This is a genomic window from Ensifer sp. ENS11, assembly GCF_014851895.1.
Classification (GTDB): Bacteria; Pseudomonadota; Alphaproteobacteria; order Rhizobiales; family Rhizobiaceae; genus Ensifer; species Ensifer canadensis.
In genome coordinates, this window is the sequence record NZ_JACVAN010000033.1 from 1 (window position 1) to 47557 (window position 47557).

The window sequence follows — 47557 nt, forward strand, 5'->3', positions numbered from 1 at the left end:
GGACGTCGGAAGGATTTCATGAACGATCCTGCGGTCATTGCCCGGCGGCGACAGGCGCTCTCTGACCTCGATGCGGCGGAATGACCGGCTGCTTCAACTGTCCAAGCTAAAGCCGAAGGGGAGCGTCTCATCCGCCCCCTCCCTTCCCTTGCAACCCGGTCCGGTCGGGGGCTTGCCTCAGCGCCAGTGGAGATGTCGAGTGTCGCATGTCTAAATGGCTGACGACGCGCCGCCCAAAGTGACATTTCTACTTTGCGCCAACGTGGACAGTTCAACCTTGCTGCCACATCGTGTGTAGCCGGGTACATTCTATTTTCAAGTGCGACATGCCAATGATTTCAACGGCTTCCCCTTGGAGATTTTGGAATGTCACAACGCTATTCGCAACTGAGTCTCGCCGATCGACGTCGACTACACCATTTTGTCGAACGCAAAGTGCCGATCAATGAAATGGCGCGCCAACTCGGTCGGCATCGATCGACGATCTATCGCGAGATCAGACGCAATACATTCCACGATCGCGAGCTGCCCGAATATAGCGGCTACTTCTCGACGGTTGCCGACGACATCAGCAAGGAGCGTCGGCGGCGCCTGAGGAAGCTCAGACGTCATCCGCAACTGCGTGAACTGGTCATCGAGCAGCTGAAGGCGCTTTGATCACCGGAACAGATCGCCGGCCGCCTGCTCGATGGCGTGAGCGCTGTGCGTGTCTGCACCGAGACGATCTATCGCTTCCTCTACGGCAAGGAAGATGATGCACTCGCCGGGGACGCACTGCTCCTCTGCTATTGGGCCGTTATAGGTTGAGAGCCGCGAGCTTGCTCCCGGTCAGTGGTTTGCCAACACAAATCAGCCGGCCCGGATAGCGGTCCGCCAAAGGATTGATTTCAGGAAACCGACCGGAAACGACGACCGCGCGCGCTTGCGCCGATGAATCCAGCCATTTGCTGGCAAGGTCCCACCCGCTCGGCAAGCCATCGAGGTGAAGGTCGGTGACAAGCACATGTAGCGGCGATAGCGACCGCAACTGCCCTTCGGCGGAGGACTTTGAATTTGCCACGACCACATTGAACCCGGCGGCCGTGAGCATGCGCTCGCCGTTGGTGAGCGCCATCGGATCGTCGTCGACCAGCAGGCAACGCCGGCGGTCGGTGTACCCGATTGAGGGACCGTCAGTCGCGGTGGCAAGCGGAATGACAAGCGTAACGGTTGTGCCGCGTCCAGGTTCAGACTCAATCGACAAGTCGCCGCCCGATTGACGGATGAACCCATAGACCATCGAAAGACCGAGACCCGTTCCCTGCCCGTCGCGCCGCGCGGTAAAAAAGGGCTCAAGACATTGCCTGCGTATATCAGGCGCCATGCCACAGCCCGTGTCGGTGATTTCGATCTCTGCTGCCTGATCCCCTCGTGCGCGAAGGGTAATGCCGATCCGTCCTCGCTCATCCATGGCCTGTCGCGCGTTGAGGCACAGGTTGAGAATTGCGCTCTCGAGCTGGCCAGGGTCCATCTTGGCAAGCAGCGGTTGGCCGTGGGGACTGATGACGAGGTCAACCTCGCCATTCAACGCGATCTCGACCAGATCCCCCATACCTGAAACGAGGAGATTGAGGTCTATGATCTCGGGCTCCAGATGCTGCTTTCGCGCAAAGGCAAGCAGTCGCTGCACCAAGGTCGCGCCAAGCTCGACGGAAGCCCCCATGCGTTGACACAATTTTGCCGCGGCGTCGGGTCTCGCCGTCTCGATCAGATGAAGATTACCTGACAAGGTGGACAGGATGTTGCCAAAATCGTGCGCGACTTCGCCGGCGATTTTGCCGAGGCTCTCGATCCGTCTTATCTCGTTCAAGCGCGCCTCGACGCGTCGCCGCTCGGTAACATCCGAAAACAGCCAAACGACACCACCATCGGGAAGAGAGGCCAGCCTGCATTCAATCACGCCGCCGTCGGCACTTTTAAGCTCGTGATTTTCTGGTGCTGCGTCGTGACGGATGCCGGTGCTTGTGAACGGTGAAGCCTCGAAGACACCGGAAAGCGTCCGGTTCACGGCAACAGCACCGGCCTCGATCCGCAATACTTTCGGCAGGTTCGGACTCACGGCCGCAATCGTGCCTTGCGGTGTGGTTATTGCCACGCCGTCGCTCATTCCAGCGACGACCGTCTCGAAGAGCAGGTTCTTGCGGCGAAGCTGCCGGTTCGATCGGTCCAATCTCAAAACGGTCGCGCGGAACATCCGGAACGCGTGGAAGAGCTTGCCTATCTCATCGTCCGGCTGCCGGGTTCGCGCCAGCCGGCTGCTCCGGTCACCGAGGGCCAGCCGCACCATGGCTTCAGAAATGGCCCTGAGATTGGCGGCGACATATCGAACGACAAAAAGAGCGGCGGCAATGGTGACCCCCGCGCTGATCGCCCCGACGGCAAGGATGACGACCTTCGCATAGTCAATGGAGGAGCGAGTATCGAGCCGCACGGCATAGAGCTTTACATCGGCTTGTGCGATGACTGTCGCGCTCAGCTGGTTGATGTTTTCTGTTTGCTCGCGAATACGCGAGAGCGCGTTTCTTGCCTTTGCCAGAAAAGCGAACTCCATCCGGCGCAATTCAAAAATTCGAGCCGGCCCTTCGCCATCGCTTGTCAGCGCTGACAGCTGACCGGGCATGGTCACTGAGACCAGTCGTCGTACGGCGTGATATTCGCGGTCAAGTTCGCCGAGATGGAACAGATTGTCCGTGCGGCGTGCGGCCGCGAGCAGATCGATCAACTGCCTGACAGCAAATTGCTGCCGGGGGTTGGCAAGCGCGGATGTGTCCTGCCCGGGAAGAATGGCAGAATCCAACAAAAGAAGTTCCCGGTCGAGACGCAACTTCGCATCGCGAATGACCGACTGCCGCTCGGTCGCTGCGACCAGATCCGCGACCGCTGTTCTGAGCGCGCCGAGCGGCATGTCGAACTGCACCGCGAGCCTTGGGTGGGAGCTGGAGAGCGTCCCAACCTGTTCTTCGATCCGGCCCGCCGTTTCCAGTACCGCTGCGGCCTCCTTCTCGATCAGATACGACGATTGCAGGGTCAGCAAGAACGGAGCCGTGCTCGAGAGCTGAGAGACAAGACGTGAAATGGCAAGCGCGTCACCGACATCCTGGACCGTGGCGGAATGCAGCGCTGTAAGCCGTTTCTCGGAACGGTCGAGCGCGACCCATGCCACAGCGCCGATCAACACCGTCGCAGCCGACAGCAGCATCAATGCTGCCAGCAACTTCTGCTGCACGCTGAGGTGTCGGAAGCGCACCATCATTCGTGCGGCGCCTGGGATGTGACGAAGATGTACCCTTGCGTTCGACGTGTCTGAAGATGCACTGGTTTCGAAGGGACGCGCTCGATCTTGCGTCTCAGCCTCAATATCAGGACGTCTATCGTTCGATCCCCGTAGTTCGTGAGGTCGCTACCAAGATCGGTCAGCAACTCCGTGCGAGGAATGACGCGATTTGGATTATCGAGGAAATATTCAAGCAGACGATATTCCGAATTCGTGAGCGCGACCTCGTTGCCATCAGAGTCCAGCAACTGGCGCCTTGATTTGTCGACCCGCAGCTCGCCAAACGCGATCGATGACGGCGCCGCAGTGTCGGGCGATACTATTCCTGCAGCCGGCCGGCCGTATCTTCGCAGCACGGCGCGAATACGCGCCAGCAACTCGCGCGGATTGAAGGGTTTGGTGATGAAGTCGTCCGCCGCCGTCTCCAAGCCGATGATACGATCGATCTCATCACCTCGGCCCGTGAGCATCACGATAGGCATATCGAGGCGCGCGCGGATATGCATGGCGAGCGTATGACCCGACTCCCCCTTGAGTTTCAGGTCGATGAGCGCCAGATCTACCTCCGGCCGTTCACCGAGCGCGACAAATTCGGCGATGCTGGCAAGCGCAATCGCTGAAAATCCGTTCTCCGTAAGTAGGCTCGCCACCATATCGCGATGCTCGCGATCGTCATCAACGATAGCGATGACGCTCCGTCTGTCTGATAGTCCCCTCACCTCGAAAGCTCCTCCCATGCCGCACATGGCGGCATGGAGCGACCATATATTGAAGCGGACAAGTCTGCACGACGCGTTTGATTGCCAAAGTTGGCACGGCTGTAACTTTTGAAACAATCCCAATCAATAAGCCGGTACGGCGCAGGATTGTTAATGCAATGATCGTGGCAAAATCGCCAACGCGACTGACATATTAGAGCCGGTTGTTCGGCAACGGTTTGTCGAATAGCCATGGCAGGGAGGAGCAACGGCCAATGATGTTGAAGACACTATTCATGAGTTCCGCGCTGATCGCGGCAACCGCGACAACTGCGGCTGCCCAGCAGCTCAGCGTCGTCTGCAGCTCGGAACAAGACCATTGCGACCTAGTCGCGAATGAATTTCGCGCCGCCAGCGGTGCGGACATTTCCTTGATCCGCAAAAGCACGGGTGAGACACTCGCACAGATCCGGGCCGAGTCCGGCAACCCCAAGATCGACGTCTGGTTTGCCGGAACAGGTGATCCGCATATGATCGCCGCCGAGGAAAACCTCACGGAGGCCTCCGGCGCGGACACGACGAATTTGCTCGGCTGGGCGAAGAACATGGCCGAGATCACCGACGGCAAGGCCATCGGCGTCTACGCTGGCGCACTCGGCATCGGTTACAACGCCGAACTGCTCAAGGAAAAGGGCTTGAAGGCACCGGCCTGCTGGAAGGATCTTGCAGACCCCGCCTATCGTGGCGAAATCCAGGTTTCCAACCCGAACAGCTCCGGCACTGCCTACACCGAGATTGCAACATTGGTGCAGCTCTTCGGCGAGGATGAGGCTTTCCGCCTGCTCGCCGAAATTGGCAAGAACGTCAACCAGTACACCAAGTCTGGCTCGGCGCCCGTGAAGGCCGCTGCGCGTGGCGAATCCGTTTTCGCCATCGGCTTCATGGCCAACATGGTGCAGCAGAAGAATTCGGGCTTTCCGCTCGAGATCGTCGCTCCGTGCGAAGGCACGGGCTATGAAGTCGGCGCGGTTTCGATGGTCAAGGGCACCAAGAACACCGCGACCGCCAAACGGTTCATCGACTTCGTGCTGTCTCCGGATGGCCAGAAGCTCGGCGCTCAGGCACAGTCCTATCAGACGCCTTCCAACCTGAACACGCCCGTGCCGCCTGAAGTGGGAAACCTCTCTTCGGTCAAGCTGATCGACTACGATTTTGCAACGTACGGCTCGTCGAAGACGCGCGAGAAGCTCCTTGCCCGTTGGGATGCGGAGGTAAAATCGGCCGGCGGCGCCATCGAACAATAACAGCCAGCGGCGACGGCCTGCCGCGCGCACGCCGTCGTCCGTCTCCGGCACAGGCTGACGTCGCTCGCGACGCGGCAACGATGCCATTTGCGCCGTTCTTGCGCTGATCGGCCTTAGTTAGGGAACATCTCCAATGAAAACGACCACCGCGCTTTGGCTAGTGCTGGGGCTGGCGGGCTATGTCCTGTTGCCATGGTACGAGACGGATGCGGGCCTGCTCGATCCCGCCTTTCTGGCAAGCTATGTCAGAGGCGAATTGCCGTCCGGTCTGGCCCAATTGCTGTTTCATGGACACTGGTGGCTTGCCGCTCCGCTCATCGGTTTTGCAGGCTCGCTTGCTGTGCTTCTCGCCGTCAAGGCGCAACGGCCGGCGGCTCTCGGCCTTGTCGCCTTTGCCGCGGCCGGTCTCACGCTTACTGCGATGCAGGGCCTGTTGATCATCCCTTCGGGCGCACGCGTCCTCTCACTTCCCGGTACCGCAGCAGGTCAGGGCAGTATGGGTCTCGGTGCCTTGCTGACGTTCTGCGGCCTGCTGTTCACCGTGACCACAGGCATTTCCGGTCTCGGCAAGGGTCGGGGCGATGCGTTCGTTTGTGGGCTGATCGGCGCCATTTTCGCCTCCGTCGGCGTTTTCGTTTTTTACCCTGTCTCGCATGTCCTGCTGCGCGCTTTCGAACTGCGCGACAAGACAGGTTACGGTCTCAGCGAGTTCTTGCCACGCCTCCTTTCGTCCGACATCTGGGGCGCGAAGTGCCTTGTCTTTGCGGGGCCTTGCGGCTCGGGAACCAATTCGCTGATCCTTGCCCTCATGACCGGCTTGGGCACGACCGTGCTCGGGCTTGCCTTCGCGCTGATCTTCACGCGCACGAACTTCAAGGCCAAGGGCCTTCTGCGGGTGCTGACGATCATCCCGATCATCACCCCTCCATTCGTGATCGGTCTGGCACTCATCCTGCTTTTCGGCCGATCAGGCACCGTGACGAACTTGCTGGCCGACGTCTTCGAAATGGAGCGGACGCGCTGGCTCTACGGCTTCTGGGGTGTGTATCTGGCACAGGTTCTGAGCTTCACGCCAATTGCCTTTCTGGTGCTGATCGGTGTCGTCGAGGGAGTCAGCCCCTCGATGGAAGAGGCCTCGCAGACGCTCGATGCGGACCGCTGGCAGACATTTCGTTACGTCTCGCTTCCCCTGATGCGGCCCGGACTTGCCAATGCCTTCCTGCTCGGCTTCATCGAAAGTCTTGCCGATTTCGGCAACCCGCTCGTGCTCGGCGGCAATTTCAACGTGCTTTCGACCGAAATCTACTTTGCGATCGTTGGCGCCGTCGCCGATCCGGCGCGTGCCGCCATCCTGTCGATTGCCCTCCTGTTTCTGACGCTGGGCGTTTTTCTGGTTCAGCGTCGCTGGGTCGGTACGAAATCCTATACGACGGTGACCGGTAAAGCAGATTCCGGCCGGCATGCGGCGCTCAACCCCGGACTGAGGACCGCCTGCTACGCACTTGCACTGCCCTGGGCCGCCTTCACGGCCGTCGTCTATTCGATGATTGCGTTCGGCAGCCTGGTGAAGCTTTGGGGTTACGACCATACATTCACCCTTGCGCACTATGCTCGCGCCTTCGCCATCGATCTCGGCAACGGCCTGCGCTTCACCGGCTCGGCCTGGGACAGCTTCTTCACGACGCTGGGTATCGCCGCAATATCAGCGCCGCTGACCGCCCTGATCGGTCTGGCCACTGCATATCTGCTGGTTCGACAGAGGTTCTTCGGCAAGGCGGCATTCGAATTTTCGACGATGCTCTCCTTCGCCATCCCCGGCACGGTTATCGGCGTGGCCTATGTCCTGGCCTTCAACTTCCCGCCGATCGAGCTGACGGGTACGGCCATCATCCTGGTGATCGTCTTCATCTTCCGCAACATGCCGGTTGGCGTGCGTGGCGGGATTGCCGCGATGTCCCAGCTCGACAAGAGCCTCGACGAAGCCTCAACGATGCTCGGTGCCAACAGCTTTACCACGGCTCGTCGCGTTCTTGCGCCACTGCTCGGCCCCGCAATTCTTGCCGCCGTGACCTACAGTTTCGTGCGCTCCATCACGTCAGTCTCGGCCGTCATCTTTCTGGTCAGTGCCCGCCACAACATGGCGACATCCTTCATCGTCGGCCGCGTCGAGAACGGCGATTTCGGCGTCGCCATCGCCTATTCCGCCGTGCTGATCCTGACGATGCTCGCCGCCATCCTCACCCTTCAATTTGCCATCGGCCAAAGGCGCCTGCGGCGGACCAACCGCCTCGAAGCGGCCTGAACGAAAGGACCAACCCATGACGAACACACAGCCGAAAGGATCCGTCCGTTTCGACCGGGTCGTGAAGCGCTACGGCAACGTGACCGCTCTCAAGGAATTGTCGCTGGAGATCGAGCCCGGAACACTTGTGACGCTTCTCGGCCCTTCAGGGTGCGGCAAGACGACGACGCTGCGTCTGATCGCGGGGCTGGAAAGCGCCAGCGAAGGCAGCATCTTCATCGGCGGCCAGGACGTTACGCACCTGTCGGCCACCTACAGAAAGGTCTCGATGGTGTTCCAGTCCTATGCACTCTTCCCGCATATGACTGTTCTCGAGAACGTCGCATACGGCCTGACCGTCAAGCGGATGCGCAAGGCCGAATCCCAGCAACGGGCGGAAACGGGTCTTGAGCTCGTCGGGCTCAAGGGGTTCGGCAATCGCCTGCCTTCGGAACTATCAGGCGGCCAGCAGCAGCGCGTCGCCGTCGCCCGCGCAATCGTGCTCGAGCCGGAAGTGCTCCTATTGGACGAACCGCTATCGAATCTTGACGCGAAGCTGCGCCGTCATGTTCGCGAAGAAATTCGCCAGATACAGCAGCGGCTAGGTCTGACGGCTGTCTACGTGACCCACGACCAGGAAGAGGCGATGGCGGTTTCGGATCGCATCATCGTCATGCGGAACGCCGAGATCGCCCAGGAAGGATCGCCTCACGATCTCTACGAGCGCCCCGGCTCTGCTTTCATCGCCGACTTCATCGGCGATGCGAACCTCGTGGATGTTGACGTCATGGGAGCATCCTCGTCTGGGGCAGAAATCGCTTTGTGCGGTAAGATGTTGATGCTGCCCTCGGCTGCTGCGCCGACCGGCCCGGCCAAACTCGTCTTGCGGCCTCATCAGATCAAGCTAGCAGCGACGCCGGGTCACGGAAGTTTTCCGGCGGAGATCACCTATGCCGCCTACCTGGGAAACCAGATCCAATACACGCTGCAGGGAGAACTCGGTTCTCTTTTCGCCGTGGCGCCGCCGATCGCCGGTGCGCCACAGGTCGGATCATCCGTGTTCGTCAGCTTCGAACCGGCGGATGCGCGACTGGTTGCAGCATAGCGTTTCCAGGAAAAGCACGAACCTGTTTTGGCTCCAGGAAATGCGTCGAAACAAGGAGCTAGATCGTTTCGGGCCGTCCATCTGAAAATGAAACGATCTTGGTCGGCTGGCGCACGGCGCCCCGACAAAGGGAACGTGCGTTGGGAGAACGCGCGTAGCGGTGCGGTGCCACGAGAATGAAGATTCCAACATTGCGCAGGCGATGACCTTTGCGTGGCACCGGATCACAAACCGCCCTTGAGAAGGGCAAACATGGAGGAGAGAAATGAGAATGAGGACAATCAAAACTGCCGGATTGCGGAGCACGGTTCTGCACTTGGCGTTTCTCGGCCTGGTCGGAGCCACGCGGGCGGCGGCCGCTGACGCAACGCTCGTTCAGGCCGATGACCCCTACTTCAAGCAGGCCGACACCACACTGGCAAACATCCTCAAGCTGCAGAAGAACACGAACGCGGCGAAGAACGTTATCCTCTTTGTCGGCGACGGCATGGGATTTTCGACGGTCACCGCTGCCCGGATCTTCGAGGGGCAGCAGCGTGGCGTCGATGGCGAGTCCAACGTGCTTGCATGGGAGGCTTTTCCTTACCTCGCCGCTTCGAAGACCTACTCGTCGGATGCGCAGATTACGGACTCTGCTCCCAGTGCCGTTGCCATGACAACCGGCGTGAAGTCGATCAACGATGCCATGGGGCTTGATCACACGGCCAAGCTGGACTCGTGCGAGGATCAGAAGACCAAGCAGGTGACCACACTGTGGGAGATGGCCGAGACGATCGGCATGTCTACCGGCGCGATCACGACCGCGCGAATGACGCATGCGACGCCGGGCGCCACTTACGCACACATTGCCAATCGCGACTGGGAATCCGACGCTCATATGCCCGAAGAGGCGATCAGCGCCGGTTGCCTCGACATCGCGCGCCAGCTCGTCGAAATGCGCTATGGCGATGGTCTGGAAGTGGCGCTTGGAGGCGGCCGCAGCAATTTCCTGCCCGCGTCGGTCGAAGACCCTGAATACCCAGGAAACGCGAAGAAGAGCGGCAAGCGCAAGGATGGCATGGATCTAACCAAGGCGTGGACTGACCGGTATGGCGAGAGGGGCGCCTATGTCTGGAACAAGTCCCAGTTTGACGCGATCGACACCACACGTACAGACCATCTCCTTGGCCTGTTCGAGCCGTCACATATGCAATACGACGTCGACCGCGCAGCCGATAAGGCTGGCGAGCCTTCGCTTGCCGAGATGGCTGAAAAATCGATCGACATCCTGTCGCGCAACCCGGAAGGATATGTTCTTCTGGTCGAAGGCGGACGCATCGATCATGCCAGCCACGAGTCGAACGCCTACCGTACCCTGTCTGACGCCGCTGCCATGAACGAGGCGGTAAAGGCCGTTCTACGAAAGGTCGACCTCAACGAGACGCTGATCGTCATCACCGGCGACCATAGCCACACATTGACGATTGCCGGCTATGCCAAGCGCGGCAATCCTATCCTGGGGATTTCTGTCGGCGTCGACGGAGAGCCGATCTACGGGAAGGATGGCAAGACTTACACTACCATCGGCTTCGCGAACGGTCCGGGCGGTTATGAAAAACCGCAGGAACGGCCGATGCTGACCTCCGAAGAAACGACAAAGCCTGACTTTGTCCAGCACTCGCTGGTGCCACTCAACAGCGAAACACATGGTGGCGAAGATCTTGGCATCTATGCAGCAGGGCCGTGGGCTCACCTGTTCCAGGGCACCGTCGAGGAGAACTACATCTTCCATGTGATGAACTTCGCTTCGAAGATCACCGATCGTCTGACCGACAACTAGACGCGACCACTATCTGTTCGCGATGCTATACAACCTCGAAGGCGCCGCATGACTCCCGTCATGCGGCGTTCGTCAGTTGGACGTTGCCTTGCCTTCAGATGATGTTCCCTAAGGATCACGTGCAGAGATGGCCATTCTCGCCGAGGCAGCTTTTTTTGGGGTGAGCACGTCTGTGTTGCCATGCTGGAGCCAGTGTCTTTTCAAGCGCAACACGTTCCATGACCGGAAGCTTCCCACGTACACGGGCTACTTCGGGACGATTGCCGATGACATCTGCCCGGAGACAATCACATGATCGCCGGCAAGGATGACGGCGAACGAGTGGTTCATCTGGCCACCCTCGATGAAAGGTTCGGCGCAAATTCTTGGCCGCCAACTTATGGGAAACAGTTTTCCGATAAATCAATCGTCCTGGGATGGACCGCTGGATGATGTCCCTCCGGCATCTGGAGAGGGCTAATGCACGAAGACAAGATCCGCCAGGCTCTCATCGAGCTTCTGTATCGCAACTCCTATGGCGTGGTCATCTCCAACATCGTCATTTCCGGCGCTGCGGTGTACGTCCTTCGCAATGCCGTATCGGCGAGTTGGCTGGTCGGATGGGTTGGCGCGCTCTATCTGCTCATCGTCTTGCGTGTGCTCGCCTCCCGCCGTTTTTTCAGCCGCCCAAGGGATTCCCGGTCCATCATGCGATGGGCCTGGCTCGCTGCAGCATTCACCTGGGCGTCCGGCCTGCTGTGGGGCACGCTCGGCTGGGTCGGCTTCCTTCCGGATGCGCCCATTGTTCTTTCGTTCACGGTTATCGTGCTGACCGGCCTCGTCTGCGGCACGGTTCCGTCTCTGTCGGCCTTTCCGCCCGCGCTCATCGGCTCAATTCTTGTGACGGTCTTGCCGATCGCCGTCCGCTGCATTCTGACGGACAGCGATATTTCCGGCGCTTTCCTGTTCCTGCTCGCCTCCCTTGTGGCAATCAACTTCTACTACTGCCGCATCACCTACCGGATGTTGCGTGAAACCGTCAGCCTGCGACTGGAAAACGAGAGCCTCGTCGGTCACCTGCAAGAGGAACGTGATCGGGCACAGGCAGCAGACCGCGCCAAGACTCGATTTCTGGCAGCCGCCAGCCACGACCTGCGCCAGCCGATCCATGCGTTGAGCCTGCTTGTTTCCACACTTGCAATATTGGGGCAGCGTGGAAACGTCGCCTCAGCCGATGCTCGCGATCTGGCAACGAGGGCGAAATCCGCCGTCAGCAATCTCGGCGGACTGCTGAATGCGCTGCTCGATATCTCCCGACTTGACGCCGGCATCGTGACGATCGCAAACGAGACAGTGTCGTTGCGCGACCTCTTTCGCGATCTTCGCGACGAGTTCGCCGCAGAAGCAAACCAGCGCGGTCTTGACTGGCGGATCGTCAACAGCGACTTGCTGATCGACAGCGACCCGATGATGCTCCGACGGATCCTCAACAACCTGTTGTCGAACGCGTTTCGCTACACCAATGCGGGCGGCGTCCTCCTTGGCTGCCGCAGGCGCGGCAATTCGGTCGAAATCCAGGTCTTGGACTCGGGCTCCGGCATTCCTGCCGATCAGCAAGCGATGGTCTTCGAGGAATTCATGCAGTTGCAGAACCCGGCAAGGGACCGCACACAGGGTCTGGGCTTGGGCCTTGCCATCGTTCGGCGCACGGCCGAGCTGCTGCAACATCCCTTAAGATTGGTGTCCGTGCCCGGGCGCGGCTCGATGTTCTCGATCACAGTTCCGAGGGCTCGCTCGGTAGGATCTCCCCTGCAACCCGGCCGGCCATCTCCCGCGGCCGGCATCACGGCCGGTATCATACTGGTGGAGGACGAGAAGGAGGTGGCCGACGCCATGGTTCGGCTTCTGACCCTGGAGGGGCATCGCATCTATGCCGGCCGGTCTGCCGAGGAAGTGCTGAGAGTCCATTCCGAAGCCCTGGTGGCCGGCAGCGCGCCGGTCGATCTTATCGTTGCCGATTACCGCCTGGAGCATGGCGCCACAGGTCTGGACGCGATCCAGACCCTTTGCGACCACATCGGCCGCCGCGTTCCGGCCATCATCGTTACCGGCGACACCTCGCCATCGCGCCTCAAGGAGGTTAGCGCCAGTCGCGCGCGCATTCTGCACAAGCCCATCACGGGAGAGGAGCTGCGCGATGCGATCCATGCCGCCTTGGAGGGCTTCGAGCCGGACCCCCGCGGATAACCAGGGTATTGAGCGCACCAGGCGTCGGCAGCAATGTTGCCAGAGCCTCGTTGGCGCGGCTTGACCAGTTCGCCTCAGCGGGTTCAAAATAGCGAAGGCGGGGGACCGGGAAGACGAGCCTCGGCAGCCTTTCCGCTTGATCGAGCCAACCTCGCGGCACCCGGCACCCTCACCCATCCGGTCTGACCAGCGACCGCGCGTAATCGCCAAGAACAGCAACGAGCCGATGTTTTCGACCGGGCGATGGAGGCCGTCCGACGGCCACAAGCAAGCGGCAAAAAGACCGGCGAGGCTCTCGCCGTTTTTTCCACGCTCAGGGTAGATGACCGTTTGGGAGATCACGCCGGCATGTCACTCCGGGAGCCCCGCCTTGCGGTAGCCATCGACGAAATGCGCAAGCGTCGCAGCGTCGCGGAATGGCTCGGTCGTCGCCCAGTGGTGGATTGTGAAACTCGGATTGCCAACCAGGAAGAGTTCGACCTCTGTGCGTGCCTCGTCGAGCCGGCCCAGCTGAGCAAGGCTTGCCGCCAGGAAACGGCGCGAGCTTGTACGGTACGTCTCGTCCCTGCGCAGCGTCTCGACAGCGGCTTCGTATTGGCCCACCGCGTATTGTGCCTGGCCGAGCGTCAGATAGTACCAACTCGCCGGAAACGGGTTCAGCCGGAACGCCTTGCGAATGTGCTCAAGCCCTTCCTCTGCCCGTCCGGCCAGGACCGCAACATCGGAGAGCGCTGCCCAGCTGTCGGCCTCGTTCGGGTCGAGCTCGATCGCCTTGGCGAATTCCCGATCGGCTTCGTCGAAGCTGCACTCATAGGCAAGCAGATACGCCAGAACCCAGCGGCTGCCGGCATCGTTGGGATCGAGCGCGACGGCCTTGCGCGCCAGTTCCAACGCAATGCCACGGCTAGCTTCGGTGGGTCCGCCCGAATGCACCCACCCCATCCAGTGGTTCATGGCAAGCCAGCGATAGGCCTCGGCATAATCAGGATCGAGCGAAACTGCGCGCGTGAGCATCAGATGCGCTTCCTGCGCCGACTGCGGCGTGTCATCCATCAGCTTACGCGCCCGCACGCAGAGATCGTAAGCCTCGAGATTGTTGGGTCGGTTGCGCGACGGCGGTGCGCGCAGCCGGCCGAGCAAGGCTTCCACGATCTTGCCGGTGACCTCGTCCTGAACGGCAAAGATATCTTCCAGGCTGCGATCGAAGCGTTCCGCCCATAGGTGTTCGCCACTCACCGCATCGACCAGCTGGGCGTTGATGCGCACATGCTCGCCGGCGCGACGAGCGCTGCCCTCCAGCAGGTAACGCACGCCAAGATCCTCAGCGATCCCGCGCACGTCCATCGCCCTCCCCTTGTAGGCAAAGGCCGAATTGCGTGCGATGACAAAAAGGCCGGAGATCCTGGACAGGTCAGTGATCAGATCTTCGGTCAACCCATCCGCAAAGGATTCCTGTTCGGGGTCGTTGCTGATATTCACGAAGGGCAGCACGGCTATCGATGGTTTGCCGGGCAGCGGCAAAGGTTTTCGCTTCGCCCCACTCAGCTGCTCGATGGCCCTGGTGAAGCGGTAGCCGACGCGCGGAACCGTCGAGATCCATTCACCGCCGTCGGCGGCGGGACCAAGCAGCTTGCGCAGCTGCGCGATCTGGACGGTGAGATTGCCTTCCTCGACAGCCGTGCCCGGCCACGCCGCATCCATCAACTCGGTTTTTCCAAGAATTTCGCCGGGTTGTCCGACGAGTGCTGCAAGCAACTTTAACCCGCGGTAGCCAACCGCAACGGGATCACCGTTCCGAAGCAGCGTTCCCGCATCCGGATCAAGCACGAACGGACCAAAGGCGAAGCGCGATCCCTGCATGCGGCGCATCTATAGTCCGTTTGGAAGTTTTTGAGAACTATTTGGGAGGGCTTAATTACGACGCCGTTCGTATCCGGCAGACTCCATCCTCTTTCAGGTCGAGGGCCGCTGGCTCAAACCATATGGAGGTTGCCATGAACGATACTCCCACCCTTGCGTCGGCCCCGCATCAGACAACGCGGCCAGAAACGCCGGTGCGGCCGGCGGAAGTGTCGCGTCGGCACCACAGCCTGACGACCCTGCGAAGCATCATCGCCACCTGGGCCGAGCGGATACGCTTTCGCTGGGAACTTGAGCAAAAATTGAAGGACGATCCCCATTTGATCGACGACATCGGGCTGACGAGACAGCAGTTCGAGGCAGAGATCGCCAAGTCCTTGTGGCAAGTATCAAACCCCTTATAAGGCGAATGCTTCATGACTGCCGAAAGCACGACAATATCGCGCGAGGATCGGATCCCATGGGCCGCGATGGCAGGCATCATCGCGACCATCACGGTGTTCGCCGTGGCACAGGGGCTGACCTATCCGCTGCTCAGCTTCATCCTGGAGCGGCAGGGAATGACATCAGGCGTGATCGGCCTGTCGGCGGCGATGACGCCGCTCGGTTTCATTGTGTCCGCGCCTTTCATTCCCGCGTTGACGCGGCGGGTGGGCGCGCCGCGGCTTGCGATCCTCTGTTCGATGCTGGCCGCGCTCGCCCTGATCGCGATAGGCTGGACGCAAGAAGTATGGGCTTGGATGCCACTGCGCTTCCTCCTCGGCTTTTTCGCCAATCCGCTTTACGTGATCAGCGAAACCTGGCTGCTCTCGATCACGCCCGCGCCGCGCAGGGGCCGCATCATGGGCCTCTATTCATCGATCGTTTCGGCTGGCTTCGCCATCGGCCCTCTGTCGCTCGGGCTGGTTGGCACGCAGGGCTGGCCGCCCTTTATGATCGGCATCGTCGCCTTCCTTCTCTGCGGCCTGATCGTGCTTGCAGTCGTGCCGCGCCTGCCTGACATGCTGCATGAGGGTGAGACAACATCGGTCGGCGGCTTCTTCGCATTGGCACCGCTCCTGCTGTTTGCGGTTTTCACTGCCGCCGCTTTCGAGCAGACCCTGCTTTCCCTGTTCGCGGTCTATGGGGCCGCACTCGGCAGTGCCGAAGAGCGCATCGCTTCGCTCATCACCTGTTTCATCGTAGGCAATGCCGTGCTGCAGATTTTGCTCGGCCGTGTGGCAGAACAATTTGGCGAGAGACGGACCATGTTAGGCTGTGCCCTGGCCTCGCTGGCCGGCTGCCTGCTGCTGCCGTGGTTCTTCACGTCGTGGCTCATCTGGCCGCTCGTTTTCGTCTGCGGCGGGGTCTCGTTCGGGATCTACACCATGTCGCTGATCCAGCTCGGCGAGCGTTTCGCCGGTCAAGCCTTGATCGCCGGCAACGCTGCCTTCGCGATCCTATGGGGTACCGGCGGCATCGTGGGCTCGCCCGTCACAGGACTGGCGATGCAACTGATCGGACATCAGGGATTGCCATTGTCCCTTGGCCTGCTGTGCTGTGTCCTGGCCTTTCTCCTGATGGCGGAGAGACGACGGGGTTGATCCGGGCACTTGCCTCATGCCGCGTCGATGATGATAAGCCGGGTTCCACCAATAGGGAGTCAGCATGATCGCCGCCTGGTATATCCCATTGACATATCCACGGCCAACAACCTATATGGGGATATACTTAAGCCATATCCCAAGAGGTGATCGATGGACCAGGGCTCCGTATTTCAAAGCAACCGCAGCCAGGCGATCCGTCTACCGAAGGCCGTGGCGCTACCCGACGATGTCAAGAAAGTAGATGTCGTGGCGGTCGGAAGGACTCGAATAATAACCCCGGCCGGGGAAGCTTGGGACAGTTGGTTCAACGGCGAACGGGCGAGCGCCGACTTCATGGCGGATCGTGACCAGCCCGAGCAGCAAGAGCGCGAGACGTTCTGATGCTCAAATACATGCTCGATACCAACATCTGCATCTTCACGATCAAGAATCGTCCAGAGCCTGTTCGCGAGGCTTTCAACCGCCACCAGGGGCAGCTCTGCATCAGTTCGATCACTCTTATGGAACTGATTTTCGGCGCTGAAAAATCGGCAATGCCGGAGCGAAATCTCAACGTCGTTGAAGGATTTGCGGCAAGGCTCGACGTTCTGAACTTTGATCGCTTGGCGGCAGCACACACCGGCCAACTCCGGGCCGAGCTGGCCAGGGCCGGCAAGCCAATCGGACCTTACGATCAATTGATTGCTGGCCATGCCCGCTCACAGGGACTGATCCTGGTCACCAACAATGGACGGGAATTCGAAAGAGTGCCTGGCTTGCGTCTTGAAGACTGGGCGACCACCTGACAATGGAAGGCATGCCCGATTGCCAGGGGCGCGAAAGCCTGGCCGGAGGAAGGAACAAACTTGCAAGATAAGCGTTCTGCGGCGAAACGGAGGCAACGCAGATGCAAGGTATCAATTGGGATCACCCCGTCAGGGTCGGTCCAGAAGGTGAGCGGTGTATCAACGGGCCAGAGGATGCGCTGCAGTATCTAAGTGAATGGCCGCAAGGCGGATGGTTCTACGAACGGGCCAGAAATCGCTGCCACGCCGCGCTGGAGCGCGGGGAGAGCCTTGGGCTCTCCCGCAAGGCCTTCATTGGCGCGGCCATCGAATGTTCATTCCCGATTGCGGAGGACGAGATTTCCTCGTGAGTTGCCGGCCAGCAACCTGATTTCACGATCGGGCGGTTCTCCACAGCCCGTGAATTTCGCACGAAATTACAAGCTCCTAAGCCTGCCCGCATTCGTGGATAACCAGTGCATCACTTGAGGGTTGCTTCGCCTGCTCCACCTCCGTTTTTCCGGTGGCATGAAATCCATCTAGGGTGCACAAGCTCCGGTTTTCCCGGGCGGTTAGTGTAGCAACTATCAAAGAGGCCGCGCCCTGCTGCAGCAGGCGCGGCCTTGACGCCTTTCAGGTCGACATTTCGCGGAACGGTCGAGGCTTGGCTCGGCGACGCCGACTTTCACATCAACGACGTGAATCGGTTCGCCCCGACCGATTCAAAACTCTCATTGGACGCGGATTCCCCGACGCGCGATGCTGCGTTCATGACCCAGCAGTGCTCCAACCTCTACTTTCAACGGATAGATCCCAGCCGAAACATGGCGCGCTACTATGCGCTTTCGATACAACCGACGCTCTTTGGCGAAATCTCCCTTATCCGCGCCTGGGGGCGCATCGGTACGCTCGGCCAGGAGATGAGCCATCACTTCGCATCCGAGGCCGATGCCATTGCGCTCCTTCTCCAAATCGCCCGCAGAAAGAGGGCGAAAGGCTATGTTGCCAAGGCAATCTGTGGAAAATCACCTGAGGAGGCGGGTGTTGTTGCGCAAGACCGATGACATTGGCGCCATTCGGGCAAAGTATCCTTTCGTCAAAAACGAGGAGGAACAACTTTTGACCACCACAACTGAAATCGCAGAAAAGATCGCCGGCGAGCATGGCCTGACGAAGGCTCAAAGCAAAGCCGTCGTTGAATCCGTGCTTGCAGCCATCTCCGCCGCTTCGGTCTCCGGCAACGAGACCTCCCTGCCTGGCTTCGGCAAGTTCAAGGTCAAGGCCACGCCTGAGCGTGAAGCCCGCAATCCGGCAACCGGAGCGACCATCAAGGTCGCGGCAGCAAGGAAGGTGTCCTTCGTACCGGCAAAGGCTCTGAAGGACGCACTCAACAAGTAACGTCGCAGCTTTTGGCCCCGCCTGCTGGCGGGGCCACTGAACCCGCTTAGGCTCTGCGTCCAGGCAGCAGCAGAACCCGATGCCATGGGGCTTCTCAGCCGCACGCGTTCAAGCGCCACCGCCGCTGCGCACCATCGTCAAACGCAGTGAAGACGTCCGGCCGGACCGCCCTACCCGTCGAACCGGCCGTTCGAGATGTCCTCGGCCGACGTCACGGAAACCGCGACGCTGACGCCCTTGATAACCGTGCCTCCGGCCCTTTGGAGATCAACGACGGTCTGAAGGGCGCCTTTGACCGGCACGGTCATCGGCGCGACGGTCCCTGCCTCCAGGTCAACAATGTAAAGTCCCTCTTCGCCAGCGAAACCTAAGATCGCAACTTTTGCCATGCACATTCCCCCGCTCGGTTTTATGTCTAGAAGCCTGCCTTCTTGAGACCTTCACGATAGATGTCTTTGTGCCATTTTTCCTTAATCGGTACGATCGACAGCCAGTTTTCGACATCAAAGTCGGGATGGGTTTCTCGGGCTCTGGTAACGAACACATGTGCTTTGTCGCGGTGGCCGAGCATGGCCCAGCTCGCAGCCGCCAACCGGTCGGCGAGGCTGCCATCTGCCATTCTATCGATGTAGCCAATAGCCGCGTGGAAACGGCCGAGACCGTAGCAGGCGCCCGCCGCCGTCCACAGGTAGGAATCCGGGCTTATGGGATTGAGTTCGATGGCGCGCTCGATGGTCCGACACGCGATATCCAGACGCGAACAGTGGGCCAAGGCGTCGGCGTGGTCGGCAATGATATCCGCGTAGTGTGGGCTTAGCGTCTCGGCCAGTTGCAAAGTCTCGACACTTTCGTCGAGAGCACCCTGCAGCAGCTTTGCCACCCCAAGCTCGCGGTAACCATCCGCCATGTCGCTGCTTGTCTCAATGGCCTGCAAGGCATAGGTCTCAGCCAACTTCAGCAAATCCGCCTCGCCTCGCGCCGTCAGAAGCCACTCCTCCGAATAGGTTCGTGCAAGCGAGCTGAGCGCCGGCGCGAAGTTGGGGCTTTCCTGCAATACCGCTTTCATCTCCTTTCGGGCACGGCGCAGGTTGGGCAGCGTCAAGCGGTCGAAGAACTGCCGTCCGAGCAGATAGCGGTGATACGTGGCCGGGTTCCGATCGAAATTGGAGCGCGTGATCCTGTGGCGCTCGATTTCGCTCGCGACCGAAAGTGCCAGGCGCCCGGATATGTCACGCCTGTTTTGCGCGAAGCGCGCGCCATCAAGGCTGAGCCGCTCCGCCCAGACAATCTCGCTCGTGGGAAGAAACACGAGCTGTGTGAACAAGGAAAGCGCCTCGTCCACACCGCTCAACCGTGTCTCGAGCACATAGGTCAGGCCATGATGCTCAAGCATCGCGAGCTGGTCTTCAGTTTTGCGGCTTATCTGCAGGGCGGAGTAAGGTGCCAGCACCTGAACGCTATTCAGCACACAGAAGCCAATGGTGATGTCCTCCAGAAGCGAGGCCACGATCATCGCTGCGGCGGGTTCGCGGCTGTAGTTGCTGGGCGGGAGCAACGCCAGGCGCGGCAGGCTAGGCCTTGAATGTTCCGTCAGTTCAGCGGGATTGATTATCTCGACATTTGCCGCCCGCGCCGCGATCTTGGCTGGCGGGAACGATTGTTTCTCCTTCATCCAGGATGCGAGCATCTCGTTTCGCCGTTCAAACGTGCGCCTGAGATGCTCAACCTCTCCCTGCACATCGTAGGCCTGCAGCAGAAATTTGGGTGCAATCTGGTCGTTTGAGCCTGTGAGAAAGACGAGCAGCGCGGCCTGTTGGACGACGGCACGCTGGGCAGCTGTGTTGGCCAGAGATGCCATCAGCCGCATGGCATGATCGAGCGCTATCAGCTGACGCTCTCGCTGCTGCGCTAGCCAGTGGTCAAACAAAGAATTTTGAAGGTCGATTTTATCCAGAAAAGCCGATCGAAGCCGATCAACAAGCTCCTTGAGTTCATCGAACGAGCCTTCAGGCTCGGCCATCCCAAACAACGAAACATCGCAGGTGATCAAGGATGACTTGAGCTCGATCCCATGGTTCGAAAAAACAAGAAAATGCACATTGAGCTCGGATTGACGACCTCTGATCCGCGAGATCAACCTGCGAAGATTGGTGAAAGCGACTGATGGCGTTCCCCTGCCCCAAAGCAGCTCCGCAACCTCCATTCTCGTGGCGGTCCGACGGCCTGTGGAAAAAAGGTAGGCGAGGATCACAAGCGCCTTTGCGGGGAACGGGATAGCGTGCCCATGCTCATCGAGCAACTCCAGACCGCCAAATGTCCGCAGGCGGAAGATCGTGGACTGTGGTTCGCCGCCTGAATCCAATCGCTCGACCTCTATCAGATTTCCACACGATCCTAAGTTGAATTAGGCGGAAAATCATGCCGAAGTCAACTTACAGTATCGGAGTGCAACGGCTCAAAGCTTCGCACATTTGTCCCAATCAATAGTGCAGCACCACGTCACAATCAGCGCAATGGGGAGCGGGTCTGATGCGTCAACACAGCGAACAAGTTCAAAGCAGCGCTGGCTGAGAAGCGCCGGACCGGCCGCCTTGATAGATCTAAGAATTTGACATCGGGACCGGCAGGCGGATAAAGCTCGGCTAAGGTATCGGGCACCTGCCGCCTGCGGACGCAAGTCACGGTGAAGCCCGACGATACTCATCTTCTCACCCTCGAAGCATTTCGTCGGTAGGCAAAGCAGGCTCCCTGTCAAATGCGAAATGCCTCATTTGAGGAGTGAGCGATGTCGTCCGGACACGCACAACAAAATCCGTTCCTGACCGCTCCGATCGGGCGGCTCTTTATTACCAATGCTTTGCCGATGATGCTTGTCATGATGATGAGCGGACTATTGACCGTGGTTGATGCCGCCATCCTCGGGCATTTCATTGGTGCCGATGCCCTGGCTGCGGTCAGCATCGTCTTTCCAGCGGTGATGGTCACAATCGCATTGTCGACGCTTGTCAGCGGCGGCATGTCCAGCCTGCTTGCCCGGCATCTAGGCGCAGGTGCGCGAGAGATGGCGGCGGCAGTATTTGCACGGGCCCACGGTCTCGCGCTCATGATGGCGCTGGTGCTGATCTTTGCCTTCCTTGTGGGCGGGCGCACCGCCACCGGCCACATAGCAGGCACCGAAGGCAACATCGCCGAAATGTCGTATCGTTACCTCCTGATCATGATCTGCGCGACGCCTGTGCAGTTTCTGCTGGGACTGCACGCGGATGCTTGCCGCAACGAAGGCCGCGTGGGCCTGATGGCATTGATGTCGGTCGGGGTAACCTTCGCCAATATCGCGTTCAACTACGTGTTGATCGTCGAGCTCGATCTTGGCATTGCCGGATCGGCGTTGGGCACGGCGCTGGCCCAGGCCCTTGGATTGGCACTCCTGGTCGGGATGCGGCTACACGGCGTTTGGATGATACCGCTCGCTTCGCTTGGGGCGCATAGTTGGGCCGGTGGCTGGCGGCCCATCGTGCTCCTCGGCATGCCGCTGAGCCTGAGCTTCATCGGCATCGCACTGGTTGCGGCCACGGTGATCGCGACATTGCGGCTGACCGCCGGCGCCAGCTACGCCGACACTGCTGCTGCTTATGGCATCGTCATGCGCATTTTGAGCTTTGCCTTCCTGCCGCTCATGGCGATCGCGCTCTCCACGCAAAGCATCGTCGGCAACAATGTCGGAGCCGGTTTTTATCAGCGTTCGGACAGAATGTTGCGCCTCGCAGTAAGCGTTGCGTTTTTCTATTGCGTCGCGGTCGAACTCATCTTGCTGAGCGCAAGCAGCAGGATCGGCGCGGGCTTTGCGCAGGATGCGTCTGTCGTCGCAGAAGTCGGCGCAATCCTGCGGCCGATGGTTTCTCTTTATCTCTTTACCGGGCCCATTCTGGTGTTCGCGCTTTATTTCCAGGCCGTGGGTCAGCCTGGGAGAGCGGCGGTGCTGACGCTCGTCAAGCCGTTTGCGCTTAGCCCGCTGCTGATTGTCTGCTTTGGGGTCTTCGGCGACAGCACGGCGATCTGGTTTGCCTTTCCGGTCACAGACTGCCTTGTGGCCACCCTCGCGACAGCGATCCTTATCCCAATCCTGAAGACCCCCGCCCCAGCAGGCGGCTTTGGACTCAGGGTCCAAAGGATAACTGTATGAGAAACCAAGCGGGGCCACATGAGGCCGGCAGCGTTGCCGGTTGGTGATGACGCAAGGGAGCGATGTGGTGCAGTGCCACGCGAAGTTTCGTGGCGCCAAAATCACAAATTTCGCGCCATTGAATTGGCCCGGGAACCTACGCGGGTTTCATGAGAAAGCCCGTGGCCAGTGCGTGGAAAGCGGCGACAGCCTTCGGCAGTACGCCCTGCGGATCGTCGCTGGCGGCAATCCAGAGGGCGGCATTGAGCGCAGCGCCACTGAGAAGCCGGGCGGCGGCTTCCGCGTCCACCGGCTTGAGTATCCCCTGCGCGGTCAGCCGCTCAACTGTGCGCTTTGTCGACTGAAGACAGCTACTCTGGCTCGGCCATTGCGATGGATCGCCCAAGACAGCAGGTCCGTCGAGCAGAACAATGCGTTGCACTTCTGGGACAAGTGCCATCTCGATATAGGCGGCACCCTCGGCCAGCAAGCCTTGCCAAGGGTCTGTCGCACGGGCGCCGATCTCCTGCGCGCTCAAAGCCATGTCGGAGTCGATCTGGTTGACGACCGCGGCCAAGAGGCCGCGCTTGTCGCCAAAATTGTGGTAAAGCGCCCCTCGCGTGAGCCCGACCTCGGCTGTCAAGTCGTCCATTGAAGCAGCGGAATATCCCTTTTCGGCAAAGGCTTTTCGCGCCGCCGCGATCAGCTTGACGCGGTTTTCCTCCATCGTCTCGACACGCCGTCTCGCCATCTTGCCCTCAAGTTCATATACGCCTCGTATATGAACTTGACATACGAGGCGTATTTCGGCTATTTCACATACGCACCGTACATGAAGCGAGTGAGCATTGAAAGCGCTTGAAGCGCCGCCGTCCGCTCATTGGATGCGGTCAAATGACAACAAGGCGAGATCAAAAATGACAGAGCGCGAAGCAATCTTTCCCGCAAACCGGCACGCTCTTTATGAGGAACACGGTTATTCGGCCGCCATTCGATCCGGTGACCTATTGTTCGTCTCCGGCCAGGTTGGTAGCCGTAGCGACGGAACGGCGGAACCCGACTTTGAACGCCAGGTCCAACTGGCCTTCGAAAACCTCAAGGCGACGCTGAATGCGGCCGGGTGCACATTCGACGATCTTGTCGATGTGACGACGTTCCACACGGATCCCGAGAACCAGTTCGCAACGATCATGACCGTCAAGCAACAGATTTTTAGCAAGCCGCCTTACCCGAACTGGACCGCAGTCGGTGTCAATTGGCTCGCCGGCTTCGACTTCGAGATCAAGGTCATCGCCCGCATCCCCTAGGCTCCGCCGGCGCGATCGTGGGACAGATTTCTAACAGTCGGTCGCGGTACCAATGGAACATTGGCTCAACTCCGACATTGTGAAGTCCGATGGTTTCGCCGGCCTTGCTGCGCGAGACGCATGCGGCGCCGGCCGCATAGCTCGTTCTCGAATTTGTCAAGCATGAAGGAACTCGGCCCTCAGTCCGGAACGACAACCAGATTGCCGACAAAAGACTTGGCCATGAAGTCCGACTGGGCGCGATGAAACTCACGCAGCGGATAGACGCCTGCGACCAGCGGCCGGATTCTGTTTTCTTCGATATAGCGAACCAAGCGCCTGAAATCGGCCCGGGTGCCCTGGCTTGAACCATGCAGTTCAAGCTGCTTCAGATACATCGTGCGCAAATCGAGCTGAACGACGGCGCCGCCGATCGCGCCGGCGGTGGTGTAGCGCCCCTCCGGTTTCAGCACCTTCAGAAGATCGTTGAACATCGGGCCGGCAACGAGATCGGCAACGACATCGATCGGTTTGCCCTGTGATGCTTTGGTGACTGCGTCCACGAGATCGCCTTTGTCGCGCGTGACCACGGCACTGGCGCCGATATCGAGAAGGGCCTGCTCTTTACCCGCGCTGGTAATGGCTATCGGCACCGCGCCACGAACCCGCGCCAGTTGGATAATGGCGGAACCGACGCCGCCCGAGGCACCAGTCACCAGCACGGTCTCGCCGGCGACCAGCCGTGCCCTTTCCAACATGCGTTCCGCCGTCAGGTAAGCACAACAGAACGTCGCCAGCTCGACATCCGTCAGATCGGTATCGACGACATGGGCATTTTCCGCTGGCAGCGCCATATATTGAGCATAGCCGCCGTCGCGGCCATGGCCCATGTAATCGATGTCGGCAAGGCTGTCGTCATCGCGGTTGTAGATCGAAAAATCCACCATCACTCGTTCACCGATACGCGCTGGATCGACGCGCGATCCGGTGGCGACGATGCGACCAACGGCATCGGTGCCCTGGATGCGTGGGAAAGTGAGGGTGTTGCCCTGGCGACGCCAGGTCGAAACCGCCGCTGCGTCGTCCTCCGTGCCATAGGCGCCCTGGCGCACCCAGACATCGGTGTTGTTCATTCCGCAGGCCGTCACCCTTATCAGAACCTCGTCGGAGGCCGGCCCCGGCACGGGGACAGCGCCGTTGTAGACGAGCTTGTCGAGCCCGCCATGACCGACGAGTTGCACCGCGTTCATCGTTGTCGGTATCAAGGTCATGACCGCCTCCCTCAGCGCCCGAGAACCTGTTCGATTGCCGCCGTCGCGGCTTTCACGACGATATCGGCTTCATCCCGTGTCAGGCATAGCGGCGGGGCAAAACCGAGGATATCGCCTTGCGGCATGGCGCGGCCGATGACGCCACGCTCGGCAAGAGCGGCAGATACCTGCGGGCCGATCTTCTGGCTCACATCGAAGAACCTACGGTCGTCCCTGTCTTCGACGAACTCGACGGCTGCCATCAGCCCATCGCCACGAACCTCACCCACATGCCTGTGGCCGCCAACCGCTTCGGCGAGTCTTTCGCGGAAATAGGCGCCGGTCGTACCGGCATTTTCGATGAGGCCGAGTTCGTCGATCAGCTCGAGATTGGCGACCCCGGCTGCAGCACAGATCGGATGGGAGGAATAGGTCCAGCCATGGCCGATGGCCCCGAGTTCGTCGGATCCCTGAACCAGAACCTGCCACATCTTGTCGGAGACGATCGTTCCCGAGAGCGGCGCATAGGCGGAGGTCAGCCCCTTGGCGATGGTGATGAGATCCGGCTTCATGCCGTAGTGATCCGAGCCAAACATCGTGCCGAGACGGCCGAAGCCGGTTACGACCTCATCGGCGATTAGCAGGATGTCGTATTTGGCAAGCACCGCCTGGATCTTCTGCCAATAGCCCTTCGGCGGCGGAACGATACCGCCGGTGCCGAGGATCGGTTCACCGATGAAGGCGGCAACGGTGTCCGGCCCTTCATTGACGATCATTTCCTCAAGCTTGTCGGCGCAATATTGCGAGAACTGCTCCTCGTCCATCGAACGGTCGGGCCGGCGGAAATAATAGGGTGCCTCCGTGTGCAGGATCGGTGCGCGTGGCAGGTCGAAGGCGTTGTGAAAGAGCGCAAGACCGGTCAGCGATCCAGTCATCACGCCGGATCCGTGATAGCCACGCCAGCGTGAAATGATCTTCTTTTTATCCGGCCGTCCGAGAATGTTGTTGTAGTACCAGATCAGCTTGATGTTGGTTTCGTTGGCGTCCGAACCGGAAAGCCCGAAATAGACGCGGGACATGCTCTCCGGTGCCCGGTCGATGATCATCTTGGACAGCGTGATCGAGGCTTCGGTGCCATGCCCGACATAGGCGTGATAGTAGGCCAGGTTCTTTGCCTGCTCGGCAATCGCGTCAGCGATCTTCTGACGGCCATAGCCGACATTGACGCAGTAGAGCCCGGCAAAGGCATCGAGACTGGTCCGCCCGTTGACGTCGGTGATGTAGACGCCCTCGCCGCCGGCAATCACCCGGGTCGGGATCTCGCCGCGCGCATGCATGCCCATGTGGGTCGACGGATGGAAGAAGTGGTCGCGGTCCCAGGCGGTCAGTTCGTTGTTGCGGTCGAGCATGGTCTTTTGTCCTTATGCTGTCGGTCTTCGATTGGTTGATGGAGCGACTTCAGGCCGCGGTGTCGATGCAGAGATATTTGAGCTCGGTGAAGGCCTCGAGCCCGTGTCTCGATCCCTCGCGGCCGAGACCCGACTGTTTCCAGCCGCCGAAGGGAACGGGCCCGCCAGTGATCTTCACCCGGTTGATCGCCACCATGCCGTAGTCGAGCGCCCGGCCGAGCCGCATCTGTCGTGCCCCGTTCTCGGTGACAACATAGGCGACCAGGCCATAGTCCGTGTCGTTGGCACGGGCGATCACCTCTGGCTCGCTGTCGAAGGAAGTGACGGCCGCCACAGGGCCAAATGTCTCTTCCCGCATGATCAGCGCGTCATCGGGAACATCGGTCAGCAGCGTCGGCTCGTAAAATAGCGCGCCCACGTGGTGCCGCCTGCCGCCGGATACAAGGGTCGCTCCGCGTTTCAGCGCGTCGGCGACCTGTTCCTCGACCTTGGCGACAGCGCGCTCATGCATCAGCGGACCGATGTCGACACCGGCATCCAGACCGCCCCCGACGTTCAGCTTGGCGATACGTGCCGCAAACGCGGCATTGAAAGCCCTAAGGATCGGGCGTTCGACGTAGATCCGATTGGCAGCCAGGCAGTCCTGGCCGGACGTCGCGAACTTGGCGTTGATAGCGATGTCGGCCGCTTTTTCGATATCCGCGTCGGCAAAGACGATGAGCGGGGCATGTCCGCCAAGCTCCATGACGAGGCGCTTCATCGTCGGCGCGCATTGGCCGGCGATCAATCGGCCGATCTCGGTGGACCCGGTAAAGCTCATGGCGCGCAGGCGCTTGTCCGCGCTCATCTGACCGACGATGGTCGCAGCATCGCCGGTGACGACGTTAAAGACGCCTGCTGGAATTCCGGCCCGTTCGGCGAGTTCGGCGAGCGCCAGCGCCGAAAGCGGCGTTTCGCAGGACGGGTGGGCGACCACCGTGCACCCCGCCGCAAGTGCTGCGGCAGCCTTTCGCGTCACCATGGCGGACGGGAAGTTCCAAGGCGTGACAATACCGACGGCGCCGAGCGCCTCCCGGCGCACGATCATCTCGGCGCCGGCAAGGTGGCTTGTCACGCTTTCGGCATTCACGCGTTTGCCTTCTTCGCCGTACCACTCAAGAAAGGAAGCAGCATAGTCGATCTCTCCACGCGCTTCGGCAATCGGCTTGCCCTGCTCCAGCGTCATGATCAATGCGAGATCGTCCTTGGCAGCCAGCATCAGTTCGCACCATTTGCGCAGTATGCCGGCGCGCTCCTGCGGAAGCATGTCCCGCCACCCGGCGAAAGCCCTGTCTGCCGCGTCGATCGCCGCAGTCGTTTCATCGCCATCGAGCGACGCCACCCAAGCAAGGGTCCCGCCCGTGGCCGGGTCGGTCACCGCAAAGCTCTTGCCCTGGCGTGAAGAGGTCCAGCGACCGTTGACATAGGCAAGCTCGCGCAGCAGGTGACGATCTCCCAACTGGTTCAGCGTGTCGTGAAACGGTGTGCGGGCGAAAACGGCGGCCATCGGCATCTCCTCGGCATGGGCTGAGGAGATAGTGGCAGCGGATGGGCGAGAGATTGTCTGTTCAGCGAGCAGCCAAGAGAGACTTGGTCTGAAATCGCGCCGGAGGAAAGAGAGATTGTCTAGGGTGCTGCCGGCAGTAATGCGGCCAGAGGGAGAACGGTTTCTTCCTTGACGGTCTTCGTCACGATGTAGGTGAAGTAGCGGTCGATCCCCAGTTCGCGATCGAGCAGGCTGTCGACCAGCCGCTGATAGGCGTCGATATCTGCCGCTATGATCTTCAGAATATAATCGACGCCGCCGCCGACCGACCAGCAGGCGGTGATCTCGGATATGGTTGCGACGGCGCGCTCGAAGCGCTCGAAATCAGCCTGCCGGTGGTTGCCGAGCGTCACTTCCATCATCACGCTCGCCACCGGCGCCACGCGGCGCACAGCCACCCGGGCATGGTAGCCGGTGATGATGCCGGCCTTCTCCAGTTTGCGAAGCCGCATCCAGCATGGCGTCGGCGACAGCCCGGCCTTTTCGGCGAGCGCCAATTTGGTAATGCGACCGTCCTCCTGGACAGCCTCAAGGATGCGCAGGTCGATGGCGTCGAGTTTCATTTCAGGGCTTTCGCGCGTGCTGTTTCATGTCAAATCTGGAAAAAGAGATTGGGTGTTGATTTTGCCGTTGTCAATTGACCTGATTTTCAGCAGTGTAAAATCATGACAAATTGGCGCCCCGACCCTGCCCAGCTCCGCCGTCCGGCCTACCTCTCGTTGGCCGAACAGTTCGCGCGTGCGATCCAGGAGGGCAAGCTATCCAACGGTCAGCGCCTTCCGACCCATCGCAACCTTGCCGACGAGCTGTCGCTGTCGGTTCAAACGGTGAGCCGCGCCTATGACGAACTGATCCGCCGAGGGCTTGTGTCCGGCGAAATCGGGCGCGGCAGCTTCGTGCAGACCCAGGCAAAGGAGCCTGAGCCCCCCTATCTGCCGGAGCGCCTGGGCGAGTTGATCGACCTTTCGATCCTCAAACCGGTCTGCGAGCAGCTCCATCTACAGAAGATGCGCGGGGCGTTTGCCTGGCTTGCGGAGAACCTGCCCTCGAGTTCGGCGCTCTCCTTCCGCCCCAACATGGTGTTCCCGCGTCATCGCAACGTGGCGGCTGAATGGCTTGCGCGCTGTGGCCTGGAGATATCGCCGCTCAATGTCAGCCTCACCAACGGCGCGACATCGGCCATGACGGTTGCGCTGATGAGCGTCGCGCCTCCCGGATCGACAATTGCGACCGAGGCGGTGAGCCATCATACGCTGGTGCCGCTGTCGACCTATCTCGGCATCCACCTCGAAGGCCTGCCGATCGACCATGACGGCATGATCCCTGGGGCCCTGGACGAAGCCTGCCGAAAAGGCGTCATCCGGGCGATTTTCCTGCAGCCGTCGGTCATCAACCCGAAGGCAACGCTGATGAGCGAGGCGCGGCGCGCCGCCCTTGCCGAAGTCGCCCGTCGTCATGACATCGCGATCATCGAGAACGACATTCTCGGTCCGCTCGTCGATGCGGGACTAAAGCCGGTCGCGGCCTTTGCGCCGGAGCGGACGCTCTACATCACCAGTTTCACCAAGATCACCGTTCCGGGCCTGCGCATCGGCTATCTCGCTGCACCCGATCGCTATGTGGCTGCCGTTGCCAACCGGCATCTCGTCTCGAACTGGATGGCGACACCGGCAATCGCCGAGATCGCGACGCATTGGGTGAGCGATGGAACGGCAATCGAGCTGGTCGACTGGCAGCGGCGGGCACTGGCTGCCCGCCACGCCATTGCCGCCGAGACGCTCGGCAATCTCGACTACCATTCGCATCCGCAGAGCCTGCATATCTGGCTGCCGCTGCCGGAGGGTCATACCGAAGAGGGCTTCGTCTCGCAGGCGCGCCTGCGTGGCGTGGCGATTGCGCCAGGATCTTCCTTCCGCACCTCGGACCTCGGCTGGCGCCCGGCCGTGCGCATATCGCTGGGCTCCACCGCCGAGCAGGAATTGCGACAGGGCCTCGGCATCGTCGCCTCGCTTGCGATGGGAAATCCCGAAGCGCTTCTGCTTGCGATTTGAGGCGGACACCCTATTTTTCGGGCGGAATCGGAATAATTGTCATGATATTATTATTCCAATTGACATGATTTAGATGGGCGATCATCGTTAAGGCATCACCGGTCCCCACCAGGGAAAGACGTGAATGCCCGAACCCATCATCCGCATCGATAACATCATCAAGCGCTACGGTCCGTTGACGGTGCTCGACGGTCTGTCGATGCAGGTTATGCCAGGCGAAAAGCTTGCGCTCATCGGTCCTTCCGGCTCCGGCAAGACGACGATCCTGCGCATCCTGATGACGTTGGAGACGATCAGCGGCGGCCACATCCACGTCGATGGCGAACAGCTCTATCATATGCCCGGGAACGGCGGCCTCGTTGCCGCAGACGAGCGCTATCTTCACCGGATGCGCGAGAAGATCGGCATGGTCTTCCAGCACTTCAACCTGTTTCCGCACAAATGCGTTCTCGACAATGTCACGCTGGCGCCGATGCTGACCAAGGGCATGGCAAGGCCGGCCGCGGAAAAGCGGGCAATGGAGCTTCTCGACATGGTGGGCATGGCCGACAAGGCCAAAAGCATGCCCGCGCAGCTGTCGGGCGGGCAGAAACAGCGGGTGGCGATTGCCCGGGCGCTGGCGCTGTCGCCGAAGATCATGCTGTTTGACGAAGTCACATCCGCACTCGACCCCGAGCTTGTCGAGGAAGTGTTGAACGTCATGCGCAAACTCGCAGCCGAGACCGACATGACGATGCTACTCGTCACCCATGAGATGGGCTTTGCCCACGATTTTGCCGACCGGATCCTTTTCTTCGACCGCGGCAAGATCGTCGAGGAAGGCAAACCGGACGACATCTTCCGTCATCCGAAGCAAGAGCGCACGCAAGTGTTCCTGCGCAAGATAATCGCGGCAGGGCACCGCGTCTGAGCGTTCGCGCCGGGATGTGCCCCAAACAAGAAGATGAAGAACAGCCAGAGGAGCCGATACCGATGAAAATGACGCATTTCATGACAGTGGCCGCAAGCGTTTCGACGCTGATGGCATTCGTTGCCGCAACCCCGGCCGCTGCTGACGACGACAAGTTGCAGCAGCTCAAGGAACAGGGCTTTGCCCGCATTGCGATCGCCAACGAGCCGCCGTTCACCGCAGTCGGCGCCGACGGCAAGGTGTCTGGTGCCGCACCGGACGTTGCCCGCGAAATCTTCAAGCGCCTCGGCGTTGCCGATGTCGCCGCATCCATCTCCGAATATGGCGCGATGATCCCCGGTCTTCAGGCCGGGCGGCACGATGCGATCACCGCCGGCCTCTTCATGAAGCCCGAGCGCTGTGCAGCGGTTGCCTATTCGGAACCGGTTCTTTGCGACGCGGAAGCCTTCGCGCTGAAGAAGGGCAATCCCTTGAAGCTGATGAGCTACAAGGACATTGCCGACAATCCCGATGTCAAGATCGGCGCGCCGGGCGGCGGCACCGAGGAAAAGCTGGCGCTGGAAGCCGGCGTTCCGCGCGACCGCGTCATTGTTGTGCCTGATGGTCAGAGCGGGCTGAAGATGCTGCAGGATGGGCGCATCGACGTTTACTCCCTCCCGGTCCTGTCGATCAACGACCTGATGTCGAAAGCCAACGATCCGAACCTCGAGGTTGTCGCCCCTGTCGAAGGTGCGCCGGTCTACTGCGACGGCGCCGCGTTCAAGAAGGGCGACGAAGCGCTGCGCGACGCCTTCGACGTCGAGCTGGCAAAGCTGAAGGAATCCGGTGAGTTCGCCAAGATCATCGAACCCTATGGCTTTTCCGCCAAGGCGGCGATGTCGACGACGCGCGAAAAGCTCTGCGCGGCCCAGTAAGGTTCTCCGGCTCCCTTCTTCGCGCTTGCGCCAGGGGAGCCGGTCTCGATCGCTCACGACGACCACTGGAATGTGAACAACGATGATCGACTGGTCCGGCTACATAGGGCTGATATTGCAGGGCGCGCTGGTGACGCTGCAACTGACGGTGCTTGGCTCGGCGCTCGCCGTCGTCATGGCCTTCGTGGCAGGGCTTGCGCGCGTCAGCCGCTTCATGGCGGTGCGGGCGCTGGCGACGACCTATATCGAGTTCTTCCGCGGCACGTCGATTTTCGTGCAGCTGTTCTGGGTCTATTTCGTGCTGCCTTTCGCAGGCATCACGCTGACGCCGCTACAGGCGGGCGTCCTGGCGCTCGGCCTGAATGTCGGTGCCTATGGTGCCGAGGTGGTGCGCGGTGCGGTGAAGGCGATCGGCCGGGAGCAGCGCGAAGCCTGCATCGCGCTCAACCTGACCCGCTCTCAGGCCATGCGCCACATCATCCTGCCCCAGGCCCTGCCGCTGATGTTGCCGACCTTCTGCAACAACGCCATCGAATTGTTGAAGGGCACGGCCGTCGTTTCGTTGATCTCGCTGACGGACATGACGTTTCAGGCACAGGTCGTGCGTGCCCAGACCGGCAATACGCTGATCCCGTTCACGGTGATCCTCGTTCTCTACTTCCTGATGTCCTGGGTCATTTCGCGCAGCATGCGGTGGCTGGAGCGACGCATGACACGCGGCCTTGATGGCGTGAGGGTTTGATCCGATGGAATGGGATTGGAATTTCGTCTGGCAGATCATGCCGACCCTGCTCGAAGGCCTGAAGATCACGATCCTGGCCACGGTTCTGGGGGCAGTGGTCGCCGCCGTCGTCGGCCTCGTCTTTGCGATCCTCAGGCTCTCGGCCCCGAAACCGATTGCCCGAGTGGTCGGCTTCATCCTCGAGTTCATTCGCGGCACGCCGCTGCTTGTCCAGCTTTACTTCATCTTCTACGTCCTGCCTGACATAGGCATCAGCCTGCCTGCGCTTGTCGCCGGCGTCATCGGGCTTGGAATCCACTACGGCACCTACACGGCTGAAGTCTATCGCGCCGGCATCGAGAACGTGCCGCGCGGGCAATGGGAGGCGGCGCGCGCCACCAATCTGACGCTGCGCCAGACCTGGCTGCACGTGATCCTGCCGCAGGCGATACCGCCCATGATCCCGGCGCTGGCGAACTATCTGATTGCCATGTTCAAGGAGACACCGCTGTTGTCGGCCATCACCGTACTGGAACTGATGAATCAGGCGAAAAGCATCGCCAACAGCAACTATCGCTACATCGAACCGATGACGCTTGTCGGCGTCTTCTTCCTGATCATGAGCCTGATCTCTGTCGTCTTCCTCAGGTGGCTGGAAGAACGCTACAGCCGGGTGGAGGAACGCTGATGGAAAAAACGCTGTCTCTTTCCCTTGCTTCTCGCGCACCGAAGCTTGACGAGCGCCCGCTCGAAAAACGCGTCGGGCTGATTATCCTCGCCACCGACCACACGACCGAGCCGGACTTCCAGCGCATGGTCGCAAGCGATCGTATCGGCATCTATGTCGCGCGCATCCATTATGCCAATCCGGTCACGCCTGAAAACCTGCGCGCGATGCAGCCGTCGCTGACGACGGCCGCCGGCCTGATCCTGCCCGACGAACAGCTCGACGTTATCATGTATTCCTGCACCTCGGCCTCGGTGGTCATCGGCGACGAGCAGGTCACGGCGGCAATCCATGCATCAAAGCCCAACGTGCCGGTCGTCACCCCGACGGCGGCGGCGGTCAAAGGCCTCCATGCCCTCGGTGCCCGCCGCATTTCCGTGCTGACCCCCTATACCCTCGAGACCAGCCGGCCGATGGCGGATTATTTTGCTGAGAGCGGATTTACGATCGATCGGTTTACCTGCCTTGGCCTGACGGATGATCGCGAAATGGCGCGTATCGGTTCCGACGAAATCATTGCTTTCGCCAGGGAGGCGATGGCGGAGAAATCCGACGCGCTCTTCATTTCCTGCACGGCGGTCCGCGCCGCCTCTGTCGCTGCCCGGATCGAGGATGCGATTGGCAAGCCCGTTGTCACCAGCAATCTGGCAACCGCCTGGGCGTGCCTGCGCCTTTGCGGCGATGACGAGCACCGTCCTCAGCTCGGCCGGCTGATGACGCTGCCGATGGCGGGAGCGTGAGCATGGCCGGATCTCCCCTGCCCGTGGCCTATGGCGACATTGAAGCGGCCGCCCGCCGGATTTCGGCGCATGTGCTGAGAACGCCTTTGGTTCTCTCACCATCCCTGTCCGAGTTGTCGGGTGTGCCTGTCGGGCTCAAGCTGGAACATCACCAGACCACCGGCAGCTTCAAATTGCGCGGCGCCTGCAACGCCTTGCTGTCCATGTCGCCTGACGAGCGCAAGCGCGGCGTCGTTGCCGCCTCCACCGGCAATCACGGCCGGGCTCTCGCCCATGCCGCAAAGGCCGAAGGCACGATTGCGACGATCTGCATGTCGCACCTCGTTCCCGACAACAAGGTCGCTGAAATTCGTCGTCTTGGCGCCAGGGTCCATATCACCGGTGCCTCGCAGGACGATGCCCAGCGCGAAGTCGAAAGGCTCGTCGAGCAGGACGGGCTCGTGATGGTGCCGCCGTTCGACAATCCGGCTGTTGTTGCCGGCCAGGGCACGCTCGGTCTCGAAATCGTCGACAGCATGCCGGAGGTCGGAACCGTGCTCGTTCCGCTTTCCGGCGGCGGCCTGGCCTCGGGCGTGGCGCTGGCGGTCAAGACGCGCCGGCCGGGCGTTCGCGTGATCGGCATCACCATGGAACGTGGCGCGGCGATGAGGGCGAGCCTCGATGCGGGTCGCCCCGTCGAGGTTCCCGAGGTGCCAAGTCTTGCGGACTCGCTCGGCGGCGGTATCGGCCTTGCCAATCGCGTCACCTTTGCCATGTGTCACGCGCTGCTCGATGACATCGTGTTGCTCTCGGAAGCGGAGATCGCCGCTGGCATGCGGCACGCCTACGCGCAAGAGCGCGAGATCGTCGAAGGCGCAGGTGCGGTCGGTATTGCGGCACTGCTTGCCGGCAAGATCGACACGCACGGCCGCCCGCTTGCGCTGATCCTCTCCGGCCGAAACGTCGACATGGGGCTGCACCGGCGCGTGGTGAATGGCGAGACGGATCTGTTGCGGGAGAACGCGGCATGACACGCATGACCATTTTGACCGAGGCCGACCTGAGGGCGCTCGTGCCGCTGGACCTTGCGGCCGTCGATTGCGTCGAGAATGCCTTTCACGCGCTCGCCACGAAAGCTGTGGTGATGCCGCCGATCCTGCGCCTCGATATCCCCGAACACCGGGGCGAAGTCGACGTCAAGACCGCCTATGTCCCCGGTCTAGACGGGTTCGCGATCAAGATCAGTCCCGGCTTCTTCGACAATCCCATGCTCGGACTGCCGAGCACCAACGGCCTGATGGTGTTGCTGTCGGCCACAACAGGTGTCGTGCAGGCGCTGCTCCTCGACAATGGCTATTTAACCGACGTGCGCACAGCGGCGGCGGGCGCGGTTGCTGCCAGGCACGTCTCGCGACCGGACGCCTCGGTGGCCGCCATTTTCGGTGCCGGCATGCAGGCAACGCTGCAGCTCGAAGCGCTTTGCCTGGTACGGCCGATCCGGGAAGCGCGGATCTGGGGTCGGGATAGCGAAAAGGCAGAGGCTGCGGCGCGGTCGCTGACAGCGAAGTTCGGATTTCCCGTGCGCGCTGAACGCGATGCGCAGCGAGCGGTGGATGGCGCGCATGTGATCGTCACCACGACGCCGGCGGAAACACCGATCCTCCAAGCTGCCTGGCTGCAGCCCGGCCAACATCTGACCGCGATGGGTTCCGACGCCGAGCACAAGAACGAGATCGAACCCGCAGCAATCGCCCGAGCCTCGCTCTATGTCGCCGATAGTCTGAAGCAGACGCGGCGTCTCGGCGAACTGCACCACGCCATAAAGGCCGGCTCCATTGCCGCCGACGCCGACTTTGCCGAGCTCGGCCAAATCATCGCCGGCCAGCGGCAGGGACGCACCGATGCGAACCAGATCACGATCGTCGACCTGACGGGCACCGGGATCCAGGACACCGCCATTGCCACGCTTGCCTTCGCCCGCTCGCAGGAGCGCGGCAAGGGCACGACATTTGAAAGTTGAGACCGGCGCGGCCGGAGAATGAGGGAGAGACATGACCCAACCCAATCTCAAATTTTCCCTTGGGGAGTATGAGGCGCGACTGAAAAAGACGCGCAAGGCCATGGAGGAAAAGGGCGTCGACCTGCTCATTGTCAGCGATCCGACCAATATGGCCTGGCTCACCGGCTATGACGGATGGTCGTTCTACGTGCATCAGGCGGTGGTGGTGCCGCCGACCGGCGAGCCGATCTGGTACGGGCGCGGGCAGGATGCCAATGGCGCCAAGCTGACGGCCTATCTGAGCCATGAGAACATCATCGGCTACCCCGATCACTATGTGCAGTCCACGGAGCGCCATCCGATGGATTATCTCGCTGCAAAGCTTGTCGAGCGCGGTCTCGACAAGCTGCGGATCGGTGTCGAGATGGACAATTACTGGTTTTCGGCGGCCGCCTATGTGGCCTTGCAGAAGCATCTGCCCAATGCCCGCTTCGTCGACACGACGGCGCTGGTCAACTGGCAGCGCGCGGTCAAGAGCCCAACCGAAATCGGCTATATGCGCAACGCTGCCCGTATCGTCGAAGGCATGCATCAGCGCATTTTCGACAAGATCGAGGTCGGCATGCGCAAGTGCGATCTCGTCGCCGAGATCTACGATGCCGGCACGCGCGGCGTCGACGGCATCGGCGGCGACTATCCCGCGATCGTGCCATTGCTGCCTTCAGGCGTCGAGGCGTCTGCCCCACATCTGACCTGGGACGACCGGCCGATGAAGTCGGGTGAAGGCACATTCTTCGAGATTGCCGGCTGCTACAATCGCTACCATCTGCCGCTATCGCGTACCGTATTCCTCGGCAAGCCGACGCCGGCGTTTATCGACGCAGAAAAGGCGACACTGGAAGGCATGGAGGCGGGGCTTGCCCAGGCCAAGCCGGGCAACACCTGCGAGGATATCGCCAAGGCGTTCTTCACTGTCTTGAAGAAGTACGGCATCGTCAAGGACAACCGCACGGGTTACTCGATCGGCATGTCCTATCCGCCGGATTGGGGCGAGCGCACCATGAGCCTGCGTCCCGGCGACATGACCGAGCTGAAGCCCGGCATGACCTTCCACTTCATGACCGGCCTGTGGCTCGAGGACATGGGTTTTGAGACCACAGAAAGCATCCTGATCACCGAGACGGGGGTCGAATGCCTCGCCAATGTGCCGCGCAAGCTTTTCGTGAAGGACTGATCATGACGGTTTCAGAGCTGCGCCCGTCTGCGATCTCGCCGACCGTCGATTTCTCGATGGACGGCGTCCAGCATGGCTTCCTGCGGCTGCCCTATAGCCGCGATGATTCCGCCTGGGGCTCGGTGATGATCCCCGTCACCGTCGTAAAAAACGGAGAAGGGCCGACGGCGCTTCTGACGGGTGGCAATCACGGCGACGAATATGAGGGGCCGATCGCCCTGTTCGACCTTGCGCGCACGCTGAAGGCTGAAGATGTGGCCGGCCGGGTCATCATTCTGCCGGCCATGAACTATCCCGCTTTCGTATCGGGGACGCGCACATCGCCGATCGACAAGGGCAACATGAACCGCAGTTTCCCGGGAAGGCCCGACGGCACGGTGACGGAGAAGATCGCCGATTACTTCCAGCGCGAACTGCTGCCGCTCGCCGATATCGTCCTCGATTTTCACTCCGGCGGAAAGACGCTGGATTTCCTGCCGTTCTGCGCGGCGCACATCCTGCCGGACAAGCAGCAGGAGGCACGATCGTTTGAACTCGTAGACGCATTTTGCGCGCCCTACTCGATGAAGATGCTCGAGATCGACGCGGTTGGAATGTACGACACCGCGGCGGAGGAGATGGGCAAGGTCTTCATCACGACGGAACTTGGAGGCGGTGGCACGGCAACTGCAAAAAGCGCAGGCATTGCCAAACAGGGTGTCGCCAACGTCTTGCACACGGCCGGCATCCTGAAGGGTGGGGACAGGTCGGCTGCCGGCCGGACGCAATGGCTAGATATGCCGGATGGAAATTGCTTTTCCTTTGCCGAGGACGCCGGCCTGATCGAACCTCTGGTCGACATGGGGGACAGCGTCGTTGCCGGTCAGGTCGTCGCCCGCATCCACCCGATCGGCAAAACCGGCGCCCTGCCTTCCGACGTCTGCACGAAGATGGATGGCATCCTGTGCGCCCGGCATTTCCCAGGCCTCGTCAAGGCAGGAGACTGCGTCGCGGTCGTTGCGGTTGCCGTCTAGTTGGACCCGTTCCACCGCACGCGTTGAACCGGTTGCCGGCCGTCACGGCCATTCCAAAACCTCGCAGCCAGGCGCTGAAAACTATTTTTGTCCCGCTTAAACGCCGGTGACTGATTTTGTGCGCTCCGAAGCGGCTGGAACACGAGGAACCGTACGTCTTGCCACCTCGGTGGCCCGTCCTGACACCCTGCGGGTTATCGGCGAAGCGATTGCAATACGACTTCTTCGCCTTGCGATTGCCGAACGCGTGCCTTTGCATATTTTGCCAATCCGATCTTGATGGCGACCAGCACCGGGGCGGCAAACAGAAAAAGCAGTGCGACGGCATTGAAGGCAGTGTCGAAGGCAATCACCGTCGATTGACTTGTGACCGCCCGGCCCAGAAGGCTCGTTGCTGCCCGGCTAGCGGCAGCTCCTTCCATCCCTTTCGCCATCAGCATGGCTGTCGTGATCTTCAGCCGTTCGAGCACCGCGATCTCCCCTGAGGTCACGTCGGCGGCAAGCACAGCGACATTGGCGGCAACGTTATGGTCTATCAATGTTTGCAGCCCTGCGACCCCGATCAGTCCACCAAGCTGACGACCGGTATTGAAGAGGCCGATCCCGGAAGCGAGATTGCGGCTGTTAAGGTTGCTGAACGCGATCAGGGTGATCGATAAAAACAGGAAGCCGAGGCCCAGACCGCGCAACAGGACCGCCGCCATCATGTCGTCCGCGCCACTCTCGCTGGTCGAGCCCGACAGCATCCACATGGCGACCATGATCATCAGGATGCCGAAGGGCACCGTGGCAAACGGAGGAAGGTGGCGGGCCTGCATGAGATAGGCAGCTAGCAGGAGCGCGCCGATGAAGAGTGCGCCGCTCGGCAACAAGAGCTGCCCAGCGTCGGTGGGCGTGAATGCGAGAACGGACACGGCGAACGAGGGAATGAGGAAGGCGCTCCCGAACAGTGCGGCGCCGGCAACGAAGCTGACGATGAAGGCGAAGCTGAAGTCCTCCGATCGGAACAGGGTAAAATCGAGCAGACCCTGACCTTTTGCCAGCACCTGTTGGCCAAGAAACGCCAGCAGCGTGGCCATGCCAAGCACCGTCAGCCACAGGATGCGAGGTTCCTCGAACCAATCCCATCGACTTCCCTGGCTGAGGACATACGTGAGCGAAAAGAGCGTGACAGACATCAGTGTAAAACCGATCCGGTCAAACGGGCGGTGCGCCGCTTTTGCCGGCATCGGCATGTCTGCGATCAGCATAAGCCCGGCAGCCGCCAGCGACACCGGAACGACGCTGAAGAAGATCCATGTCCAGGATTGGCTGTCGAGCAACCATCCCTGAAGCGCCGGGGCGATCGTCGCTGGCGCGACAACGGCCCCCATGGCGAACAACGCTTGCAGGATTGGTTGACGTGCACTGGGATAGGCGAGGAAAATAATCGCCTGACCGCCGACCAACAGGGTGCCGCCGGAGAAGCCTTGAACTACTCGAAGGACGACCAGCAAGTCCAGGCGAGTCGTCAAGGCGGCAATGCCGCACGCCAAGCCCATGGCAAGGGTCGAGGCAATGATCAGGCGCAAGGGATGGATGCGGCTGAGCAGCCAGGGGGCCGTCATGAAGCCGATGAGCTTGAAGCTGGTGTATCCGACATCCAGCCAGGCGAACTGGTCTGGCGTTGCATATGTGTCGCCGATGATGTCACCCCGCCCGAGCGACAGGACAGTGCTGGCGATCGCCTCCGTCAGGGCGGCAAGCACGATGCCAGTGACCAGAAGTGCGCCTGTCGTCGATCTCTCACGCCCAGGGATCGCGGTGACGGCCATTGTCATGATCCGCTCCCCAGATCGATCGCGACTCGTGCCGAAAGGCCAGGAACCAGACGACCAAGAAGCGGATTGCCGGCAAGCCGGATCTTCACCGGAACGCGCTGGACGACACGAACGAAGTTGCCTGTCGCATTGTCGGTGGGGAGCAAGCTGAAGGCAGACCCACTGCCGGGCGCAAAACTGTCAACCACACCCTCAAGGGCATCGTTCGGATAACCGTCGATGCGAATGCGCACACGCTGGCCGGACCTGATATGTTCGAGCTGGGTTTCCTTGAAGTTCGCCACCACCCACACACCGGCGACCGGTACGATATCGAGCAAAGCGTTACCCGGCGCGACAAGTCTTCCGATACGGACTTGCCGGTTGCCGATAACGCCGGCGACAGGCGCGCGAACCACGGTGCTTTCGAGATCTATCTGAGCGAGATCGCGAGCGGCCCGTGCCTGGGCCACGGCGGCGACGGCCGCCTCGCGCTGAGCGGCAAAGACCGTTATGCGTTGCTGCTGAGCCTCGACTGTGGCGGATGCAGCCGCCACGCCCGCCTCCGCTCTTGATCGCGCGGTATCGCTTTCATCGACATGAGCCTGGCTGATTGTGTTGCTGCGGATAAGCTCACGGCGGCGGCCATAGGCCTTGGTCGCCAGATCCATCTCGGCGACAGCCGAACGTTTCTGTGCTTCGGCCTGTCGAATGAGGGCGTGCTGAAGTTCGGTCTCCGCGTCGACATTGGTAAGGCGAGCTTCGGCGGCTTCCATATTGGCCACCGCTTGCGCAAGGCGCGCCCTGTAGTCCCGATCATCGATCCGGAACAGCACCTGCCCTGCGCTTACAGTCTGGTTGTCATCAACCTCCACCGCCGTGACGTAGCCCCCGACTTTTGGGGCAAGCGCGGTCACATCGCCGCGCACATAGGCGTTGTCGGTCGACGCCTCGCCGCTCGGACGAGCCCAGGCCCATCCGCCGGCAACGGCGATCACTGCGCCGAGACACAGAAGCAGGCCGACGACCTTCTTCTTGTTGCCCTGTTTCGCGGCGCCACGGATCGCTGCGCCCTCGCCTACGACGCTGGCGACTTTGTCTTCGAGCGGATCCATTTTCTCAGTTCCTGTTGGGGTTAGGTGGTCGCCAGGCAGCCTTTCGATGGAGTTGCCAAAGGCTGTCCGCGCGGAAACGCGTTCAATGGTCATTCGCCGATGGGCGTGGTCAGTTCCTTTTCACCGGTCTCAACGATGAACACCGCGAGCAATCGCGCCGGCTTCGTGTCGCTGGCGTTTGCACTTACTCCGTGACGAGCACCGGGATCCTCGTAGAAGTTCTCGCCGGCCTCGTAGACCCGTTCCGGCGCACCGTTGACGCTGCTGCGGATCGCGCCTTCGAGCACAGTCGCGTAGATGAAGGCCGAGTCCGGATGCGTATGGCCGGGCGAAGCGCCGCCCGGCCCGTATTCGACGAGCACGCCCTTCATGCTCTTGCCGGGAACGTTCGGAAGGACGTGGTCGAATACGATCGTCACCTTGCCCTCGGGTCGGTCGGCGGCTGAGACCGGGGTGATCGAGAGTGTTGCCAGGGCAAAGGCCTTGAGAAACCGTGTCAGCATTGTCGTTCTCCTAATGGGTGTTTCGTGGGACGCCGCGCCGTGTCCCGGACGAGCGTTTTGTGCAGACTGCGCAAGCCTCAGTGTGTGACTTGCTGGCCGAGCCAGTCTTCGAAGTGGATCGTGCCGAGACGCGGTTTGTCGCCTGGTGTCAGCGACTGATCGTTAAGCACCGCACCGAAATAGCGTGCGTGAACGTCCGGCACGACCTTGCGCGTGTCATGCTTTGCCTTGAGGAAGCGCCGCACCAGTTCATCGAGCGGAACGGCCTCGGGGCCGGCGACTTCGGCCGTGCCGTTGATCGGCGGTGCGAGGGCGACATCGGTGAGCGCCGCCGCCACGTCGTCGGACGCAATCGGCTGGAACAGCGCCGGCGACAGGCGGATCTCGCCGTCGACGTCGGCCGATTGCGCAATGCCGCCGACAAACTCGAAGAACTGCGTGGCGCGCAGGATGGAGTAGGGCATGCCGGACGCCTTGATCAGGTTTTCCTGCGCGATCTTTGCCCGGAAGTAACCGTTGTCCGGAAGGCGTTCGCTGCCGACGATCGACAGGGCAACGTGATGGCGAACGCCGGCAGCGGCTTCGGCGGCCAATAGATTACGACCCGAGGTCTCGAAAAACTCGAGAACGGCCTTGTCTTCCCAGACCGGCGCATTCGCCACGTCGACGACGATCTCGGCGCCATCCATCGCTTCGGCCAGACCTTCGCGGGTGATGGTGTTCACGCCCGTGTTGGGGGCGGCGGCAAGCACGTCATGACCGCGCTCGCGCAGGTTCTTCACAAGTTTCGATCCGATAAGGCCGGTGCCTCCGATAACGACGATCTTCATGGGTTTTCTCCGCTTTGCCGACCGCAACCATTGCCGTCTGTACGAATGGAGAGTACCTGCGGGTATGTGGGAAGTCCTTGAGGCAGGCTTGAATTGCCTTTGAAGGATGCTTGAATATATGTCCAAGACGCCTGCCTGACCGACGCCCTTGCGGGCACGTGACGAGCCAGGCGTTCGCTATCGATGTCAGATATCATTCGTCAGTTGCCCCGGCCACGAACCGGTGGCGCTCGGTCAGGGATGCCGGCCTTGCAGTTCATGTTCGCAGACTACGTGCTGGATCAGGAGCGCAGGGAGCTGACCCTGCGCGGGCAAGTCGTGGCCGTCGGACCGCAGGTGTTCGATCTTCTGCAGCACCTGGTGGCAAACCGTCACCGTGTCGTCAGCAAGGACGACCTGCTGGAGGCGGTGTGGAGCGGCCGGGTGGTCTCGGAATCGACAATCACCAGCCACATCAACGCCGTTCGCAAGGCCATCGGCGACAGTGGCGAGGAGCAGCACCTGGTTCGCACGATTGCGCGCAAGGGTTTCCGCTTCGTCGGCGAAGTTGAGGTCGATGAAATCGGAGACACGCCACAGCCCGGCGGGCGTGGCGCCAATGAACAGGCCTCCGGAAAATTGCAGGAGCAGCCGTCCGCGCTCGTTCTTCCCGAAAAACCCTCCATTACCGTGTTGCCGTTCCAGCACCTGAGCGGCGATCCGGATCAGGAGTATTTCGCCGACGGCGTTGTCGAGGACATCATCACGGCATTGTCGCGCATCCGCTGGCTGTTCGTCATCGCGCGCAATTCGAGCTTTACCTACAAGGGTCGGGCGGTGGACGTGAAGGAAGTCGGCCGGGAACTGGGCGTGCGCTACGTGCTGGAAGGCAGCCTGCGCAAGGCGGGCAACCAGGTGCGCATCACCGGCCAGTTGATCGACGCCACGACCGGGGCGCATCTCTGGGCAGAACGCTTCGAGGGCGCGCTCGACAACATTTTCGACCTTCAGGATCAGATTTCGGCCAGTGTCGTCGGCGCGATCTCACCGCAACTCGAGCGCGTGGAAATCGAGCGCGCCAAACGCAAGCCGACGGAAAGCCTTGACGCCTACGACTATTACCTGCGTGGCATGGCGAAACTGCACATCGGAACCCACGACGCGATCGAGGCAGCGTTGGCCCTTTTCTACAAGGCGATCGAGCTCGACCCCGACTTTTCATCGGCCTATGCCGGGGCGGCCTGGTGCCATTTCTGGCGCAAGCTGAACGGCTGGATGGTTGACCGGAACCACGAGATCGCCGAAGGCGTGCGGCTGGCGCGGCTGGCCGTGGAGCTGGGTCGGGATGATGCGGTGGCGCTGACGAGAGCCGGCCACGCGCTCGGGCATCTCGCCGGCGATCTCGACGGCGGCATTGCGCTCATCGACAGGGCACGGCTGCTCAATCCGAACTTCGCCCCCGCCTGGTTCCTCGGTGGGGCGTTGCGCGTCTTCCGTGGTGAAACGGGCAGCGCCATCGAGGATCTCGCGCACGCCGTTCGTTTGAGCCCACTGGATCCGGAAATGTTTCGAATGGAGGCCGCCACTTCGCTCGCGCATTTCTTCGACGGGCGCTTTGATTCCGCCTCGTCCTGGGCGGAAAAGGCGCTAGGGAACCTGCCCAGCCTCCTCGTCGCGGTCGCCCTTCTGGCGTCGAGCCACGCGCTCGCGGGGCGGCTCGAAGAAGCGCGACAGGCGATGCGGCGCCTGCGCACGCTTGATCCATCCTTGCGCATCGCCAATCTCAAGGACTGGCTTCCGATCCATCGTCCGGAAGATCTTGCGCGGTTTGCCGATGGTCTGCGCCTGGCTGGGTTGCCGGAATGAATCCACCGGCTTGAACTGGATGACGACGTCACCGCCCTCGCCGGGACAGACTGGCCGCCGTCAACGATCCTCTTTTCCCTGCTCAACCGAGCACTCTAAAGGCTGCTCGATAGGGTTAAACCAGAAGACAGACAGCCCGGTATCGCCCAGTGGCAACGCGAAGCAGGCGATGGCGAAGGCCCGAAGGCGCCTTTCGTCAACGCGCCCAGATCACAGCTGCGCAAAAATACGCTTCAGTTTGAGGCCCAATGTCGCCGCGCGCGCCAGCATCAACACCATCATCCCGAGCCAGAGCCCATGATTGCCCCAGACTTGCTGGAGAATGTATGCCGTCGCGAGGAAGACCGTCGTCGAGATAAACATGCTGTTGCGCAGTTCCCGGGTGCGTATTGCGCCAATGAACACACCATCGAGCATGTAACTCGTCACCGAGATCAGCGGCAACACGACGACGTAGGGAAGAAACTGGACGGCCGCGGCGCGAACTTCCTCCTGGTTGGTCAACAGGGAAATGATCGTCGGACCAGCCAGCGCATAACACAGTGAAAACAGCAGCGCCACCAGTCCGGACCACAGGAAGGCCGCCTTGATCACACGTCGAAGGGCTTGCTTGCGGCGTGCGCCGATGACGGATCCGACAAGGGTCTCGGTTGCATGGGCAAAACCATCGAGGCCATAGGAGGTGATGCCATGGAGGTTCAAGAGCACCGCATTGGCCGCCAGGATCGCGTCGCCTTCTGCAGCGCCGCTTCGCGCAAACCAGCCGAAGCACACCAGCAGGAAGAGGCTGCGCAAGAATATGTCGCGGTTGACTGCAATCAAGCTTCGAAAGGCGGCGCCATCCAGGAGTTCGCGCAAGTCCAGCGGTTGCCCCGCACTGAAGGGTCGCACGATCAACAAACCGGCAATGAAGGCAGCCCATTCGGCCATGGCGGTGCCAGCGCCGATGCCGGCGACCCCCCAGTCGAACACGAAGACCAATGTCACGGTCGCAACAAGATTGAGCACATTGAGCGCGATCTGCAACGCGAGCGAAATCATCACCCGCTGGCGACCCAGCAGATAACCGAGCAGAACGAAATTCCCGAGAGCCGCGGGGGCGGACCAGATTCGCGCCGACGCGTAAGCCACGGCACTCTCGTAGACCGCTTCACTGCCACCAAGGAGCGCAAGTCCGATTTCGATGATCGGCTTCTGCAGCAATAGGATGATCGCGCCACCGGCAGCGGCAATGAGAAGAGCCCTGAGCAGATGCTTGCGCACAAGCGCGCCGTCCTCGGCCCCCGAAGCCTGAGCGACCAGCCCTGTTGTCGCCATCCGCAGAAAGCTGAAGCTCCAGAACAGGAAATTGAACAGAACGCCGCTGAGCGCCACCCCGCCGAGATACCAGGGACCAGGAAGATGCCCCGCCACCATCGTGTCGACCAGCGACAACACCGGCTGCGCGAGATTGGCCAGGATGATCGGAAACGCCAGCGTGACCATCCGGCGGTTCCAGTTTTCCTGCAGCTCCACAGGTGGCGAAATGTTCATCGCGCATTCGGCCTTGGCGGAAAGATCCACACGGCCGCACCAGTTTGCCTAAACATCTTCATCACCCCGGCCGATCGGCCTGTTTACGTCGATACTGTCTGCAAAACGTTGTCCCGCTTACCAGTCCATGACGACCTTGCCGGAGTTGCCGGAGCGCATGGCCTCGAAGCCGTCGCGGAACTCGTCGATGCCGATGCGGTGGGTGATGACCGGCGACAGGTCGAGCCCGCCCTGGACGAAGGCGATCATCTTGTACCAGGTCTCGAACATCTCGCGGCCATAGATGCCCTTGAGGTTGAGCATCTTGAAGATCACCTTGTTCCAGTCGATCTCGAAGCCGGCCGGCGCAATGCCGAGAATGGCGATCTTGCCGCCATTGTTCATCTTGTCGATCATGTCGCGGAAGGCGGGTGCTGCCCCCGACATTTCCAGCCCGACATCGAAGCCCTCGGTCATGCCGATCGCCTTCATCACGTCGGTCAGGTTCTGCTTCGACGCGTCGACGACGTAGTCGATGCCGACCTTGCGGGCAAGCTCCAGCCGCGTCGGGTTGATGTCGGTGATCACCACCTTGCGCGCGCCCGAGCGCTTGGCAACCAGCGCCCCCATGATGCCGATCGGCCCGGCGCCGGTCACCAGCACATCCTCGCCGACCAGATCGAACGACAGTGCGGTGTGCACCGCATTGCCGAAGGGATCGAAGATCGCGGCGATCTCGTCGGGAACGTCTTCCGGGATCGGCACGACGTTGTATTCCGGCAGGCAGACGAATTCGCCGAACGAGCCCGGCCGGTTGACACCGACGCCGAGCGTGTTGCGGCAGAGGTGGCCACGGCCGGCGCGGCAATTGCGGCACTTGCCGCAGACGATATGGCCCTCGCCCGAGACCCGCTCGCCGACATGGTATTTGGTGACGGCCGAGCCGACCGCGGCGATCTCGCCCATGAACTCATGGCCGACGACCATCGGCACCGGAATGGTCTTCTGGGCCCATTGGTCCCAGTTCCAGATGTGCACGTCGGTGCCGCAGATCGCCGACTTCTTCACCTTGATCAGCACGTCGTTCGGTCCGACCTCCGGCACCGGCACGCGTTCCATCCAGAGCCCGACCTCCGGCTTCGTCTTGACCAGCGCCTTCATCATCTTCGTCATTTGGTTGTCTCCAAAATCAACTGCCCGCCTGGGGCCTGCCCCTCATCCGGCTGCCGCCACCTTCTCCCCGCGATCGCGGGGAGAAGGGCTATGCCGCACCCCTTGCGCCCATCTCGGACTGCCCGCAGGCTCAACCTCTTGCCGGGCACGTCCCCTCTCCCCGCCTGCGGGGAGAGGGCTAGGGTGAGGAGCAGAGCTCTACACTCACTTGATCACACCGAGCTCGCGGCCGACCTCTTCGAATGCGGCGATCGCCCGGCGCACGTCGTTTTCGCTGTGGGCGGCCGACATCTGCGTGCGGATGCGCGCCTGGCCCTTCGGCACCACCGGGAAGGAGAAGCCGATGACGTAGACGCCCTTCTTGAGCATGCGCGCCGCCATCTCCTGCGCCAGTGCGGCATCGCCGAGCATCACCGGGATGATCGGATGGCCCTCGCCGGCCAGCG

42 protein-coding genes and 2 pseudogenes are annotated in these 47557 nt (G+C 61.1%); 27 read left to right on the forward strand and 17 right to left on the reverse strand.

Annotation, left to right across the window (positions count from 1 at the left end):
• Positions 1–366: 366 nt before the first annotated feature.
• Positions 367–762, forward strand: a pseudogene (locus tag IB264_RS32700) (transposase); the annotation flags it as partial.
• 34 nt (positions 763–796) lie between these two features.
• On the opposite strand, the gene IB264_RS32705 reads toward IB264_RS32700, so the two are convergent.
• On the reverse strand, positions 797–3073 hold the full coding sequence (locus tag IB264_RS32705; protein ID WP_192435117.1) for an ATP-binding protein: 2277 nt from the start codon (positions 3071–3073) through the stop codon (positions 797–799).
• 215 nt (positions 3074–3288) lie between these two features.
• Positions 3289–4059, reverse strand: coding sequence for a response regulator transcription factor (locus IB264_RS32710; RefSeq protein ID WP_309141687.1), 771 nt, complete (start codon positions 4057–4059; stop codon positions 3289–3291).
• A 230-nt stretch (positions 4060–4289) separates the two neighbouring features.
• On the opposite strand from IB264_RS32710, the gene IB264_RS32715 reads away from it, so the two are divergent.
• From IB264_RS32715 to IB264_RS32740, 6 genes are all read left to right on the forward strand, one after another.
• Entirely contained in the window at positions 4290–5315 is a 1026-nt protein-coding gene (locus IB264_RS32715) for an ABC transporter substrate-binding protein (protein ID WP_210335707.1), read from the forward strand.
• A 133-nt stretch (positions 5316–5448) separates the two neighbouring features.
• A complete protein-coding gene (locus tag IB264_RS32720) occupies positions 5449–7617 on the forward strand; it encodes an iron ABC transporter permease (RefSeq protein WP_192435123.1) in 2169 nt (722 codons plus the stop codon).
• A gap of 16 nt (positions 7618–7633) precedes the next feature.
• A complete protein-coding gene (locus tag IB264_RS32725; RefSeq protein ID WP_192435125.1) occupies positions 7634–8701 on the forward strand; it encodes an ABC transporter ATP-binding protein in 1068 nt (355 codons plus the stop codon).
• Positions 8702–8972: 271 nt separating this feature from the next.
• Positions 8973–10520 carry an alkaline phosphatase gene (locus IB264_RS32730; protein WP_210335708.1) on the forward strand — a complete coding sequence of 516 codons (1548 nt, stop codon included), beginning with the start codon at positions 8973–8975 and terminating at the stop codon, positions 10518–10520.
• A 291-nt stretch (positions 10521–10811) separates the two neighbouring features.
• Positions 10812–10952, forward strand: a complete 141-nt coding sequence (locus tag IB264_RS32735; protein ID WP_192435129.1) for a hypothetical protein — start codon at positions 10812–10814, stop codon at positions 10950–10952.
• 27 nt (positions 10953–10979) lie between these two features.
• Entirely contained in the window at positions 10980–12746 is a 1767-nt protein-coding gene (locus IB264_RS32740; RefSeq protein WP_192435131.1) for a hybrid sensor histidine kinase/response regulator, read from the forward strand.
• Between the two features lie 351 nt (positions 12747–13097).
• On the opposite strand, the gene IB264_RS32745 is transcribed toward IB264_RS32740, so the two are convergent.
• A complete protein-coding gene (locus tag IB264_RS32745) occupies positions 13098–14606 on the reverse strand; it encodes a winged helix-turn-helix domain-containing tetratricopeptide repeat protein (RefSeq protein ID WP_192435133.1) in 1509 nt (502 codons plus the stop codon).
• Between the two features lie 134 nt (positions 14607–14740).
• Between IB264_RS32745 and IB264_RS34995 the strand changes: the two genes are divergently transcribed.
• The 7 genes from IB264_RS34995 to IB264_RS32780 all read left to right on the forward strand — a co-directional run bounded on the left by IB264_RS34995 (position 14741) and on the right by IB264_RS32780 (position 18354).
• Positions 14741–15010, forward strand: coding sequence for a DUF1127 domain-containing protein (locus tag IB264_RS34995; protein ID WP_246811875.1), 270 nt, complete (start codon positions 14741–14743; stop codon positions 15008–15010).
• Positions 15011–15022: 12 nt separating this feature from the next.
• Complete coding sequence (locus tag IB264_RS32755) at positions 15023–16189, forward strand: MFS transporter (protein ID WP_192435135.1); 1167 nt, start codon at positions 15023–15025, stop codon at positions 16187–16189.
• 153 nt (positions 16190–16342) lie between these two features.
• The gene (vapB, locus tag IB264_RS32760) at positions 16343–16573 is read left to right on the forward strand and encodes a type II toxin-antitoxin system VapB family antitoxin (RefSeq protein WP_192435137.1); all 231 of its coding nucleotides are present in this window, start codon (positions 16343–16345) and stop codon (positions 16571–16573) included.
• Positions 16573–16977: a tRNA(fMet)-specific endonuclease VapC gene (vapC, locus tag IB264_RS32765; protein ID WP_057207748.1), complete on the forward strand. Its 405-nt coding sequence runs from the start codon at positions 16573–16575 to the stop codon at positions 16975–16977. Before vapB ends, vapC begins: the two co-directional genes overlap by 1 nt.
• Before the next feature lie 101 nt (positions 16978–17078).
• Positions 17079–17327 carry a DUF982 domain-containing protein gene (locus IB264_RS32770; protein ID WP_025431368.1) on the forward strand — a complete coding sequence of 83 codons (249 nt, stop codon included), beginning with the start codon at positions 17079–17081 and terminating at the stop codon, positions 17325–17327.
• A 399-nt stretch (positions 17328–17726) separates the two neighbouring features.
• Complete coding sequence (locus tag IB264_RS32775) at positions 17727–18020, forward strand: WGR domain-containing protein (protein ID WP_025431369.1); 294 nt, start codon at positions 17727–17729, stop codon at positions 18018–18020.
• A 55-nt stretch (positions 18021–18075) separates the two neighbouring features.
• Positions 18076–18354 (forward strand): HU family DNA-binding protein, encoded by a 279-nt coding sequence (locus IB264_RS32780; protein ID WP_025431370.1) that lies wholly within the window; start codon positions 18076–18078, stop codon positions 18352–18354.
• Between the two features lie 170 nt (positions 18355–18524).
• Here IB264_RS32780 and IB264_RS32785 read toward each other — a convergent pair whose 3' ends face one another.
• Together IB264_RS32785 and IB264_RS32790 are read right to left on the reverse strand one after the other, a co-directional pair.
• On the reverse strand, positions 18525–18743 hold the full coding sequence (locus IB264_RS32785) for a hypothetical protein (protein WP_025431371.1): 219 nt from the start codon (positions 18741–18743) through the stop codon (positions 18525–18527).
• A 26-nt stretch (positions 18744–18769) separates the two neighbouring features.
• Positions 18770–20716: a hypothetical protein gene (locus IB264_RS32790; RefSeq protein WP_210335709.1), complete on the reverse strand. Its 1947-nt coding sequence runs from the start codon at positions 20714–20716 to the stop codon at positions 18770–18772.
• Between the two features lie 423 nt (positions 20717–21139).
• On the opposite strand from IB264_RS32790, the gene IB264_RS32795 reads away from it, so the two are divergent.
• A complete protein-coding gene (locus IB264_RS32795; protein ID WP_192435139.1) occupies positions 21140–22537 on the forward strand; it encodes an MATE family efflux transporter in 1398 nt (465 codons plus the stop codon).
• Positions 22538–22673: 136 nt separating this feature from the next.
• On the opposite strand, the gene IB264_RS32800 is transcribed toward IB264_RS32795, so the two are convergent.
• The gene (locus IB264_RS32800) at positions 22674–23267 is read right to left on the reverse strand and encodes a TetR/AcrR family transcriptional regulator (RefSeq protein WP_192435141.1); all 594 of its coding nucleotides are present in this window, start codon (positions 23265–23267) and stop codon (positions 22674–22676) included.
• 166 nt (positions 23268–23433) lie between these two features.
• Between IB264_RS32800 and IB264_RS32805 the strand changes: the two genes are divergently transcribed.
• A complete protein-coding gene (locus IB264_RS32805) occupies positions 23434–23823 on the forward strand; it encodes a RidA family protein (protein ID WP_192435143.1) in 390 nt (129 codons plus the stop codon).
• Between the two features lie 179 nt (positions 23824–24002).
• On the opposite strand, the gene IB264_RS32810 is transcribed toward IB264_RS32805, so the two are convergent.
• From IB264_RS32810 to IB264_RS32825, 4 genes are all read right to left on the reverse strand, one after another.
• Complete coding sequence (locus IB264_RS32810) at positions 24003–25073, reverse strand: alcohol dehydrogenase family protein (protein ID WP_192435144.1); 1071 nt, start codon at positions 25071–25073, stop codon at positions 24003–24005.
• 11 nt (positions 25074–25084) lie between these two features.
• Positions 25085–26461 carry an aspartate aminotransferase family protein gene (locus tag IB264_RS32815; protein ID WP_192435146.1) on the reverse strand — a complete coding sequence of 459 codons (1377 nt, stop codon included), beginning with the start codon at positions 26459–26461 and terminating at the stop codon, positions 25085–25087.
• 49 nt (positions 26462–26510) lie between these two features.
• Positions 26511–28007: an NAD-dependent succinate-semialdehyde dehydrogenase gene (locus IB264_RS32820; protein ID WP_192435148.1), complete on the reverse strand. Its 1497-nt coding sequence runs from the start codon at positions 28005–28007 to the stop codon at positions 26511–26513.
• A gap of 119 nt (positions 28008–28126) precedes the next feature.
• Positions 28127–28609, reverse strand: a complete 483-nt coding sequence (locus IB264_RS32825) for an Lrp/AsnC family transcriptional regulator (RefSeq protein WP_192435150.1) — start codon at positions 28607–28609, stop codon at positions 28127–28129.
• A gap of 67 nt (positions 28610–28676) precedes the next feature.
• Here IB264_RS32825 and IB264_RS32830 point away from each other — a divergent pair.
• The 10 genes and pseudogenes from IB264_RS32830 to doeB all read left to right on the forward strand — a co-directional run bounded on the left by IB264_RS32830 (position 28677) and on the right by doeB (position 38334).
• Positions 28677–30097 (forward strand): annotated as a pseudogene (locus tag IB264_RS32830) (PLP-dependent aminotransferase family protein).
• 124 nt (positions 30098–30221) lie between these two features.
• Positions 30222–31007 carry an ectoine/hydroxyectoine ABC transporter ATP-binding protein EhuA gene (gene ehuA / locus IB264_RS32835; protein WP_057221396.1) on the forward strand — a complete coding sequence of 262 codons (786 nt, stop codon included), beginning with the start codon at positions 30222–30224 and terminating at the stop codon, positions 31005–31007.
• A gap of 80 nt (positions 31008–31087) precedes the next feature.
• Complete coding sequence (ehuB, locus tag IB264_RS32840) at positions 31088–31921, forward strand: ectoine/hydroxyectoine ABC transporter substrate-binding protein EhuB (RefSeq protein WP_375154992.1); 834 nt, start codon at positions 31088–31090, stop codon at positions 31919–31921.
• Positions 31922–32003: 82 nt separating this feature from the next.
• Positions 32004–32663: an ectoine/hydroxyectoine ABC transporter permease subunit EhuC gene (gene ehuC, locus IB264_RS32845; protein ID WP_192435156.1), complete on the forward strand. Its 660-nt coding sequence runs from the start codon at positions 32004–32006 to the stop codon at positions 32661–32663.
• 4 nt (positions 32664–32667) lie between these two features.
• Entirely contained in the window at positions 32668–33330 is a 663-nt protein-coding gene (ehuD, locus tag IB264_RS32850; protein ID WP_192435158.1) for an ectoine/hydroxyectoine ABC transporter permease subunit EhuD, read from the forward strand.
• Positions 33330–34109 carry an ectoine utilization protein EutA gene (gene eutA / locus IB264_RS32855; protein WP_192435160.1) on the forward strand — a complete coding sequence of 260 codons (780 nt, stop codon included), beginning with the start codon at positions 33330–33332 and terminating at the stop codon, positions 34107–34109. Before ehuD ends, eutA begins: the two co-directional genes overlap by 1 nt.
• A gap of 2 nt (positions 34110–34111) precedes the next feature.
• Positions 34112–35119, forward strand: coding sequence for a hydroxyectoine utilization dehydratase EutB (gene eutB, locus IB264_RS32860; protein ID WP_192435162.1), 1008 nt, complete (start codon positions 34112–34114; stop codon positions 35117–35119).
• On the forward strand, positions 35116–36108 hold the full coding sequence (eutC, locus tag IB264_RS32865) for an ectoine utilization protein EutC (RefSeq protein ID WP_192435164.1): 993 nt from the start codon (positions 35116–35118) through the stop codon (positions 36106–36108). The genes eutB and eutC overlap by 4 nt, the downstream gene beginning before the upstream one ends.
• A gap of 31 nt (positions 36109–36139) precedes the next feature.
• Positions 36140–37321, forward strand: coding sequence for an ectoine hydrolase DoeA (doeA, locus tag IB264_RS32870; protein WP_192435166.1), 1182 nt, complete (start codon positions 36140–36142; stop codon positions 37319–37321).
• A gap of 2 nt (positions 37322–37323) precedes the next feature.
• Positions 37324–38334, forward strand: coding sequence for a N(2)-acetyl-L-2,4-diaminobutanoate deacetylase DoeB (doeB, locus tag IB264_RS32875; RefSeq protein ID WP_192435168.1), 1011 nt, complete (start codon positions 37324–37326; stop codon positions 38332–38334).
• A 194-nt stretch (positions 38335–38528) separates the two neighbouring features.
• On the opposite strand, the gene IB264_RS32880 is transcribed toward doeB, so the two are convergent.
• The 4 genes from IB264_RS32880 to IB264_RS32895 all read right to left on the reverse strand — a co-directional run bounded on the left by IB264_RS32880 (position 38529) and on the right by IB264_RS32895 (position 42581).
• A complete protein-coding gene (locus IB264_RS32880) occupies positions 38529–40154 on the reverse strand; it encodes a DHA2 family efflux MFS transporter permease subunit (RefSeq protein WP_192435170.1) in 1626 nt (541 codons plus the stop codon).
• Positions 40151–41248, reverse strand: a complete 1098-nt coding sequence (locus IB264_RS32885) for an HlyD family secretion protein (protein ID WP_192435172.1) — start codon at positions 41246–41248, stop codon at positions 40151–40153. Before IB264_RS32885 ends, IB264_RS32880 begins: the two co-directional genes overlap by 4 nt.
• 89 nt (positions 41249–41337) lie before the next feature.
• Entirely contained in the window at positions 41338–41751 is a 414-nt protein-coding gene (locus IB264_RS32890; protein ID WP_025431391.1) for a cupin domain-containing protein, read from the reverse strand.
• A 77-nt stretch (positions 41752–41828) separates the two neighbouring features.
• The gene (locus IB264_RS32895) at positions 41829–42581 is read right to left on the reverse strand and encodes an SDR family oxidoreductase (RefSeq protein ID WP_192435174.1); all 753 of its coding nucleotides are present in this window, start codon (positions 42579–42581) and stop codon (positions 41829–41831) included.
• 249 nt (positions 42582–42830) lie between these two features.
• Between IB264_RS32895 and IB264_RS32900 the strand changes: the two genes are divergently transcribed.
• On the forward strand, positions 42831–44426 hold the full coding sequence (locus tag IB264_RS32900) for a winged helix-turn-helix domain-containing protein (protein ID WP_192435176.1): 1596 nt from the start codon (positions 42831–42833) through the stop codon (positions 44424–44426).
• 210 nt (positions 44427–44636) lie between these two features.
• On the opposite strand, the gene IB264_RS32905 is transcribed toward IB264_RS32900, so the two are convergent.
• From IB264_RS32905 to IB264_RS32915, 3 genes are all read right to left on the reverse strand, one after another.
• Positions 44637–45959 carry an MATE family efflux transporter gene (locus tag IB264_RS32905; RefSeq protein ID WP_192435178.1) on the reverse strand — a complete coding sequence of 441 codons (1323 nt, stop codon included), beginning with the start codon at positions 45957–45959 and terminating at the stop codon, positions 44637–44639.
• 117 nt (positions 45960–46076) lie between these two features.
• Positions 46077–47111 carry an L-threonine 3-dehydrogenase gene (gene tdh, locus IB264_RS32910; RefSeq protein ID WP_192435180.1) on the reverse strand — a complete coding sequence of 345 codons (1035 nt, stop codon included), beginning with the start codon at positions 47109–47111 and terminating at the stop codon, positions 46077–46079.
• A gap of 204 nt (positions 47112–47315) precedes the next feature.
• On the reverse strand, positions 47316–47557 hold a 242-nt coding region (locus IB264_RS32915), incomplete at its 5' end, for an aminotransferase class I/II-fold pyridoxal phosphate-dependent enzyme (protein WP_192433700.1).

Coding starts and splice junctions, on each gene's coding strand:
- eutC (WP_192435164.1), top strand. CDS start 35,116: ATGACACGCATGACCATTTTGACCGAGGCCGACCTGAGGGCGCTCGTG.
- IB264_RS32735 (WP_192435129.1), top strand. CDS start 10,812: ATGATCGCCGGCAAGGATGACGGCGAACGAGTGGTTCATCTGGCCACC.
- ehuB (WP_375154992.1), top strand. CDS start 31,088: ATGACAGTGGCCGCAAGCGTTTCGACGCTGATGGCATTCGTTGCCGCA.
- IB264_RS32795 (WP_192435139.1), top strand. CDS start 21,140: ATGTCGTCCGGACACGCACAACAAAATCCGTTCCTGACCGCTCCGATC.
- vapB (WP_192435137.1), top strand. CDS start 16,343: ATGGACCAGGGCTCCGTATTTCAAAGCAACCGCAGCCAGGCGATCCGT.
- IB264_RS32730 (WP_210335708.1), top strand. CDS start 8,973: ATGAGGACAATCAAAACTGCCGGATTGCGGAGCACGGTTCTGCACTTG.
- IB264_RS32725 (WP_192435125.1), top strand. CDS start 7,634: ATGACGAACACACAGCCGAAAGGATCCGTCCGTTTCGACCGGGTCGTG.
- IB264_RS34995 (WP_246811875.1), top strand. CDS start 14,741: ATGAACGATACTCCCACCCTTGCGTCGGCCCCGCATCAGACAACGCGG.
- IB264_RS32710 (WP_309141687.1), bottom strand. CDS start 4,059: ATGTGCGGCATGGGAGGAGCTTTCGAGGTGAGGGGACTATCAGACAGA.
- IB264_RS32895 (WP_192435174.1), bottom strand. CDS start 42,581: ATGAAGATCGTCGTTATCGGAGGCACCGGCCTTATCGGATCGAAACTT.
- IB264_RS32775 (WP_025431369.1), top strand. CDS start 17,727: ATGACCCAGCAGTGCTCCAACCTCTACTTTCAACGGATAGATCCCAGC.
- ehuA (WP_057221396.1), top strand. CDS start 30,222: ATGCCCGAACCCATCATCCGCATCGATAACATCATCAAGCGCTACGGT.
- IB264_RS32890 (WP_025431391.1), bottom strand. CDS start 41,751: ATGCTGACACGGTTTCTCAAGGCCTTTGCCCTGGCAACACTCTCGATC.
- IB264_RS32800 (WP_192435141.1), bottom strand. CDS start 23,267: ATGGCGAGACGGCGTGTCGAGACGATGGAGGAAAACCGCGTCAAGCTG.
- IB264_RS32720 (WP_192435123.1), top strand. CDS start 5,449: ATGAAAACGACCACCGCGCTTTGGCTAGTGCTGGGGCTGGCGGGCTAT.
- IB264_RS32905 (WP_192435178.1), bottom strand. CDS start 45,959: ATGAACATTTCGCCACCTGTGGAGCTGCAGGAAAACTGGAACCGCCGG.
- IB264_RS32785 (WP_025431371.1), bottom strand. CDS start 18,743: ATGGCAAAAGTTGCGATCTTAGGTTTCGCTGGCGAAGAGGGACTTTAC.
- IB264_RS32820 (WP_192435148.1), bottom strand. CDS start 28,007: ATGGCCGCCGTTTTCGCCCGCACACCGTTTCACGACACGCTGAACCAG.
- doeB (WP_192435168.1), top strand. CDS start 37,324: ATGACGGTTTCAGAGCTGCGCCCGTCTGCGATCTCGCCGACCGTCGAT.
- IB264_RS32810 (WP_192435144.1), bottom strand. CDS start 25,073: ATGACCTTGATACCGACAACGATGAACGCGGTGCAACTCGTCGGTCAT.
- IB264_RS32715 (WP_210335707.1), top strand. CDS start 4,290: ATGTTGAAGACACTATTCATGAGTTCCGCGCTGATCGCGGCAACCGCG.
- doeA (WP_192435166.1), top strand. CDS start 36,140: ATGACCCAACCCAATCTCAAATTTTCCCTTGGGGAGTATGAGGCGCGA.
- eutB (WP_192435162.1), top strand. CDS start 34,112: ATGGCCGGATCTCCCCTGCCCGTGGCCTATGGCGACATTGAAGCGGCC.
- vapC (WP_057207748.1), top strand. CDS start 16,573: ATGCTCAAATACATGCTCGATACCAACATCTGCATCTTCACGATCAAG.
- ehuC (WP_192435156.1), top strand. CDS start 32,004: ATGATCGACTGGTCCGGCTACATAGGGCTGATATTGCAGGGCGCGCTG.
- IB264_RS32880 (WP_192435170.1), bottom strand. CDS start 40,154: ATGACAATGGCCGTCACCGCGATCCCTGGGCGTGAGAGATCGACGACA.
- IB264_RS32755 (WP_192435135.1), top strand. CDS start 15,023: ATGACTGCCGAAAGCACGACAATATCGCGCGAGGATCGGATCCCATGG.
- IB264_RS32885 (WP_192435172.1), bottom strand. CDS start 41,248: ATGGATCCGCTCGAAGACAAAGTCGCCAGCGTCGTAGGCGAGGGCGCA.
- IB264_RS32740 (WP_192435131.1), top strand. CDS start 10,980: ATGCACGAAGACAAGATCCGCCAGGCTCTCATCGAGCTTCTGTATCGC.
- IB264_RS32770 (WP_025431368.1), top strand. CDS start 17,079: ATGCAAGGTATCAATTGGGATCACCCCGTCAGGGTCGGTCCAGAAGGT.
- IB264_RS32745 (WP_192435133.1), bottom strand. CDS start 14,606: ATGCAGGGATCGCGCTTCGCCTTTGGTCCGTTCGTGCTTGATCCGGAT.
- tdh (WP_192435180.1), bottom strand. CDS start 47,111: ATGACGAAGATGATGAAGGCGCTGGTCAAGACGAAGCCGGAGGTCGGG.
- IB264_RS32815 (WP_192435146.1), bottom strand. CDS start 26,461: ATGCTCGACCGCAACAACGAACTGACCGCCTGGGACCGCGACCACTTC.
- ehuD (WP_192435158.1), top strand. CDS start 32,668: ATGGAATGGGATTGGAATTTCGTCTGGCAGATCATGCCGACCCTGCTC.
- IB264_RS32825 (WP_192435150.1), bottom strand. CDS start 28,609: ATGAAACTCGACGCCATCGACCTGCGCATCCTTGAGGCTGTCCAGGAG.
- IB264_RS32805 (WP_192435143.1), top strand. CDS start 23,434: ATGACAGAGCGCGAAGCAATCTTTCCCGCAAACCGGCACGCTCTTTAT.
- eutA (WP_192435160.1), top strand. CDS start 33,330: ATGGAAAAAACGCTGTCTCTTTCCCTTGCTTCTCGCGCACCGAAGCTT.